49 protein-coding genes and 3 pseudogenes are annotated in these 56895 nt (G+C 72.4%); 38 read left to right on the top strand and 14 right to left on the bottom strand.

What is annotated here, in order from left to right; all coding sequences use genetic code 11:
- The first annotated feature begins 43 nt into the window (after positions 1-43).
- The 8 genes from tatC (at position 44) to ABZ948_RS24890 (ending at position 9890) form a co-directional block, all read left to right on the top strand.
- Positions 44-1006: a twin-arginine translocase subunit TatC gene (gene tatC / locus ABZ948_RS24925; RefSeq protein ID WP_359763007.1), complete on the top strand. Its 963-nt coding sequence runs from the start codon at positions 44-46 to the stop codon at positions 1004-1006.
- A 31-nt stretch (positions 1007-1037) separates the two neighbouring features.
- Positions 1038-1928 (top strand): diacylglycerol kinase, encoded by an 891-nt coding sequence (locus ABZ948_RS24920; protein WP_359763005.1) that lies wholly within the window; start codon positions 1038-1040, stop codon positions 1926-1928.
- 56 nt (positions 1929-1984) lie between these two features.
- Positions 1985-4834: a DEAD/DEAH box helicase gene (locus tag ABZ948_RS24915; protein ID WP_359763003.1), complete on the top strand. Its 2850-nt coding sequence runs from the start codon at positions 1985-1987 to the stop codon at positions 4832-4834.
- A 397-nt stretch (positions 4835-5231) separates the two neighbouring features.
- Entirely contained in the window at positions 5232-6875 is a 1644-nt protein-coding gene (locus ABZ948_RS24910; protein WP_359763001.1) for a sensor histidine kinase, read from the top strand.
- The gene (locus tag ABZ948_RS24905; RefSeq protein WP_031114641.1) at positions 6872-7279 is read left to right on the top strand and encodes a roadblock/LC7 domain-containing protein; all 408 of its coding nucleotides are present in this window, start codon (positions 6872-6874) and stop codon (positions 7277-7279) included. The genes ABZ948_RS24910 and ABZ948_RS24905 overlap by 4 nt, the downstream gene beginning before the upstream one ends.
- The gene (locus ABZ948_RS24900; protein ID WP_359762998.1) at positions 7276-7680 is read left to right on the top strand and encodes a DUF742 domain-containing protein; all 405 of its coding nucleotides are present in this window, start codon (positions 7276-7278) and stop codon (positions 7678-7680) included. Before ABZ948_RS24905 ends, ABZ948_RS24900 begins: the two co-directional genes overlap by 4 nt.
- Complete coding sequence (locus ABZ948_RS24895) at positions 7661-8281, top strand: GTP-binding protein (RefSeq protein ID WP_359762996.1); 621 nt, start codon at positions 7661-7663, stop codon at positions 8279-8281. Before ABZ948_RS24900 ends, ABZ948_RS24895 begins: the two co-directional genes overlap by 20 nt.
- 64 nt (positions 8282-8345) lie before the next feature.
- A complete protein-coding gene (locus ABZ948_RS24890) occupies positions 8346-9890 on the top strand; it encodes a cytochrome P450 (protein ID WP_359762994.1) in 1545 nt (514 codons plus the stop codon).
- Here ABZ948_RS24890 and ABZ948_RS24885 read toward each other — a convergent pair.
- Positions 9884-10882: an RluA family pseudouridine synthase gene (locus ABZ948_RS24885; RefSeq protein ID WP_359762992.1), complete on the bottom strand. Its 999-nt coding sequence runs from the start codon at positions 10880-10882 to the stop codon at positions 9884-9886. The genes ABZ948_RS24890 and ABZ948_RS24885 overlap by 7 nt on opposite strands.
- An 81-nt stretch (positions 10883-10963) precedes the next feature.
- Here ABZ948_RS24885 and ABZ948_RS24880 point away from each other — a divergent pair, with 81 nt between their 5' ends.
- Complete coding sequence (locus ABZ948_RS24880) at positions 10964-11545, top strand: GNAT family N-acetyltransferase (protein ID WP_359762990.1); 582 nt, start codon at positions 10964-10966, stop codon at positions 11543-11545.
- Between the two features lie 278 nt (positions 11546-11823).
- On the opposite strand, the gene ABZ948_RS24875 is transcribed toward ABZ948_RS24880, so the two are convergent.
- Entirely contained in the window at positions 11824-12666 is an 843-nt protein-coding gene (locus tag ABZ948_RS24875; RefSeq protein WP_359762988.1) for a siderophore-interacting protein, read from the bottom strand.
- Positions 12667-12770: 104 nt separating this feature from the next.
- Positions 12771-13700, bottom strand: coding sequence for a 5'-3' exonuclease (locus tag ABZ948_RS24870; protein ID WP_359763044.1), 930 nt, complete (start codon positions 13698-13700; stop codon positions 12771-12773).
- 197 nt (positions 13701-13897) lie between these two features.
- Here ABZ948_RS24870 and ABZ948_RS24865 point away from each other — a divergent pair, with 197 nt between their 5' ends.
- The 4 genes and pseudogenes from ABZ948_RS24865 to ABZ948_RS24850 all read left to right on the top strand — a co-directional run bounded on the left by ABZ948_RS24865 (position 13898) and on the right by ABZ948_RS24850 (position 19219).
- Positions 13898-14989 carry a quaternary amine ABC transporter ATP-binding protein gene (locus tag ABZ948_RS24865; RefSeq protein ID WP_359762986.1) on the top strand — a complete coding sequence of 364 codons (1092 nt, stop codon included), beginning with the start codon at positions 13898-13900 and terminating at the stop codon, positions 14987-14989.
- The gene (locus tag ABZ948_RS24860) at positions 14982-17597 is read left to right on the top strand and encodes an ABC transporter permease/substrate binding protein (RefSeq protein WP_359762984.1); all 2616 of its coding nucleotides are present in this window, start codon (positions 14982-14984) and stop codon (positions 17595-17597) included. The genes ABZ948_RS24865 and ABZ948_RS24860 overlap by 8 nt, the downstream gene beginning before the upstream one ends.
- Before the next feature lie 332 nt (positions 17598-17929).
- Positions 17930-18499: a helix-turn-helix domain-containing protein gene (locus ABZ948_RS24855; RefSeq protein WP_359762982.1), complete on the top strand. Its 570-nt coding sequence runs from the start codon at positions 17930-17932 to the stop codon at positions 18497-18499.
- A pseudogene (locus ABZ948_RS24850) lies at positions 18496-19219 on the top strand (helical backbone metal receptor). The gene ABZ948_RS24855 and the pseudogene ABZ948_RS24850 overlap by 4 nt, the downstream one beginning before the upstream one ends.
- On the opposite strand, the gene ABZ948_RS24845 reads toward ABZ948_RS24850, so the two are convergent.
- Positions 19131-20282: a TDT family transporter gene (locus tag ABZ948_RS24845; protein WP_359762981.1), complete on the bottom strand. Its 1152-nt coding sequence runs from the start codon at positions 20280-20282 to the stop codon at positions 19131-19133. The pseudogene ABZ948_RS24850 and the gene ABZ948_RS24845 sit on opposite strands and share 89 nt — an antisense overlap.
- A 71-nt stretch (positions 20283-20353) precedes the next feature.
- On the opposite strand from ABZ948_RS24845, the gene ABZ948_RS24840 reads away from it, so the two are divergent.
- Entirely contained in the window at positions 20354-21286 is a 933-nt protein-coding gene (locus ABZ948_RS24840; protein ID WP_359762980.1) for a LysR family transcriptional regulator, read from the top strand.
- A gap of 37 nt (positions 21287-21323) precedes the next feature.
- Here ABZ948_RS24840 and ABZ948_RS24835 read toward each other — a convergent pair whose 3' ends face one another.
- The 3 genes from ABZ948_RS24835 to ABZ948_RS24825 all read right to left on the bottom strand — a co-directional run bounded on the left by ABZ948_RS24835 (position 21324) and on the right by ABZ948_RS24825 (position 24420).
- The gene (locus ABZ948_RS24835; protein ID WP_359763042.1) at positions 21324-22001 is read right to left on the bottom strand and encodes a gamma-glutamyl-gamma-aminobutyrate hydrolase family protein; all 678 of its coding nucleotides are present in this window, start codon (positions 21999-22001) and stop codon (positions 21324-21326) included.
- 36 nt (positions 22002-22037) lie between these two features.
- On the bottom strand, positions 22038-23483 hold the full coding sequence (gene eat, locus ABZ948_RS24830; protein ID WP_359762978.1) for an ethanolamine permease: 1446 nt from the start codon (positions 23481-23483) through the stop codon (positions 22038-22040).
- A gap of 202 nt (positions 23484-23685) precedes the next feature.
- Positions 23686-24420: a FadR/GntR family transcriptional regulator gene (locus tag ABZ948_RS24825; protein WP_359762976.1), complete on the bottom strand. Its 735-nt coding sequence runs from the start codon at positions 24418-24420 to the stop codon at positions 23686-23688.
- A gap of 86 nt (positions 24421-24506) precedes the next feature.
- On the opposite strand from ABZ948_RS24825, the gene ABZ948_RS24820 reads away from it, so the two are divergent.
- The 4 genes from ABZ948_RS24820 to ABZ948_RS24805 are packed head-to-tail and all read left to right on the top strand — an operon-like array spanning position 24507 to position 28985.
- A complete protein-coding gene (locus tag ABZ948_RS24820) occupies positions 24507-25871 on the top strand; it encodes a glutamine synthetase family protein (RefSeq protein ID WP_359762975.1) in 1365 nt (454 codons plus the stop codon).
- Between the two features lie 8 nt (positions 25872-25879).
- A complete protein-coding gene (locus ABZ948_RS24815; protein ID WP_359762973.1) occupies positions 25880-27253 on the top strand; it encodes an aldehyde dehydrogenase family protein in 1374 nt (457 codons plus the stop codon).
- Complete coding sequence (locus ABZ948_RS24810) at positions 27250-28035, top strand: 3-oxoacyl-ACP reductase (protein ID WP_359762971.1); 786 nt, start codon at positions 27250-27252, stop codon at positions 28033-28035. The genes ABZ948_RS24815 and ABZ948_RS24810 overlap by 4 nt, the downstream gene beginning before the upstream one ends.
- A gap of 44 nt (positions 28036-28079) precedes the next feature.
- A complete protein-coding gene (locus tag ABZ948_RS24805; RefSeq protein WP_359763040.1) occupies positions 28080-28985 on the top strand; it encodes a DUF2510 domain-containing protein in 906 nt (301 codons plus the stop codon).
- A gap of 12 nt (positions 28986-28997) precedes the next feature.
- Here ABZ948_RS24805 and ABZ948_RS24800 read toward each other — a convergent pair whose 3' ends face one another.
- Positions 28998-30200, bottom strand: a complete 1203-nt coding sequence (locus ABZ948_RS24800) for an amino acid deaminase/aldolase (protein ID WP_359762970.1) — start codon at positions 30198-30200, stop codon at positions 28998-29000.
- Between the two features lie 1583 nt (positions 30201-31783).
- On the opposite strand from ABZ948_RS24800, the gene ABZ948_RS24795 reads away from it, so the two are divergent.
- Genes ABZ948_RS24795 through ABZ948_RS24785 form a run of 3 tightly spaced genes read left to right on the top strand, consistent with a single transcriptional unit; the run spans position 31784 to position 34544 of the window.
- On the top strand, positions 31784-32596 hold the full coding sequence (locus ABZ948_RS24795) for a hypothetical protein (protein ID WP_359763038.1): 813 nt from the start codon (positions 31784-31786) through the stop codon (positions 32594-32596).
- Positions 32593-33771: a type VII secretion-associated serine protease mycosin gene (mycP, locus tag ABZ948_RS24790; protein ID WP_359762968.1), complete on the top strand. Its 1179-nt coding sequence runs from the start codon at positions 32593-32595 to the stop codon at positions 33769-33771. The genes ABZ948_RS24795 and mycP overlap by 4 nt, the downstream gene beginning before the upstream one ends.
- A gap of 44 nt (positions 33772-33815) precedes the next feature.
- Entirely contained in the window at positions 33816-34544 is a 729-nt protein-coding gene (locus tag ABZ948_RS24785; protein ID WP_359762966.1) for an SseB family protein, read from the top strand.
- 4 nt (positions 34545-34548) lie between these two features.
- On the opposite strand, the gene ABZ948_RS24780 is transcribed toward ABZ948_RS24785, so the two are convergent.
- Positions 34549-34905 (bottom strand): DUF1844 domain-containing protein, encoded by a 357-nt coding sequence (locus tag ABZ948_RS24780; protein WP_031114676.1) that lies wholly within the window; start codon positions 34903-34905, stop codon positions 34549-34551.
- A 397-nt stretch (positions 34906-35302) separates the two neighbouring features.
- On the opposite strand from ABZ948_RS24780, the gene infC reads away from it, so the two are divergent.
- The 10 genes from infC (at position 35303) to ABZ948_RS24730 (ending at position 46157) form a co-directional block, all read left to right on the top strand.
- Positions 35303-35941 carry a translation initiation factor IF-3 gene (gene infC, locus ABZ948_RS24775; RefSeq protein WP_232840736.1) on the top strand — a complete coding sequence of 213 codons (639 nt, stop codon included), beginning with the start codon at positions 35303-35305 and terminating at the stop codon, positions 35939-35941.
- Between the two features lie 107 nt (positions 35942-36048).
- The gene (gene rpmI, locus ABZ948_RS24770; RefSeq protein ID WP_003977225.1) at positions 36049-36243 is read left to right on the top strand and encodes a 50S ribosomal protein L35; all 195 of its coding nucleotides are present in this window, start codon (positions 36049-36051) and stop codon (positions 36241-36243) included.
- 98 nt (positions 36244-36341) lie between these two features.
- On the top strand, positions 36342-36725 hold the full coding sequence (gene rplT / locus ABZ948_RS24765) for a 50S ribosomal protein L20 (protein ID WP_010045263.1): 384 nt from the start codon (positions 36342-36344) through the stop codon (positions 36723-36725).
- An 88-nt stretch (positions 36726-36813) separates the two neighbouring features.
- Positions 36814-37674, top strand: coding sequence for a TrmH family RNA methyltransferase (locus tag ABZ948_RS24760; RefSeq protein ID WP_359762963.1), 861 nt, complete (start codon positions 36814-36816; stop codon positions 37672-37674).
- Between the two features lie 54 nt (positions 37675-37728).
- Positions 37729-38871: a sensor histidine kinase gene (locus tag ABZ948_RS24755; protein WP_359762961.1), complete on the top strand. Its 1143-nt coding sequence runs from the start codon at positions 37729-37731 to the stop codon at positions 38869-38871.
- A gap of 153 nt (positions 38872-39024) precedes the next feature.
- On the top strand, positions 39025-40152 hold the full coding sequence (pheS, locus tag ABZ948_RS24750; RefSeq protein WP_359762959.1) for a phenylalanine--tRNA ligase subunit alpha: 1128 nt from the start codon (positions 39025-39027) through the stop codon (positions 40150-40152).
- Complete coding sequence (gene pheT, locus ABZ948_RS24745) at positions 40152-42665, top strand: phenylalanine--tRNA ligase subunit beta (protein WP_359762957.1); 2514 nt, start codon at positions 40152-40154, stop codon at positions 42663-42665. Before pheS ends, pheT begins: the two co-directional genes overlap by 1 nt.
- Before the next feature lie 208 nt (positions 42666-42873).
- Positions 42874-43905, top strand: coding sequence for a PP2C family protein-serine/threonine phosphatase (locus ABZ948_RS24740; RefSeq protein WP_359762955.1), 1032 nt, complete (start codon positions 42874-42876; stop codon positions 43903-43905).
- A gap of 259 nt (positions 43906-44164) precedes the next feature.
- The gene (locus tag ABZ948_RS24735) at positions 44165-45505 is read left to right on the top strand and encodes an NsdA family TPR-like regulatory protein (RefSeq protein ID WP_359762953.1); all 1341 of its coding nucleotides are present in this window, start codon (positions 44165-44167) and stop codon (positions 45503-45505) included.
- A gap of 106 nt (positions 45506-45611) precedes the next feature.
- Positions 45612-46157, top strand: a complete 546-nt coding sequence (locus ABZ948_RS24730) for an NUDIX hydrolase (protein ID WP_031114688.1) — start codon at positions 45612-45614, stop codon at positions 46155-46157.
- A 1-nt stretch (position 46158) separates the two neighbouring features.
- Here ABZ948_RS24730 and ABZ948_RS24725 read toward each other — a convergent pair whose 3' ends face one another.
- Both ABZ948_RS24725 and ABZ948_RS24720 read right to left on the bottom strand, forming a co-directional pair.
- Positions 46159-46416 (bottom strand): hypothetical protein, encoded by a 258-nt coding sequence (locus tag ABZ948_RS24725; RefSeq protein ID WP_037760511.1) that lies wholly within the window; start codon positions 46414-46416, stop codon positions 46159-46161.
- Positions 46417-46625: 209 nt separating this feature from the next.
- Positions 46626-47501: a 3-hydroxybutyryl-CoA dehydrogenase gene (locus ABZ948_RS24720; protein ID WP_359762950.1), complete on the bottom strand. Its 876-nt coding sequence runs from the start codon at positions 47499-47501 to the stop codon at positions 46626-46628.
- Between the two features lie 181 nt (positions 47502-47682).
- On the opposite strand from ABZ948_RS24720, the gene ABZ948_RS24715 reads away from it, so the two are divergent.
- Complete coding sequence (locus ABZ948_RS24715) at positions 47683-48912, top strand: glycoside hydrolase family 10-like protein (protein ID WP_359762948.1); 1230 nt, start codon at positions 47683-47685, stop codon at positions 48910-48912.
- A 1-nt stretch (position 48913) separates the two neighbouring features.
- Here the strand turns inward: ABZ948_RS24715 and ABZ948_RS24710 are convergent, their stop codons facing one another.
- Entirely contained in the window at positions 48914-49114 is a 201-nt protein-coding gene (locus ABZ948_RS24710; protein WP_010045242.1) for a DUF1918 domain-containing protein, read from the bottom strand.
- A 92-nt stretch (positions 49115-49206) separates the two neighbouring features.
- On the bottom strand, positions 49207-50127 hold the full coding sequence (locus tag ABZ948_RS24705) for a DMT family transporter (protein ID WP_359762945.1): 921 nt from the start codon (positions 50125-50127) through the stop codon (positions 49207-49209).
- Between ABZ948_RS24705 and ABZ948_RS24700 the strand changes: the two genes are divergently transcribed.
- The 3 genes from ABZ948_RS24700 to ABZ948_RS24690 all read left to right on the top strand — a co-directional run bounded on the left by ABZ948_RS24700 (position 50126) and on the right by ABZ948_RS24690 (position 52710).
- Positions 50126-51562, top strand: a complete 1437-nt coding sequence (locus tag ABZ948_RS24700) for an aminotransferase-like domain-containing protein (protein ID WP_359762943.1) — start codon at positions 50126-50128, stop codon at positions 51560-51562. The two genes, ABZ948_RS24705 and ABZ948_RS24700, sit on opposite strands and share 2 nt — an antisense overlap.
- 40 nt (positions 51563-51602) lie before the next feature.
- Positions 51603-52043: a GNAT family N-acetyltransferase gene (locus tag ABZ948_RS24695; RefSeq protein WP_359762941.1), complete on the top strand. Its 441-nt coding sequence runs from the start codon at positions 51603-51605 to the stop codon at positions 52041-52043.
- A 73-nt stretch (positions 52044-52116) separates the two neighbouring features.
- Positions 52117-52710, top strand: coding sequence for a histidine phosphatase family protein (locus ABZ948_RS24690; protein WP_359762939.1), 594 nt, complete (start codon positions 52117-52119; stop codon positions 52708-52710).
- A gap of 413 nt (positions 52711-53123) precedes the next feature.
- Here the strand turns inward: ABZ948_RS24690 and ABZ948_RS24685 are convergent, their stop codons facing one another.
- The gene (locus ABZ948_RS24685) at positions 53124-53564 is read right to left on the bottom strand and encodes a DUF6314 family protein (RefSeq protein ID WP_359762937.1); all 441 of its coding nucleotides are present in this window, start codon (positions 53562-53564) and stop codon (positions 53124-53126) included.
- Between the two features lie 137 nt (positions 53565-53701).
- Between ABZ948_RS24685 and ABZ948_RS24680 the strand changes: the two genes are divergently transcribed.
- From ABZ948_RS24680 to ABZ948_RS24670, 3 genes and pseudogenes are all read left to right on the top strand, one after another.
- Positions 53702-56185 carry an alpha-L-arabinofuranosidase family protein gene (locus ABZ948_RS24680; RefSeq protein ID WP_359762935.1) on the top strand — a complete coding sequence of 828 codons (2484 nt, stop codon included), beginning with the start codon at positions 53702-53704 and terminating at the stop codon, positions 56183-56185.
- Positions 56186-56253: 68 nt separating this feature from the next.
- A pseudogene (locus tag ABZ948_RS24675) lies at positions 56254-56622 on the top strand (YfhO family protein); the annotation flags it as partial.
- A pseudogene (locus ABZ948_RS24670) lies at positions 56622-56729 on the top strand (GtrA family protein); the annotation flags it as partial. The pseudogenes ABZ948_RS24675 and ABZ948_RS24670, both read left to right, overlap by 1 nt.
- Positions 56730-56895: the final 166 nt, after the last annotated feature.

The following is a 56895-nucleotide window of genomic DNA, read 5'->3' as shown; positions in this document are numbered from 1 at the left end:
GGGCCGGTGACCTCCGGCCCGCCGCACGAGATGGGAACGTGGGTTGCTGAAGTCTGCCCGCAAGAAGGAGAAGGACCCCGAGGGGCGGATGCCCCTCGCGGAGCACCTTCGCGAGCTCCGCAACCGGCTCGCCAAGGCGATCCTGGCGATCGTCGTCGTCACGGTCTTCGCCGCGTTCTTCTACAACGACATCATCAACTTGATCACCAAGCCGATCCTCGACTCGGTCGGCTGTGACAAGACCTTCGCGGAACTGGCCAGGTCGGAGGTCGGCACCAAGCCCTGTGCCCAGATCACGATCAACGGCCTGCTCACGCCCTTCACGCTCGCGCTGAAGGTGTCCCTGATGGCCGGCGTCGTCCTCGCCTCGCCGGTCTGGCTCTACCAGCTGTGGGCCTTCGTCGCGCCCGGACTGCACCGGCACGAGAAGAAGTACGCCTACGCCTTCGTGGCCACGGGCGCCCCGCTGTTCCTCATCGGCGCCTACTTCGCGTACACGGTCCTTCCCACCACCGCGAAGGTCCTGCTCGAATTCACGCCGGGCGGCACGTCCAACCTCCTCCCGCTGGACGACCTGCTCGACCTGGTCATGCGGATGGTGCTCGTCTTCGGCCTCTCGTTCGAGCTGCCGCTGCTGCTGGTCATGCTCAACCTCACGGGGGTGCTCACCGGCAAGCGCATGCTCGGCTGGTGGCGCGGCATGATCATGGGCATCACGGTCTTCGCGGCCATCGCCACGCCCAGCACCGACCCGCTGACCATGCTGGCGCTGGCGGCGCCGATCTGGATCCTGTACTTCGCGGCCGTCGCCTTCTCCCTGCTGAACGACCGCCGCCGCAGCCGTCGCGAGGCCCTCGGCCCCGCCGACGACGAGGCGTCCGAACTGGATCTCACCCCCGAGGACATCGGCGAGATCGAGCCCGTGACCACCAGTCGCGCCGCCCTGCCCGAGCAGGCGAGCGCGGACCGGACGGAACGGGTCAACGGTTATGACGACGTGACCTGAAGATCCGCAGGCAGCTCATAGGGTCGGTCGCGTGACCAGCGAGATCACCCTCTTCGTCAACCCCACCGCGGGCCGCGGCCGGGGCGCCCGCGCGGCGCAGCCGGCCGCATCCGCATTGCGGGCGGCCGGCTTCTCGGTGCGCACGGTGCTCGGGGAGGACGCCGCGGACGCCCTCGTACGCGCGCGTGCCGCCGTCGAGGCGGGCACCGGGGCGCTGATAGCCGTCGGCGGCGACGGCATGGCCAACCTCGCGCTGCGGGCCGTCGCGGGCACGCGCACCCCGCTCGGCCTGGTCGCCGTCGGCACGGGCAACGACTTCGCCCGGGCGCTCGGTCTGCCCGTGTGCCGGCCGGCCGCCGCCGGCCGCATGATCGCCGACGCCCTCAAGTGCGACCGGATCCGGGACGTCGACCTCGGCCGGGTCGGCGACCGCTGGTTCGGCACGGTCCTCGCCTCCGGCTTCGACTCCCGCGTCAACGACCGGGGCAACCGCATGCGGTGGCCCACCGGCCGCCTCAAGTACGACCTGGCGATGATCGCCGAACTCGCCGCGTTCCGGCCCGTGCCGTACCGGATCCGGCTCGACGACGGCGAGGTGCGCGAGGCCGAGGCGACCCTGGTGGCCGTCGGCAACGGCGCGTCCTACGGCGGCGGCATGCGGATCTGCCCGGCCGCCGACCTGACCGACGGGCTGTTCGACGTCACGGTGGTCGGGAACTGCAGCCGTACCACGCTGCTGCGGGTGTTCCCCGGCGTGTACCGGGGCACGCACGTCGACCATCCCAAGGTGACGGTGCTGCGGGCGGCCCGGGTCGAGATCGCGGCCGAGGGGATCACCGGGTACGCGGACGGGGAGCCGCTCGGTCCGCTCCCGCTGACCGCGCGCTGCGTGCGCGGGGGCGTGCGGGTCGTCGGCCCCTGAGGCCCCTCGCCCCTGAGCTGCGCCGATCCCTGGTTTCACAGGGACGGATCCGGATAATGATCGTCCTGTTGTCAGTGCGGCCCGGTACGCTCGAAAGCACGATGACAGAGGACCTCTCACCGGCCGAGCGGTACGCGGCAGCCCGCCTGCGGGCAGCCGAGCAGGCCACCGCGCTCGCGGGCTTCCGCGAGATGTACGACTTCGGTCTCGACCCCTTCCAGATCGAGGCCTGCCAGGCGCTCGAGGAGGGGAAGGGCGTGCTGGTCGCCGCGCCCACCGGCTCCGGCAAGACGATCGTCGGCGAGTTCGCCGTCCACCTCGCCCTCCAGCAGGGCAAGAAGTGCTTCTACACGACACCCATCAAGGCGCTGTCGAACCAGAAGTACGCCGACCTGTGCCGCCGCTACGGCACGGACAAGGTGGGCCTGCTCACCGGCGACAACAGCGTCAACTCCGACGCCCCGGTGGTCGTGATGACCACCGAGGTGCTGCGGAACATGCTGTACGCCGGTTCCCAGACTCTCCTGGGCCTCGGCTACGTGGTCATGGACGAGGTGCACTACCTCTCCGACCGGTTCCGGGGCGCCGTCTGGGAAGAGGTGATCATCCACCTGCCCGAGTCGGTCACCCTGATCTCGCTCTCGGCGACCGTGTCGAACGCCGAGGAGTTCGGCGACTGGCTGGACACGGTCCGTGGCGACACCGAGGTGATCGTCTCCGAGCACCGGCCCGTGCCGCTGTTCCAGCACGTGCTGGCCGGGCGGCGGATGTACGACCTCTTCGAGGAGGGCGAGGGTCGGAAGAAGGCCGTCAACCCCGACTTGACGCGCATGGCGCGGATGGAGGCGAGCCGGCCGTCGTACCAGGACCGCCGGCGCGGCCGGTCCCTGCGCGAGGCCGACCGCGAGCGCGAGCGCAGGCAGCGCTCCCGCGTGTGGACGCCGAGCCGGCCCGAGGTCATCGAGCGGCTCGACGCCGAGGGGCTGCTGCCCGCCATCACCTTCATCTTCAGCCGCGCCGCCTGCGAGGCCGCCGTCCAGCAGTGCCTGTACGCGGGCCTCAGGCTCAACGACGACGAGGCGCGGCACCGGGTCCGCTCCCTGGTCGAGGAGCGCACGGCGTCCATCCCGCGCGAGGACCTGCACGTCCTCGGCTACTACGAGTGGCTGGAGGGCCTGGAGCGGGGCATCGCCGCCCACCACGCGGGCATGCTGCCGACCTTCAAGGAGGTCGTCGAGGAACTGTTCGTACGCGGCCTGGTCAAGGCCGTGTTCGCGACCGAGACCCTCGCCCTCGGCATCAACATGCCGGCCCGCTCGGTGGTGCTGGAGAAGCTCGTCAAGTGGAACGGCGAGCAGCACGCCGACATCACCCCGGGCGAGTTCACCCAGCTGACGGGCCGGGCCGGACGGCGCGGCATCGACGTCGAGGGCCACGCCGTGGTGCTGTGGCAGCGCGGGATGAACCCCGAGCACCTGGCGGGCCTGGCGGGCACGCGCACGTATCCGCTGCGCTCCAGCTTCAAGCCGTCGTACAACATGGCGGTCAACCTGGTCGAGCAGTTCGGCCGGCACCGCTCGCGCGAGCTGCTGGAGACGTCGTTCGCGCAGTTCCAGGCGGACAAGTCGGTCGTCGGCATCTCGCGGCAGGTGCAGCGCAACGAGGAGGGCCTGGAGGGCTACAAGGCCTCCATGACCTGCCACCTCGGCGACTTCGAGGAGTACGCGCGGCTCCGCCGCGAACTGAAGGACCGGGAGAACGAGCTGGCCCGGCAGGGCGCGGCCCAGCGGCGCGCGGAGGCCGCCGTCGCGCTGGAGAAGCTGAAGCCCGGTGACGTCATCCACGTGCCCACCGGCAAGTACGCGGGCCTGGCGCTCGTCCTGGACCCGGGCCTGCCCGCGGGCCGTTCGAACGGCCACCGGGGCTTCGACCACCACGACGGGCCGCGCCCCTTGGTGCTGACCGCCGAGCGGCAGGTGAAGCGGCTGGCGTCCATGGACTTCCCGGTGCCGGTCGAGCCGTTGGAGCGGATGCGGATCCCGAAGTCCTTCAACCCCCGTTCCCCGCAGTCCCGTCGGGACCTCGCGTCGGCGCTGCGCACCAAGGCCGGGCACATCCCGGCCGAGCGGCACCGCAAGCGGCGCTCCCAGGCGGCCGACGACCGCGAGATCGCCCGGCTGCGGACCGCGCTGCGCGCGCACCCCTGCCACGGGTGCAGCGACCGTGAGGACCACGCCCGTTGGGCCGAGCGGTACCACCGGCTGCTGCGTGACACCTCGCAGCTGGAGCGGCGGATCGAGGGCCGTACGAACACGATCGCCCGCACGTTCGACCGCATCGTCGCCCTGCTGACCGAGCTGGACTACCTGCGCGCCGACGAGGTCACCGAGCACGGCAAGCGGCTCGCGCGGCTCTACGGCGAGCTGGACCTGCTCGCCAGCGAGTGCCTGCGCGAGGGCGTCTGGGAGGGGCTCGGACCGGCCGAACTGGCCGGGTGTGTCTCGGCGCTGGTGTACGAGGCGCGTGTCGGGGACGACGCGCTGGCGCCCAAGCTGCCGTCGGGCAGGGCCAAGGCCGCGCTGGGCGAGATGGTGCGGATCTGGGGGCGTCTGGACGCCCTGGAGGAGGAGTTCCGGATCACCCAGACCGAAGGGGTCGGGCAGCGCGAGCCCGATCTCGGCTTCGCCTGGGCCGCGTACATGTGGGCCTCCGGGAAGGGGCTCGACGAGGTGCTGCGCGAGGCGGAGATGCCGGCGGGGGACTTCGTGCGGTGGTGCAAGCAGGTCATTGATGTGCTCGGGCAGATTGCTGCGGCTGCGCCGCAGGGCTCCAGTGTCGTGAAGAACGCGCGCAAGGCCGTTGATCTGTTGCTGCGGGGAGTTGTCGCCTACTCGTCGGTGGGGTGATCGTTGCTGCGCGGGTGCCGGTTCGTTGTGGTTGCTCGCGCCCACGCGGCGGAGCCGCAAATCGACAGAGCCCCGCCCCCCTGAAGGGGCGTTGTTCTGAAGGCCCTTCACCCGTTGAGGTGAGGGGCTTTCGCATGTCTGTACGCCGTAACGCGCCGTATTCGAACGGTGTCGCAGCGTGTAAATGAATGAGCCTACTATCCCTTCGCGACCGGTTTCCGGCAGTTGCGGAATATGACACGGCGATGATCCGGTCGGACTAAGCTCGCCCGCAGCGCACCGGCTTGAGATGAATTCGTGCGCTTGTTCCCCAATGTGCGGAAGATGCAGACAGTTTCATGACATACCCACTTGCGAGTCCCCCCGAACCTCAGTCGTCTCCTGTCAGAAGGCCCACATGGTGAGTGTTCAATCCCCTCCAGGTCGCCGTGAACTGCCCTACACGCGCGTGCTGTTGCTGCCGGCCATAGTGATGGCGGCGGCGACCGGAGCCGCCGTCGCCCTGGTGGCGGAGCCGGCCCGGCTCGCCGTCGGCTGGTGCGGCGGTATCGCCACCGCGCTGGTGGTCGCGACGGCAGCCGAGGCGGTGCGCCGCGGCCGTGCCCTGCGGAACCAGCGTGCGGAGCACGCCCGCCAGACCGCGCATCTGGAACAGCGGATCGCCGTCCACGAGAACGAACTGGTCCGCTTCTCGCGGGAGATGGTCCCCGCCGCACTCGATCTGCTGGCCACCGGAGAATCCCCCAGAGAGGTGATTCGCAAGCTGGGTCTCACCGACCCCGCGTTCCGCGACCTCCCCGCGCCGCAGGCCGAGACGCTGCTGACGGTGCTGAGGATCGTCGATCGCGAAGTGACCATGCGGGACGCCGCCGCGCGCTCCTTCGTCAGTGTCGCCCGCCGCGTCCAGGCGATCATCCACCAGCAGGCCGAGGAACTCCGGGAGATGGAGGAGGACCACGGCCGCAACCCCGAGGTCTTCGACGACCTGCTGCGCATCGACCACGGCAACGCCCTGATCGGCCGCCTCGCCGACTCCGTCTCCGTCCTCGGCGGCGGACGCCCCGGACGGCAGTGGCCCCAGCCGGTGTCCCTGTACAGCACCCTGCGCGGCGCCATGTCCCGCATCCTGGAGTACCGGCGCATCCAGCTGTCGTCCATCGCCAAGGTCAGCGTCAAGGGCATCTACGTCGAGCCGGTCATCCACGCCGCCGCCGAGCTCCTCGACAACGCCACGCGCTACTCGCCGCCGCAGACCAAGGTGCACGTCACCGCCACCGAGGTGCAGACCGGCGTCTGCATCGAGATCGAGGACGGCGGCGTCAACCTCAACGAGGAGGCGCGCGCCCGGATCGAGGGCATGCTGGAGGCCGCCAAGGCCGGCGTCGACCTCCAGGACATCGGCGAGCACCCGCGCCTGGGCCTCGCCGTGGTGGGCCGCCTCTGCACGGCGTACAACATGCAGGTCTCGCTGCGCGCCTCCGCGTACGGCGGTGTCCGCGCCATCCTCATCGTGCCCAGCGAGATGATCACCCACGAGCCGGGTGTCGGACTCGCCCACGGCATCGGCGCCACCGGCATCCCCATGAAGGTCGGCATTCCCGAGGGACCGAAGCGCACGCCCAAGAAGCGGCGCCCCACCAGCCCGAAGCTCCCCGCGACGGTCTCCCTGGAGGACGACGACGTCCCCGAGGTCACCGAGTGGACGGCGAACGGCCTGCCGCAGCGCCGCAGCCGGGTGAAGACGCCGCTCTCCGAGCGACTCGCCCAGCAGGCGGCCAACGAGAAGGCCGACCGGGAGGCCGAGGCGCGGGGCGAGCACAACCCCTGGGCCGCGATCAAGGAGCCCGAGGTGCCGCCCCTGCGCGACATGAGCGCCCCCGACGCCCCCGGCAAGGGCCTGGAGGCCTTCTGGGAGGGACTCAAGCAGGGCATCGAGCCCGGCACCCACCCGACCGACTTCATCCGGAACCCCACCAAGTACCTGCACCTGCTCAACGACCCGGCCCCCACCGAGGCCGATGACGAGGGGGATCTCAAGTGATCCAGCAGCGAGGCAACTTCGACTGGATGCTCAAGCAACTCGCCGACGGCGTGCCGGGCATCGAGATGATCGTGGTGCTCTCGGCCGACGGTCTGCGCATCGCACGCTACGGCGGCGAGCCCGACGCGGCCGACCGGGTCGCCGCGGCCTGCGCCGGCCTGCAGTCCCTCGCGGGCAGCATCTGCCAGGAACTCAGCGTCGGCGACGGCGAGATGAAGCTGGTCATGATCGAGATCGACCAGGGCTACTTCTACCTGATGGGCGCCGGGGCCAACGCCTTCCTCGCGGTGCTCTCCGACGTGCGGTGCGAACCTGGCCGGATGAGCGCGATGATGCGCGACCTGGTGGTCCGGATCGGCGGCCACCTGACCAGCCCGCCCCGGCGGAACGGGCAGATCGTATGACGCCTCCGCAACGCCAGAGGCGCAACCCGGCACCGGAACCGGCCCCGCAGCCCTCCCAGGGGGGCGAGGACAAACCCGGGAACCCGGAGCGGATGTACGTGGTGGCCGGCCCGGACGGCGAACGGGCCGAGCTGGACCTGGTGACGTTAATCGTGGCGCGTGCCGCAGACCCGCCGCCCTCCGCCACCCCCGAGCAGGCGGCGCTGCTCCGGCTCTGCGCCGCCCCCCTCTCCGTGGCGGAGCTGTCGGCCTACCTCAGCCTGCCGTTCAGCGCGATGGGCACGCTGCTCACCGAACTGCTGACGGCGGAACTGGTCCGCGCGCGCTCCCCGATCGTCCGACAGGCGGTCCCCGACCGTTCCCTCCTCGAAGCGGTGATGAATGGACTTCAAAGGCTCTGACACCATCCCGGGCCCCCGGGCCGAGGACCAGTTGCCACACACGACACAGGCCGCGGCCAAGATCGTGATCGTGGGGGGTTTCGGCGTCGGCAAGACGACCATGGTCGGCTCGGTCAGCGAGATCAAACCGCTGACCACCGAGGAGACCATGACGCAGGCCGGCATCGGTGTCGACGACAACTTCGGCTCCGATTCCAAGACGGCCACCACCGTCGCCATGGACTTCGGCCGGATCAGCATCACCGACCAGCTCGTGCTGTACCTCTTCGGCACGCCCGGCCAGCAGCGCTTCTGGTTCCTGTGGAACGGCCTGTTCGAGGGCGCGCTCGGCGCGGTGGTGCTGGTCGACACCCGTCGGCTGGAGGTCAGCTTCGACGTCATGGGGCGCCTGGAGGAACGCGGTGTGCCGTTCGTGGTCGCCATCAACTCCTTCCCCGACGCGCCCCGTTACCCCGTCGAGGAGCTGCGCACGGCCCTCGACCTCGCCCCGGACATCCCGATCATGGAATGCGACGCGCGCCGCCGGGCCTCCAGCCGCGACGTCCTGATGACCCTCATGCGCTTCCTGCACTCCCTCGCCATGACGGGCTCGCGCACCTGATCGGTGTCCGGCCCATCCCCCCATCTCCCCCCCCAGACATCTGGAAAGTTTCGGAGCGACCACTGTGACGCCTGAATCCCACGCCCCGACCGGTACGGACGACACCCGGCCCGGGCCGCCCCCCGGCTGCCCCGCGCACGGCCTCGGGCCCGGGGGGCTGCACCGGCTGCACGAGGCGGAGGACCTGGGAGCGCTGTACGAGCAACTGCGGGAGCAGCACGGTGCCGTGGCGCCCGTGCTGCTCCACGACGACGTGCCGATCTGGATCGTCCTCGGCCACGCCGAGAATCTGCACATGGTGCGCTCGCCCTCGCAGTTCTGCCGGGACAGCCGTATCTGGACCCCCCTCAAGGACGGCCTGGTCAAGCCCGACCACCCGCTGATGCCGCACATCGCCTGGCAGCCCATCGCCTCGCACGCCGAGGGCGACGAGCACAAGCGGCTGCGCGGCGCGGTCATGGGTGCCATCTCGACCATCGACTTCCGCAGCCTGCGCCGCTACATCAACCGCAGCACGCAGCAGATCGTCAACCGCTTCTGCGAGAAGGGCGAGGCCGACCTCGTCAGCCAGTTCACCGAGCACCTGCCGATGGCGGTGATGTGCGAGATCCTCGGCATGCCCGGCGAGTACAACGACCGCATCGTGGAGGCCGCCCGCGACGCGCTCAAGGGCACCGAGACCGCGATCGCCAGCCACTCCTACGTCATGGACGCCCTGAGCCGGCTCACCGCCCGCCGCCGCGCCCAGCCGGAGGAGGACCTCGCCAGCTACCTGATCACCCACCCGGCCCGGCTCAACGACGACGAGGTCAGGGAGCACCTGCGCCTGGTGCTCTTCGCCGCCTACGAGGCCACCACCAACCTCCTGTCGAACGTGCTGCTCACGGTGCTGATCGACCCGCGCTTCCGGGCCCAGCTCAACGGCGGCCAGATGACGGTGCCGGAGGCGGTGGAACAGTCGCTGTGGAACGAGCCGCCGTTCAGCACGGTCTTCGCCTACTTCGCCAAGCAGGAGACCGAGCTGGGCGGGCAGCGCATCCGGCGGGGCGACGGGCTGCTGTTCGCCCCGCTCCCGGCCAACGTCGACCCGCGCGTGCGGCCGGACCTGAAGGCCAGCATGCAGGGCAACCGCTCCCATCTGGCCTTCGGCGGCGGCCCGCACGAGTGCCCCGGCCAGGACATCGGCCGTTCCATCGCCGATGTCGGCGTCGACGCCCTGCTGATGCGGCTGCCGGACGTCGAACTCGACTGCGACGAGGAGGACCTGCGCTGGACGGCGTCCATCGCCTCCCGGCACCTGGTGAGCATGCCGGTGCAGTTCTCACCCAAGCCGCCGCAGGACGTGTCGGAGCAGCCGAACCACAAGCCGGTCCCGGCGCAGCGCTCCGACTGGCAGATCGGCACCGTGCAGCCTCAGCCGCAACCCCAGCCTCAGCCGGCGGCGGCCGCCGCGCCGCTCCAGCCCGCACCGGCCGCCGCGCAGCCGCAGCCCCAGCCGGCTCCGGTGCAGCCGCAGGCGGTCCCGGTCCAGCCGCAGCCGGCGTCGGAGGAGCCACCCCGGCGCAAGGGTGTCTGGCAGCGCTTCCTGAGCTGGTGGCGCGGCTACTGACCGCCTGACGGGCCGTCGTACGGGACGTCGTACGTGCCGGTGGCCCACCGGTCGTACGACGCCCAGGCCGCGAGCACCCGGCCGCTGCGGAACCGGTGCTCCACTCCCGTGACCGGGTCGGTGAACTCCAGGCCCCGTGCCAGCAGTTGGAGCGGACGCCGGAAGTCACCGGCCGGCACGGGCCCGGTCACCTCCGGGTAGAGCGGGTCGCCGAGGATCGGCACGCCCAGCGCGGTCATGTGCACGCGCAGCTGGTGCGTCTGCCCGGTGCCGGGCAGCAGCCGGTACCGCGCGAGGGGGCCGGCCCCGTCCGTGCGGTGCTCGACGAGTTCGACGCGGCTCACGGCGTTGGGCTCGCCCGGCACCTCCCGCGCGGTCAGCACCCCGCGCTCCTTCACGATCCGGCTGCGGACGGTCCGGGGCAGCGCGAGGGCGGAGTCGTAGGGGGCGACGGCCTCGTACTCCTTGTAGACCCGCCGGTCGCGGAACAGCGTCTGGTAGGCGCCGCGTTCCTCGGGGCGCACGGTGAACAGCACGAGCCCGGCGGTGAGCCGGTCGAGGCGGTGGGCGGCGGTGAGTGCCGGCAGGTCCAGCTCGCGGCGGAGCCGGGCCAGCGCCGTCTCGGCGACGTGGGCGCCGCGCGGGGTGGTGGCGAGGAAGTGGGGCTTGTCGGCGACGACGATGTGCTCGTCCCGGTGCACGACCTCCAGCGGGAAGGGCACCGGCGCCTCCGCGGGCAGCTCCCGGTGGAACCACACGAACATCCCCGGCACGAAGGGCGCGTCCGGCGGCACGGACCGTCCGTCCGCTCCCACGACCAGCCCCGCGGCGAACATCCCGTCGACGACCCCGGTCCCCGCCCCGGAGAGCCGCTCCACCAGATGCTCGCGCACCGTGGCCCAGGCGCCCGCGGCGGGCAGCCGCACCCGCACCGGGTCCACCCCGTGGCGCTGCGGCAGGGGAGAGGGCGGGGTGCGGGTCTTGCGTCTCATCGCGGCCCAGCGTACGAGGCCGGCGCGCACGGGCGGAAAATCACTGGGGCCACCTGCCGCCGGTCCGACAGGATGCCGGGCATGCCCTTCCTCATCGGCCCGGTCCTGACCGCCGGGACGCTCACCCGCCGCCCCCAGCCCACCCTCCCCGCCGACGGCGGCCTCCGCCTGCGCCCCTGGCGGGCCGGGGACGCGCCCGCGGTGTACGAGGTCTTCCAGGACCCGGTGATGCACCAGTGGCACGCCCGGGCCGCCGACTCCGAGGAGGAGGTCGCCGGCTGGATCCGGGACTGGCACCGGGCGTGGGAGGAGGAGCGGGAGGCCCACTGGGCCGTCGTCGACGCGGGTTCGGGCGCGCTGCTGGGGCGGGTCGCGCTGCGCGAGATGCGGCTGGACGACGGGACGGCGGAGGTGGCGTACTGGACCGTCCCGGAGGCGCGGGGCCGGGGCGTCGCCACCCGGGCCACGACCGCGCTCACCCGCTGGGCCCTCGACGAGGTCGGCTTCCACCGGCTGGAGCTGCTGCACGCCGTGCGCAACGAGGCGTCCTGCCGGGTCGCCGTCGGCACGGGATTCGCCCTGGAGGGCACCAAGCGCGACGCCGCCCTTCAGCCGGACGGCCGGCACGACATGCATCTGCACGCGCGCGTACGAGGAGACTGAGGGGCCTCTCGGCAGGCCTATGCCGCGTGGCGGGCCGATGCCCCCGGGCGGGCCGCTGCCTCCCGGCGGGCCCATGGCTCGTGGCGGGCCGAAGCCGCCCCCCGGGCTGACCGATGCCACGGCGGGTCGCTGCCTTCGGCGGGCCGATGCCCCCGGGTGGGCCGACGCCTCCCGGCGAGCCCATGCCCCTCGGTCGGCCGATGCTGTCGGTCTCTGCCTCAGGCGGCCGGTCTGTGCCTAGGGCGGCCGGTCTGTGCCTAGGGCGGCCGGTCTCTGCCTCAGGCCGCCGGCGTGCTCTCCTGCTCCGCCTCGATGCGTGCGTTCCACTCCCGCTTGGAGGCCTGCCAGCCGTCCTCGTTGTGGCCGCGCCGCCAGTAGCCGGAGATCGACAGGTCCTCGCGGGGGACGTGGCGCTCGACCCGGAGCAGATGGCGCAGCTGCTTCACGAAGTGTGCCTCGCCGTGCACGAAGGCGTGCACCCGGCCCTCGGGGAACTCCAGGTTCCGCACGGCCTCGACCAGCGCCTCACCCAGGGGCCGGTCACCGCGGTGCAGCCAGACGACCTCCACGTCGGAGTCGATCTTCTGCTCCTCCTCGGGGCCGGAGACCTCCACGAAGGCGTACGCCCGGGCCCCGCGCGGCAGGGCCTCCAGGGCGCAGGCGATCGCGGGCAGGGCGCTCTCGTCACCGGCGAGCAGATGCCAGTCCGCTTCCGGGTCGGGCGCGTACGCCCCGCCGGGGCCCATGAACCACACCGTCTCGCCCGGCTGGACACGCACGGCCCAGGGGCCGGCCAGGCCCTCGTCGCCGTGGATCACGAAGTCCAGGGTGAGCTCGCGGTGTTCGGCGTCCCACTGGCGCACCGTGTACGTCCGGGTCACCGGCCACTGGGCGCGGGGCAGCTCCTCGCGGATGCGCTGCAGGTCGAAGGGCTCCGGGTACGTGACGTCCCCGGGCGGGAACAGCAGCTTCACGTAGTGGTCGGTGCAGGTGTCCGCGGCGAAGTCGGCGAGGCCCTCGCCACCGAGCACCACGCGCTGCATGTGCGGGGTCAGCCGCTCGGTGCGGACCACCTGAGCGGCGTGCGGCGTGCGCGGCTGGCGTCCCGGTCGCTCTGCCATGAGGGACCTCCCTGATTCGCATAGTTAGGGTTACCTAAGTTAGCACCTCGCTCCCGGTTCACACCTCTCAGACGCGAAGGTCTCATAGCTCTCTTACCAAGGAGTCAGGCCCCGAGCGTCGTCAGCAGGCGCTCCAGTGACCCGCCCAGACCCCAGCGGGCCGCCAGCGCCTCCAGGGCCGCCGGGTCGCGCGGCGCCCGCGGCAGCGCCGTGGAGACGTCCGGCAGCGGTACGTCGTCCGCGACGCGGACCACCTTCGGCGCGACCGCGAGGTACGGACGCGCCTCGTCCAGCCGCCTGCGCTGCGTCGGCGTCAGCTTCGACCGCCGGTCCTCGACCGCCGCCATGATCCCGGCCAGGTCCCCGAACTCGGCCAGCAGCTTGGCGGCCGTCTTCTCACCGATGCCCGGCACGCCCGGCAGGCCGTCGCTGGGGTCGCCGCGCAGCAGGGCCAGATCCGCGTACCCGCTCCCGTCGACCCCATACTTCTCCCGCAGCACCGCCTCATCGGTGTGCTGCAGCGTGCCCACGCCCTTCAGCGGGTACAGCACGCGCACCCCGCGCGCGTCGTCCACCAGCTGGTAGAGGTCGCGGTCGCCCGTGACGATGTCGACCGGGCCCTTCGCCCGCGCCGTGAACGTGCCGATCACGTCGTCCGCCTCGTACCCCGCGACGCCGACGCGCGCGATGCCCACCGCGTCCAGCACCGCCTCGATGACCGGCACCTGCGGCGACAGCGTGTCGGGCACCTCCTCCTCGTCCGGGCCGGACGCGTGCTCCTCGGCGACGCGGTGCGCCTTGTAGGAGGGGATCAGCTCCACGCGCCAGTGCGGACGCCAGTCGGCGTCCATGCACGCCACGAGGTGGTCGGGCCGGTGGTCCTTCACCAGACGGTCGATGAAGTCGAGCAGCCCGCGCACGGCGTTCACCGGTGTGCCGTCCGGTGCCCTGACCGAGTCGGGGACGCCGAAGTAGGCGCGGAAGTACAGGGAAGCGGTGTCGAGGAGCATCAGTCGTCCGGTCACGCCACGCATCATGCCGTACGGCACCGACAGCCGGTCGCGGCGCGCAACATGTTGCGGTGTGTGCGTTCTGTGTGAAGCTCCCCACGTCCGGGTTTGGTTTTCGGCCACGGGGTAGGCGCCGCCCCGGAGCGAGGTCGGTTGCGCATTTCAACTGTTTTGCGCCCCGGCCTCGCTGCGTTTTCGTAGTCGTGGAAACAGAGGTGCACGTGTCAGCGACCCTTGAGGCAGAGAGCCTGTACAAAGTGTTCGGCAGGAGACCGGACCAGGCGGTCGAGCGGCTCAGGAACGGAGCCGACCGGGAGGAGCTGCGCGCCGAGGGCACGACCGCCGCCGTGATCGACGCTTCCTTCACCGTGGAGCCCGGCCAGATCTTCGTCGTCATGGGCCTGTCCGGCTCAGGCAAGTCCACACTGCTGCGCATGCTCAACGGTCTGCTGGAGCCGACCGCCGGCCACGTGCGCTTCGACGGCCAGGACCTGACCGCGCTGAGCGGCCGTGAGCTGCGCGAGGTCCGCTCCCGCAAGATCAGCATGGTGTTCCAGCACTTCGCGCTCTTCCCGCACCGCAGCGTGCGCGAGAACGCCGCCTACGGCCTGGAAGTGCAGGGCGTGCCCCGCGCCGAGCGCACACGCCGCGCCGACGAGGCGCTCGCCCTGTGCGGCCTGGCCGGCTGGGAGAAGTCCTGGCCCGACGAGCTGTCCGGCGGCATGCAGCAGCGCGTCGGTCTCGCCCGCGCGCTCGCCACCGACGCCGACCTGCTGCTGATGGACGAGTCCTTCAGCGCCCTGGACCCGCTGATCCGCCGCGACATGCAGGACCAGCTGCTGGAGCTCCAGCAGAAGCTCAAGAAGACGATCGTCTTCATCACCCACGACCTGAACGAGGCCATGCGCCTGGGCGACCGCATCGCCGTCATGCGCGACGGCCGCATCGTCCAGAACGGCACCGCCCAGGACATCCTGCTGCGCCCGGAGAACGACTACGTCGCCTCCTTCACCCAGGACGTCGACCGCTCCCGCGTCCTGACCGCCGGCGAGCTGATGGACACCTCGGTCACCGCCGACGACCCCGGCTGCCACTGCGCGACCGCCACGCCCGACACCCCCTTCACCGAGCTCTGCGCGATCAGCGCCCGGCTCTCCCACCCGGTCTCGGTCGTGGACGAGGACAACCGGCAGGTCGGCGTCGTCCCCCGGCAGCGCCTGATCGGCTTCCTCGGCGACGAGCAGGACGCGGCTCCGCAGCCCTGCGACTCCCCGCGGGACAAGGGCGGAGAGAAGGTGACCGCCCATGCCTAGGATCCAGCTCGGCACCTGGGTCAACGACGCGGTCGACTGGCTCACCACCCACATGGCGTGGCTGTTCGACTTCTGCAAGACCGTCTTCCTCGGCCTCTACGACGGCATCAACGCCGTCCTCCAGGCCCCCGAGCCGCTGCTCCTCGCGGGCATCTTCGCCGTGATCGCCTTCTGGCTGCGCGGCACCCTCGCCGGTGTCCTCGCCTTCGCCGGATTCGCGTTCATCGACTCCCTCGAACTGTGGGAGAACGCGATGATCACCCTGGCGCTCGTCCTCGTGGCGACCGTCATCGCCCTGGCGATCGCCCTGCCGGTGGGCATCTGGGCGGCCCGCTCGGACCGCGTCAGCGGACTGGTGCGGCCCGTCCTGGACTTCATGCAGACGCTGCCCGCGATGATCTACCTCATCCCGGCGATCCTCTTCTTCGGCACCGGCGCCCCCGCGGGCATCGTCGCCACCCTGATCTTCGCCCTCGCCCCGGGCGTGCGCATGACCGAGCTGGGCATCCGGCAGGTCGACAAGGAACTCGTGGAAGCCGCCGACGCGTTCGGCACGACGCCCCGCAACACCCTGCTGCGCGTCCAGCTCCCACTGGCGCTGCCCACGGTCATGGCCGGCGTCAACCAGGTCATCATGCTGGGCCTGTCCATGGCCGCGATCGCCGGCATGGTCGGCACCGGCGGCCTCGGCGGCGACGTCAACGAGGCCATCGGCCAGCTCAACGTGGGCCTCGGCTCCGAGGCCGGCGTGGCCATCGTGATCCTCGCGATCTACCTCGACCGCATGACCAGCGCGCTGGGCACCCAGGTCTCCCCGCTCGGCCGCCGCGCCGCCGCCAAGCTGCGCGCCGCCCAGGGGCTGAAGATCTGGTCCTACCGGCCGCGCCCGGTCGTCGCCGTGATCGGAGTCGTCGTCCTCGCGCTCACCGCGGGGGGCATGGGCGTCCTCGGCGGCAGCTCCGGCACCGAGGCCGCGGCGAGCGGCAAGGACGTCGGCCAGGGCAAGAAGATCAGCATCGGCTACATCCCCTGGGACGAGGGCGTCGCCTCCACCTTCCTCTGGAAGGAGGTCCTGGAGCAGCGCGGCTACCAGGTCGAGGCCAAGCAGTTCGACGCCGGCCCGCTGTACACCTCCCTCGCCCAGGGCGACGTCGACTTCCAGACGGACGCCTGGCTGCCCACCACCCACGCCCAGTACTGGAAGAAGTACGGCAAGCAGCTCGACGACCTCGGCGCCTGGTACGACAAGACGTCCCTGGAGCTCTCCGTGCCCTCCTACATGAAGGGCATCGACTCCCTGGCCGACCTCAAGGGCAAGGCGTCGCAGTTCGGCGGCAAGATCACCGGCATCGAGTCCAGCGCCGGCGAGATGGCCCTGCTCAAGAGCAAGGTCCTCAAGGAGTACGGCCTGGACAAGGAGTACGAGGTCGTCGACAGCTCCACGCCCGCGATGCTGGCCGAGCTGAAGCGCGCCTACGCCCAGAAGAAGCCGATCGTCGTCACCCTCTGGTCGCCGCACTGGGCCTACAACGACTACGACCTCAAGAAGCTCAAGGACCCGAAGGGCGCCTGGGGCGAGGGCGACGGCGTGCACACCCTGTCCCGCAAGGGCTTCGCCAAGGACGACCCGACGGTCGCCGGGTGGCTGAAGAAGTTCAGGATGAGCGAGAAGGAGCTCACCAGCCTCGAAGCGGAGATCAACAAGGCGGGCAAGGGCAACCAGCAGGAGGCCGTGCGCGCCTGGCTGAAGCAGAACCCCGGCTTCGTCGACCGGATGGCCCCGGTGAAGGACGCCGGGGGCGGCACGCCCGCCGAGGCGAAGCGGCCCCTGGACGTGGCGTGGTTCCCCTGGGACGAGGACATCGCCGTCACCTACCTGTGGAAGAACGTCCTGGAGCGGCGCGGCTACCGGCTGAACCTCAAGCAGATGGACGTCGGCCCCGTCTACACGGGCCTGGCCTCGGGCGATCTCGACCTCAACTTCGACGCCTGGCTGCCCTACGCCCAGAAGAACTACTGGGACAAGAACAAGGACCGGCTCAAGGACCTCGGCACCTGGTACGAACCGACCTCACTGGAGATCGCCGTGCCGTCCTACGTGAAGGGCGTCGACTCCCTGGCCGACCTCAAGGGCAAGGCCGGCACCTTCAAGGGGAAGATCATCGGCATCGAGCCGGGCACCGGCGAGATGGACCTGGCGAAGAACAAGGTCCTGCCCGCCTACGGCCTGGACAAGGAATACGAGGTCGTCGACGGCTCCACCCCGGCCATGCTGGCCGAGCTGAAGCGCGCCTACGCCAAGAAGGAGCCGATCGCGGTCACGCTCTGGTCGCCGCACTGGGCGTACAGCGACTACAAGCTGACCAAGCTGAAGGACCCGAAGAAGGCCTTCGGCGAGGGCAACACGATCCGCACCATCTCCAACGAGAAGTTCCCCGAGCAGTACCCGCAGCTCACGAAGTGGATCAAGAACTTCAGGATGAGCGAGGACGAGCTCGGCTCCCTGGAGAGCGAGATCAAGGACCGCGGCCAGGGCCATGAGGAGGAGGCCGTCGCCGCGTGGCTCGAGGAGCATCCGGACATGGTGAACCGGATGACTCCGCAGTAGGGTTCCGGGGTGGGACGCGCGACACGCCGCGTCCCACCCCGCCCCCCGTTCCCACGAGCGGGATCCGGACAACCACAGAGCGCTACGCCACCCCCCGAACCCCCGCTGCCTCCCTGTTCCTTCCAGGCGAGGAATCCCCGCCCCATCCTCGGGACGGCGGTTCCCCTGGCGCGAACTGTGAGGTCCCGCGTCACCTCGTATGACGTCGATGTGACGGGCGCATGAAACGGTTTGCCGAACATGCGTAGGGTGCAGACAACTCAACAGAAGGAGTGCGCCGGGACACCGGCGGACGGGGAGCGGATCGACGGGCGAAGGAGGGAGCCGGAGCGATGGGCGACCACAAAGAGCAGCCCCTGCGGGTGGGCGCGGCCGTGCGCCGACGGCGCCGCGCGCTGGAGCTCACGCTCGCCGTCGTGGCCGAGCGCAGCGGCCTGTCGGTCCCGTTCCTGAGCCAGGTCGAGAACGACCGGGCGCGGCCCAGCCGAAGCTCGCTGGAGAAGGTCGCCGACGCCCTGCGCACCACCGCCGTGGAACTCCTCGCGGCCGCGGACCCGGCGTGCAGCGTGGACGTCGTCCGCGCCGAGGACACCGAGCCGCCGGCCCAGCCCCGGGCCCGCTCCCTGGTGCGCGGCCACCACCAGATGCACGCCTCCGAGTTCACCGGTGACCACGACGCGGGCCGTGAATTCCAGTACCGCAACGACCAGTTGATGTACGTCGCCGACGGCGCGGTGGAGATCGAGGCGGAGGGCCGCGCCTACCGCCTCGGCCGCGGCGACACGCTGTACCTCACCGGCGGTGTGCGGCACCGCTGGCGGGCGGCGGAGTCGGACACCCGGGTGATCGTCGTCGCCGTCGCGGAGCACATCGAGGCGGTCCGGGACCGGCCGCGCCGGTGAGGGTGGTCTCCCTCGTCCCCTCGCTGACGGAGGCCGTGGCCCTCTCGGCGCCCGGGGCGCTGGTCGGCGTCACCGACTGGTGTACCCACCCGCCGGACTTGGACGCCGTACGCGTCGGTGGGACGAAGAACCCGCGGACCGACCGGATCCTCTCCCTCGCCCCCGATCTGGTGATCGCGAACGAGGAGGAGAACCGCGAGGGCGACTTGGCGGCCCTGCGCGCGGCGGGCGTCGAGGTCCTGGTCACGGAGGTCCGCGCGGTGCCCCAGGCCTTCCGGGAACTGGCCCGGGTCCTGGACGCCTGCGGGGTGACGGCCCGCCCGCGCTGGCTGGACGAGGCCGAGGACACCTGGTCGTCCCTGCCCCGGCCGGCCGGCCGCCCGCCTGACGGCGGTCGTACCGATCTGGCGCCGCCCGTGGATGGTCCTGGGCCGCGACACCTTCGCGGGTGACGTCCTGGCCCGCCTCGGCGTCGACCACCTGTTCGCGGAGCACCCCGACCGCTATCCCCGTGTCCCGCTGGACGAACTCCGCGCCCTCGCCCCCGATGTGGTGGTCCTCCCGGACGAGCCGTACCGCTTCACCGCCGACGACGGCCCGGAGGCGTTCCGCGGCCTGCCCTGCGCGCTCGTCAGCGGACGGCACCTGACGTGGTACGGGCCGTCGCTGGCCGAGGCGCCACGGGTACTGGGCCGGGCCCTGCGAGCAGCTCGCCCCTGACCAGCCCGCGCAGGGTCCCCGCGGCGGCCACGCCCCACGCCAGGACCAGCACGCCGTACAGGATTACCGCAGGGCCCGTGTAGGCCACGAGCCCGGTGTGCCGGCCGAGCGCCTCGGCGCCCGTGACGCAGGTGCCGACCGGGAAGGTGAACGACCACCAGGTCATGGCGAACCGCATCCCGTGCCGCCGCGCACGCCACACATGGGCGGTGGCCAGACAGCACCACAGCAGTGCGAACCCCATCACGGGCACGCCGTAGAGCACGGCGAGGGCTCCGAAGCCCTGGCTGTACGGCGCCGGTACGACCCCCGGGGCGACGTCCGCGAAGGCGCCGACGGCGGTGGTGGACTGCCCGAGCGGCCCCAGCACCAGGAACAGGGTCGGGGTGAGGGCGAGCGGCAGCGGCCCACCGGTGAGCAGCCGGGCGAAGACCAGCGGCAGCATGAGCAGGGTCGCGAGCAGGCTCAGCCCGAACAGGGCGAAGCAGACGAGCAGCAGCGTCTCGCGGGGCTGCCCGGGAGGCAGATGGGGCACCAGCGGCGGCCCGACCGCCGCCGACACCATGGGCGCGACCAGCGGCAGCAGCCACACGGGCGTCGCCTGCCCCGGCTCGACCCGGTGACGTACGGCCATCAGGTACGGCACGGCGACGGCGGCGGCCAGCCCCAGAGCCGTACCGGCGGTGAACAGCACGGCGTCCAGCACCACCGCGGCCCGCAGGCCGATCACGTCCCGGCCGACGGTGAGGGCGCCGCCGCCCACGGCCAGCAGGGCCATGGCGAGACAGCCGTAGAAGGGCGCCGTCGCCGGATCGAGGAGGTGGGCGCGGGCCTGGTCACGGTGGCGGATCCAGTGCGCGCAGCGGGCGCCGAGCACGATCAGGAGCAGAGCGAAGGAGGCGGTCCAGACCCCGGCGAGCACGCCGCGCGGCCCCGGGGCGAGCGGCGGGAGAGCGGCTCCGGCGGTGGCGACGGCGGCGGTGCCCATGACGGTGGCGTACCAGTTGGGTCCGAGATGGCGGACGGAGAGGGGGTGCGCGAGGGGCCGGGCTGCGGTGACCATGACTCCTACGGTGGGGCGGCGGAAGGCGCACCACCAGGGAGTTTGCCTCTATGGCGGCATAAGCTGGGTTTATGAGCAACACGGATGAGCAGGGCGGCGGCCCGGCGGTCGCCGGGTCCCTGGCGCACCGGGTGCCGGACCTCGGCGCCCTGGAGTTGCTGCTGGCGGTGGCGCGCCTCGGCAGTCTCGGCGGCGCGGCGCGGGAACTGGGCGTCACCCAGCCCGCGGCCAGCAGCCGGATCCGGTCGATGGAGCGGCAGCTCGGCGTGGCACTGGTCGACCGTTCGCCGCGGGGTTCCCGGCTCACGGACGCCGGTGCGCTGGTGACGGACTGGGCGCGGCGGATCGTCGAGGCGGCGGAGGCGTTCGATGTGGGGGCGCAGGCGCTGCGCGACCGGCGGGACTCCCGGCTGCGGGTCGCGGCGAGCATGACGATCGCCGAGTACCTGCTGCCTGGCTGGCTGCTCGCGCTGCGGGCGCAGCGGCCCGACACGGCGGTGTCCCTGCACGCGGGCAACTCGACGGTGGTCGCGGAACGGCTGCTGTCGGACGAGGCGGACCTGGGCTTCGTGGAGGGGCTGACGGTGCCGACCGGGCTCGACTCGGTGGTCATCGCCCACGACCGGCTGATAGTGGTGACGGCGCCGGGACACGCGTGGGGGCGCCGGCGGCGGCCGGTGGCGGCGGAGGAACTGGCCTCGACACCGCTGATCCTGCGGGAGAAGGGGTCCGGGACGCGTCAGGTGCTGGACGCGGCGCTGGGCGGTCTGGCCCGGCCGCTCATCGAGCTGTCCTCGACGACGGCGGTGAAGGCGGCGGCGGTGAGCGGGGCCGGGCCGGCGGTGCTGAGCGAACTGGCGGTGGGGGAGGAGCTGGCGATGCGGCGGCTGGTGCGGGTGCCGGTGGACGGGGTCGCCCTGGCCCGTGATCTGAGGGCGGTGTGGCCGACGGGGCACCGGCCGACGGGTCCGGCGCGGGATCTGCTGGCGCTGACGCGGGGGTGAGCTTCTCGCCGCGTCCCGAGGTGCAGCCCGTCGGAGTTCAGCGCGCTGCCGCCGCCTCCACCAGCGCCCGCATCACCCGTACGTCCTCGCCCATCTCCGGGTGCCACTGCACGCCCAGCACCCAGCCCTCGCCGGACGGCAGTTCCAGGGCCTCCACCGTGCCGTCCGCCGCGTACGCCGACGGGACCAGGCCCTCGCCGATGCGGTCCACGGCCTGGTGGTGGTACGTCGGCACCGACGTCTCCTCCGGCACGATCCCGGCGTACCGCGTGCCCGGCACCGGCTTGACGGGGTGCCCGCCGAAGACGCCCACGACCTCAGCGTGGCCGTCGAGGTGCTGCACGAGCGTGCCGCCCAGCGCGACGTTCAGCAGCTGCATGCCCCGGCAGATGCCGAGCAACGGCACGCGTGCGGCGAGGGCCGCGTCGATCAGGGCCAGCTCCCACGCGTCCCGCTCCGGCGCCGGCGGTCCCGTCCGGGGCTCGCGCTCCGCCCCGTACCGGACCGGCTCCACATCCGGCCCGCCCGCGATGACCAGCCCGTCCAGCCGGGCCACGGTCTCCACGGCCCGGTCGGGGTCGTCCGGCGGCAGCATCGCGGCCAGGCCGCCCGCCCGCTGCACCAGCCGGGGATAGCCGACCGGCAGCAGGGCCGCCTCCAGCTCCCACACGCCCCAGCGGGCGCCGGCCTCCAGATACGTGCTGACCCCGATCAACGGCCTGGCCACTGCGACTTTCCTCCCGGTCGACGTTCAGTCCCGTGCCAACTCTGCCTCGGCCGCGGCCAGCGCCGCGAACTCCTCCTCCGGCGCCTTCGCCACCAGCCGCTTCCTGCTGTACAGGCCGAAGTACCCGACGGCCACCACGTACACCGCGAGCGCGATGAACGCCGCCGTCACGTCCACCAGGAACGTCGCCACCAGCGCCGCGCAGGCCAGCACCAGGGCGACCGAGGAGGTCAGCACCCCGCCCGGCGTCCGGTACGGCCGCGGCAGCTCCGGCTCGCGGCGGCGCAGCACGATGTGGGACAGCGACATCAGCGCGTAGGAGATGGTCGCGCCGAACACGGCGATGTTGAGCATGCGCGCGCCGTTGCCCGACACCGCCGCCAGCAGGAAGCCGATCGTGCCGGGCACGAGCAGGCCCAGGTACGGCGCCTTGCGGCGGCTGGTGAGGGACAGGAAGCGGGGCAGGTAGCCCGCGCGGGACAGGGCGAACAACTGGCGCGAGCCCGCGTAGATCAGCGAGAAGAAGGACGCCACCAGACCGGCCAGACCCGCGTAGTTCACGATCCTGCTCAGGGTCGTGGCCTCGCCGTCCGGCTGGAGCGCCTCGACCAGCGGGTTCCCCGCCTCCTGGATCGCGGCCGAGCCGCGCGCCCCCGCCGCCGCGACGAACGTCACCACCGCCAGCACCACCAGGATGCCCATCGACCAGCGGATCGCCTTCGGCAGCGTGCGGGCCGGCTCCCTGGTCTCCTCGGCGGCCAGCGGCACGCCCTCGACACCCAGGAAGAACCACATGCCGAAGGGGAACGCCGCCCAGATGCCGAGCAGGCCGAACGGCAGCCAGGAGTTCGACCCGGCGGCCGAGGAGTCCACCGGGATGTCGTCCAGCGCGGCGAAGGAGAAGTCGGGCAGCGCCGCCAGCGCGAAGACGACGAGGGCGGCGACCGCGATGCCCGTGACGACGAAGCTGAAGCGCAGCGCCTCGCCCACGCCCCACAGATGGATGCCCAGGAAGATCGCGAAGCAGACCAGGTACATCGGCCAGCCGGACTCCAGCCCGAACAGGCCCAGCGACTCGACGTAGTCGCCGATGAAGATGACGATGGCGGCGGGGGCGAGGACGTACTCGATGAGGATCGCCGTGCCGGTCAGGAAGCCGCCCCAGGGGCCGAGCGCCCGCCGGGCGAAGCCGTAGCCGCCGCCCGCCGTCGGCAGGATCGAGGACAGCTCGGCGAGCGCGAAGACCATGCACGCGTACATCGCGCCCATGAGGACCATGGCGATCGCCAGGCCTCCGAAGCCGCCCTCGGCCAGGCCGAAGTTCCAGCCCGAGTAGTCACCGGAGACGACGTAGGCGACGCCGAGACCGGTCAGCAGCACCCAGCCGGCGCTGCCGCGGCGGAGCGCTCTGCGCTCCAGGTAGTCGTCGCCCTCCGGGGCGACGGGGGTGATGGTGGGTTCCTCGGACATGGGCAGACTCCCGACGGGGCGGCGGTCACGGGGTCGAGCGCGCTACGACTCAATGGAATGAGGCCATACCTTTGCGGTGCCGGACGGGGGAAGGCAAGACCCGTGCGTTAATCGCCCGTAAATCCTCACCAAGCCCGGCCACCGGGAGCCCTCACCGAGCCCGGCCACCGGGAGCCCTCACCAAGCCCGGCCACCGGCCGGCTCAGCCCAGGAAGCCCCGCAGTAGCGCCGCCGTGCCCCCGCAGTGCTCGCGCATGATCTCCCGCGCCTGGTCGGCGTCGCCCTCGATCACGGCCTCCACCAGGGCCGTGTGCTGCTGCTGGGAGTGCTCCAGGTTGCGCACCAGGAGCGGGATGCAGTCGAGCAGGTCGTTGACGGTCGCGCGGACGGCCGCGTACTGGGCCGTGAGGGTGGGGGAGCCGGACAGCTCGGCGAGCGTCAGGTGCAGCAGGGTGTCCAGGCGGCGGTACTCGGCGAGCGGGGCGTCGTGCGTGCGCGCCAGCGCCTCGCGGAGCCGCTCCGCCCGCTCCTCGTCCAGCCCGTGCGTCGCGCACAGCCCGGCCGCGCCCACCTCCAGCACCTCCCGGAAGCGCAGCACGTCCTCTATGTCGACCTCGGCGATCCGCCGCCGCAGCTCGTCCTCGCCGCCGGCGTCCGTGCGCGGCAGCACGAACGTCCCTCCGTAGCGGCCGCGGCGCGACTCGACCAGCCCCTGGTCCTGGAGCACCTTCAGCACCTCGCGCAGCGTCACCCGGCTGATCCCCAGGCGCTCCGCCAGCTCCCGCTCCGCCGGCAGCCGCTCACCCCCCGCCACCAGGCCCAGCCGCAGGACCTGGAGGATCTGCTCCAGGGCCTCCTCGAAGCCGTTGCCCGCGCGCACCGGCCGCAGCACCGGCGTCAGCCGGTCCCGCACTCCGCCGACCGCTTCCTCCGGCATGTGGCCGTACCCCCTTCCCAAGCAATGGTTCTCCGCAATACCTTATGGCTCCCGGCTCGCCGAAAGAAGCCGAAGGAGGCTCTCCCGTGGCAGACCGCACACCCCCGCTGAGCGTCGAGGAGCTGCACGCCCTCGTCGCCGGCGGTGAGATCGACACTGTCGTCCTGGCCTTCCCCGACATGCAAGGGCGGCTCCAGGGCAAGCGGTTCGCCGCACGCTTCTTCCTCGACGAAGTCCTCCAGCACGGCACCGAGGGCTGCAACTACCTGCTCGCCGTCGACACCGAGATGAACACCGTCGACGGCTACGCGATGTCCTCCTGGGACCGCGGCTACGGCGACTTCGCCATGCACCCGGACCTGACCACCCTGCGCCGCGTCCCCTGGAACGAGGGCACGGCCATGGTCCACGCCGACCTCGCCTGGAACGACGGCTCACCGGTCGTCGCCGCCCCCCGCCAGATCCTGCGCCGCCAGCTGGAGCGCCTGGCCGAACTCGGCTACACCGCCCAGGTCGGCACGGAACTGGAGTTCATCGTCTTCAAGGACACCTACGAACAGGCCTGGGACGCGGGGTACAGCGGGCTCACCCCGGCCAACCAGTACAACATCGACTACTCGGTCCTCGGCACCGGCCGCATCGAGCCCCTGCTGCGCCGCATCCGCAACGAGATGGCGGGCGCCGGCCTCACCGTCGAGTCCGCCAAGGGCGAGTGCAACCCCGGCCAGCACGAGATCGCCTTCCGCTACGACGAGGCCCTGGTCACCTGCGACCAGCACGCCGTCTACAAGACCGGCGCCAAGGAGATCGCCGCCCAGGAGGGCATGTCGATCACCTTCATGGCCAAGTACAACGAGCGCGAGGGCAACTCCTGCCACATCCACCTCTCGCTGGCGGACGCCGACGGGAACAACGCCATGGCCGGAGACCTGGAAGGCGGCATGTCCGAGGTCATGCGCCACTTCCTCGCCGGGCAGCTCGCCGCCCTGCGCGACTTCTCCCTCCTCTACGCCCCCAACATCAACTCCTACAAACGCTTCCAGCCCGGCTCGTTCGCCCCCACCGCCGTCGCCTGGGGCCAGGACAACCGCACCTGCGCGCTGCGCGTGGTCGGCCACGGCCGCTCGATGCGCTTCGAGAACCGGCTCCCCGGCGGCGACGTCAACCCCTACCTCGCCGTGGCCGGACTGGTCGCGGCCGGGCTGCACGGCATCGAGCAGAAGCTGGAACTGCCCGAGGCCTGCCCGGGCAACGCCTACACCGCCGACTTCGCCCACGTCCCCACCACCCTGCGCGAGGCCGCCGACCTCTGGGAGAACAGCCCCATCGCCAGGGCCGCCTTCGGGGACGAGGTGGTCGCGCACTACCGCAACATGGCGCGCGTTGAACTGGACGCCTTCGACGCCGCGGTGACCGACTGGGAGCTGCGCCGCTCCTTCGAACGCATGTGAGGCCCTTGTTGTCTTCCGAGCACCTTCTGGAAGTACTGAACCCCGCGACCGAGGAAGTCGTCGCCGCCATCGCCGGGGCGAGTCCGGCCGACGTCGACGCGGCCGTCACGCACGCCGCCAGGGCACAGCGGATCTGGGCCGCCCTGCCCCCCGCGGACCGCGCCCGGCTGCTGCGCCGCTTCGCCGCCACCGTCGACGAGCACCTGGAGGAACTGGCCCGGCTGGAGGTCCGTGAGGCCGGGCACCTCATCGGCAACGCCCGCTGGGAGGCCGGCAACGTCCGCGACCTGCTGGACTACGCGGCCGGGGGAGTGGAGCGGCTCACCGGCCGGCAGATCCCGGTGCCCGGCGGCCTGGACGTCACGATCCTCGAACCGCTCGGCGTGGTCGGCGTGATCGCGCCCTGGAACTTCCCCATGCCGATCGCCGCCTGGGGCACCGCCCCCGCCCTCGCCGCCGGCAACGCGGTCCTCCTCAAGCCCGCCGAGACCACCCCCCTCACCGCCCTGCGCCTGGCCGAACTCGCCCTGGAGGCCGGGCTCCCCGAGCACCTCTTCCAGGTCCTGCCGGGCCGCGGCGACATCACGGGCGACGCCCTGGTCCGGCACCCCGGAGTCGCCAAGATCGTCTTCACCGGCTCGACCCGGACCGGGACCCGCGTCGCCGCCCTCGGCGCCGAGCAGGTCAAGCCCGTCACCCTCGAACTCGGCGGCAAGAGCCCCAACATCGTCTTCGCCGACGCCGACCTCAAGACCGCCGTCGACCCCTTCTCCTTCCTCGACAACTCCGGCCAGGACTGCTGCGCCCGCACCCGCGTCCTGGTGCAGGAGCAGGTCTACGAGGAGGTCCGCGAGCTGCTCGCCGAGGCCCTCGCCGCCGTGGTGGTGGGCGACCCGGCCGACGAGCAGACCCAGATGGGCCCGCTGATCTCCCGGCAGCAGCTCGACCGGGTCCGCAGCTTCGTGCCCGAGGACGCCCCGGCCCTGCGCGGCAGCGCCCCCGACGGGCCCGGCTTCTGGTTCCCGCCGACCGTCCTCACCGGGGAACGGCCGGACTCGCCCGCGGCCTGCGAGGAGATCTTCGGCCCCGTCGCCGTGCTCCTGCCCTTCACCGACGAGCAGGACGCGGTCCGCCTCGCCAACGACACCCCCTACGGCCTCTCCGGCTCCATCTGGACCCGGGACGTCGGCCGGGCGCTGCGCGTCTCCCGGGCCGTCCGCGCCGGCAACCTGTCCGTCAACTCCCACGCCAGCGTCCGCTACTGGACCCCGTTCGGCGGCTACAAGCAGTCCGGCGTCGGCCGCGAACTCGGCCCCGACGCCCTGGCCGCCTTCACCGAAACCAAGAACGTCTTCATCAGCACGGAGGGCCCCGCACAGTGACTGCCCAGGAAAGCATCTGCCGCCGTCTGGTCGGCCGCACGGCCGTCGTCACCGGAGCCGGCAGCGGCATCGGACTCGCCGCCGCCCGCCGTCTCGCCTCCGAGGGCGCGCACGTCGTCTGCGGCGACGTCGACGAGACCCGCGGCAAGGCCGCCGCCGAGGAGACCGGCGGCACCTTCGTGAAGGTCGACGTCACCGACCCCGAGGAGGTCGAGGCCCTCTTCAGGATCGCCTACGACACCTACGGCAGCGTCGACATCGCCTTCAACAACGCCGGCATCTCCCCGCCCGACGACGACTCCATCCTGGAGACCGGCCTGGAGGCCTGGAAGCGCGTCCAGGAGGTCAACCTCACCTCCGTCTACCTGTGCTGCAAGGCCGCCATCCCCTACATGCGGCGCCAGGGCAAGGGCTCGATCATCAACACGGCCTCGTTCGTGGCCAGGATGGGCGCGGCCACCTCGCAGATCTCGTACACGGCCTCCAAGGGCGGCGTCCTCGCCATGTCCCGGGAACTGGGCGTGCAGTTCGCCCGCGAGGGCATTCGCGTGAACGCCCTCTGCCCGGGCCCGGTCAACACCCCCCTCCTCCAGGAGCTGTTCGCCAAGGACCCGGAGCGGGCCGCGCGCCGCCTGGTGCACATCCCGCTGGGCCGGTTCGCCGAGGCCGATGAGATCGCCGCCGCCGTGGCCTTCCTCGCCAGCGACGACTCCTCCTTCGTCAACGCCACCGACTTCCTGGTGGACGGCGGTATCGCCGGGGCGTACGTCACACCCCTGTAAGGGGTCGTGCGGCCGGTGACTCGCCCTACAGTGCCGGGATGAGCATGACGCCTCCGCCCGGCTGGTACCCCGACCCGCACGCCCCGCACCAGGAGCGCTGGTGGGACGGTACGGCCTGGACCGAGCACCGCCGCGCGCCCGAGGCCCCCGCCGGCCCGGTGCCCCCGCCCCCGGGCGGCGGGACCGGGCGGGCGAAGGCCGTCGCGGTCACCGCCGCGGGCGCCGTCCTCGTCGCGGCGATCGTCACCGCGGCGGTCGCCTTCGACGGCGACGGCGGCACGGACACGAGGTCGGCCCCGACGGCGCCCGCCCCCACGTCCCCGGCCGGCCCGCCCGAGCCGACCCCCGAGGCGTCGGCCTCCGAGACGTCCGCCGGCGACCCGGCCGTCGTCGAGGACCAGCTCAACGGCGTCACCTTCCCGCTGCTCGACGGCTGGGTCCGCCCGCAGCACGTCGCCCAGGACGACGTCGTGATGACGACGGACGGCACCTACGACTGCCCCGGCGGCGTCGGCCTCTGCCGCCACGGCATGGTCTTCTCCCGCACGGTGACCGAGACCGACGAGACGTCCCCCGAGGCCCTCGCCAAGGCCGACATCGAGGACGCGGCCGACGAGGCCTACGACCGCGACCGACTCGGCCGCGAACTCCACGGCGGCATCGACTCGCACCAGGTCGTCAAGTCCGGGCCGGTCGCGGTGGCCGGCCGCGCCGGGTACCTCGTCCGCTGGCGCGTGCACACCGCCAAGGGCCCGGGCGGCTACGTCCAGTCGCTCGTCTTCCCCTCCAGCGTCGGCACCGAGTCACCCGTCCTCGTCCGGTACGTCTTCGACGCGGGCGACGACGGGCCGCCGCTCGCCGACATGGACCGCATCACCAAGGGCATCCGGCCGTTCGGCGACGCGGACACGGGCGGCGGCGTGGGCAGCAGCATCGGCCCCTCGGACTGAGGCACCGCGCCGCTACAGGAACGTGTGGCCCTCGCCCCGGTAGGTCGGCACGGTCGCCGTCACCGTGTCCCCCTCGACCAGGTGCAGCGCGTCGAACCGCTCGCACAGCTCACCGGCCTTGGCGTGCCGGAACCACACCTTGTCACCGATCAGCAGGTCGTCGGCGGGCGAGCCGAGCAGCGGCGTCTGCACCTCACCGGCCCCCTCCTGCGGGTCGTAGCGCAGCCCCTCGGGCAGATACGGCACGGGCGACCGGTCCGCCCCGGCCGCCCCGGAGGCGGGATACCCGCCGCCGAGCACGGTCACCACCCCGACCCCCGGCCGCCGCACGACGGGCTGCGCGAAGAGCGCGGCCGGCCTGCCGCGGAACGACGTGTAGTTGTCGAACAGCCGCGGCACGTACAACCCCGACCCGGCGGCGATCTCGGTCACCGCGTCCTCGGCCGCGGTGTGCTGCACCGACCCGGTGCCGCCGCCGTTGACGAACTCCAGCCCCGGCACGACGGCCCGCACCGCGCGCACCACCTCGGCGCGCCGCTCGGCGAGTTCGCGCTTGGCGGCCGCCTGCATCAGCCGCACGGCACGGGACCGCAGCGGCCGCCCGGCCACCGCGTCCCCGACACCCGCGATGTGCCCCTCGTAGGCCATGATCCCCACGACCTCGAAGCCCGGCCGCCGGGCCACCGCCCGGGCCACGTCGGCGACTTCGGCGGGGGAGTGCAGCGGCGACCGCCGGGCCCCGACCCGCACCCGCCCGCCGAGCAGCCTCAAGGACGTGTCCAACTCCAGGCACACGCGCACGACTTCACGCCCGCCGCCCCGGGACGCGTCGATGAGATCGAGCTGGGCGACGTCGTCGACCATCACGGTGACGGCGGCGGCGAGCTTGGGATCACCGGCGAGTTCGGCGTACGCGGCACGGTCGGCCGACGGGTAGGCGAGCAGCACGTCCTCGAACCCCGACCGGGCCAGCCACAGCGACTCGGCGAGGGTGAACGACATGATCCCCGCGAAGCCGTCCCGGGCCAGGACGCGTTCGAGCAGCGCCCGGCACCGCACGGACTTGCTGGCGACCCGGATCGGCTTGCCCCCGGCGCGGCGGACCAGATCGGCGGCGTTGGCGTCGAAGGCGTCCAGGTCCACGATCGCGAGAGGGGCGTCGAGATGGGCGGTGGCCCGGTCGTAACGGGCCCGGTCGGCGGCGCGCGCAGTCATGAACGCAGCCTGCCAGACTGGATTACCGCAGGGTAGGGGGACGTTCCGGGCAGATGCCCCGGGCTCGTGGACTGGTTCCCGTTCGCCCAGGGACAAGCCGTAGAGTGACGCGCACGTGCGGCGGAACGACGCCGGCCGGGAAGCCGTGCCGGATGACGCTCCGTCCGTGCGGGTATGTGTGCCCGGGACGAGTCGGTGCCGGGCCTCGGGCAGGACATCACCGGCCCGCGCGAGAACGAGCGGCCCGGGTACGAGGAAGCGGGGGGTGCATGAGCACGGAAGCGCGACGCGCCTCCTTCCCCCCGCGCCCCTCCACACCTCCCCGCCCTTCCACCCCACCCCGCCCGCCCCACCCGCCCGCGCCGGCGGCGGACGGACGGGATCCTCTCGACACCGACGGCTCGACGCGGGCCGCACAGCGGCAGCCCTCCCCGGACGACACGAACCGGTCCGGAGCCGGTGGTGGGGCGAGTGCGGACTCCGGTGCTCAGTCCGGTCCGGGTGCTCGTGCGGGGTTCGGTTCCGGTACGGGCGGCCGTGCGGACGCCGGGTCCGGTCCGGGCGTGGACGCTCGTACGGGCTCCGGCGCGGGTGGCCGTGCTGGTTCCGGCTCGGGCGCGGGTGGCCGTGCGGGTTCGGCGGCCGGTGTGCCGCGGCCGTCCTCGGACCGTGACGCGGCTCCGACCGGTTCCGCGGGCTCGGCCGGTTCCACGGCCGCTGGCCGGGACTCCTCCGCCGGGCGCTTCGGCCTCAGCGGCGCGTCGACCGGGGCAGGCACGGACCAGGGCCATGCGACCCGGGGCGGCGCGACGGCCCCCGCGCGGGCCGATGCCCCCGCCGGCCGCCCCCGCTTCCCGAGCTTCGGTACCACCGCCGCGCAGCGCGGCGAGTCCACGCCGCCCCCGCCCCCCGCCTCCGCCCGCTTCCCGGACACGCCGCCCGGCGTCACCCGCGACCGCTCGACGGAGACGGCTGGTCGCCCGTACCGGCTCTCGACCAGCGGCCCTTCCGATTCCCAGACGGGGAGGTCGTCGGACTCCTCCGGCCGGATGGGCGGTTCCGGTCTTTCGGACGAGGGCTCGGCCGGGGCGAACCGGCCCTTCCGCCTCCCCACGCCCCGCCGTACCGGCGCCCCGGACGAGAAGTCGACCGAGACGACCGCACGCCTGCGTCCCATCCCCGCTGAACCGTCACCCACCGAGGCCGCCGAATCCTTCGGCCGCCCGGGTACGCCGGGCACGGCGCCCATGTCGTCGGCGGGCCGTCCCGGTGCCGTACGGCCGGGAACGCCGCCGCGCCCCAACCGCGAGCCGCAGCCCGGCGCCGCCGCCGGGACCGGTGCCGATGCCGCCTCGACCCCGGGGCGCGGGATACGCCTGCCCGCGGCCCCCGGCCGACAGCCGCACACCTCCCCGCCCGCCCCGCACGCCCCGCCGGCCCCCCGGACCCCTACCGCTCAGCCGACCCCGCGGCCACCTTCCGCCCCGCCGGCCTCCGAGCCCAGCCCCGTCGCGCCCGACCCGGCCCTCTCCTGGAGCGCCCCCCTCGCCCCCGGGGGTACGCCCGGCGCCACGCGGCCCCTCGTGTCCTTCGGGGAGCCCGAGGGGTACGACGGCGCCGCCCGGCCCCGTCCGCTCGGGCGGCGTGGCAGGTCGCAGGCCGCCGCGGCCGCCGTCTGCCTCGTGCTCGGGCTGGGGCTCATCTCCGGCGCCGTCACCGGCAGCTGGCTGGTCGGGGACTCCGGCGGCGAGGGCTCGCGCAGCACCTTCACCGCCGCCGGCGGCCTCTGGCACACCGTCCCGGTCGACCAGCTGTTCCCGCCCACCGTGCAGGGCCAGGGCGCCGGCCCCGGCGGAGCCGACCGCACCTGGACCCGGATCGCCGTCGCCCCGGACAGCGGCTGCAAGGGCGCCTTCGACCCCCTGCTCCGCAAGGCCCTCGCCCCCGTCGGCTGCGAACGCCTCCTGCGCGCCACCTACACCGACGCCACCGAGAGCTACGTGACCACCGTCGGCCTGCTCTTCACCACGGCCGACGCCCCCGGCATGACCTCCCTCGCGAACCGTTTCCGCAAGGAGCGCCTGGACCGCCGCAGCGACCTCATGCCTCTGCCCTACGCCGCGAAGGACACCCCCGCCGCGGAGTTCGGAGCCCGGCAGCGCGCCGCCTGGACGGTCTCCGTGCTCACCGAGGCCCCGGTCGTCGTCTACGCCGTCTCCGGCTGGGCCGACGGCCGCACCGTCGACGACCCGCAGCCCGCCGAGGACGCCACGGAGTCCGGCGCCACCACCGCCCCGGCACAGGCCGGCCTCGGCTACGAGGCGAAGGGCCTCGCCGACCGCGTCGAACGCGGCCTCCGCAAGAACGTCCGCTCGGCCACGGAGCAGTCGTCGTGAAAGCCGTCACGTCCCGCACGGGCGGGTTCCTGAGTGTCCTCCTCGCCGCCGGCCTCGTCCTGGTCCCCTCCGCCACCGCCCACGCCGACGGCATCCGCGCCCAGCAGTGGGCCCTGGAGGCCATGCACACGCAGGAGGCCTGGCAGACCACCAAGGGCGCGGGCGTCACCGTCGCAGTCCTGGACACCGGCGTCGAGGCCGACCACCCCGACCTGGCCGGCAACGTCCTCCCCGGCAAGGACCTGGTCCGCTTCGGCGCCGAGCCCGGCGACCGCGCCTGGGCCCGCCACGGCACCGCCATGGCCGGGATCATCGCCGGCCACGGACACGGCCCCGGCAACGCCGACGGCGTCCTCGGCATCGCCCCGGAGGCGAAGATCCTCCCCGTCCGCGTGATCCTGGAGGACGGCGACCCCTCCCGGGCCAAGGCCCGCAGCACCCGCGGCAACGCCCTCGCCGAGGGCATCCGCTGGGCCGCCGACCACGGCGCCGACGTCATCAACCTCTCCCTCGGCGACGACTCCGCCTCCGCGCACCCCGAACCCACCGAGGACCAGGCCATCCAGTACGCCCTGAAGAAGGGCGTGGTCGTCGTCGCCTCCGCCGGCAACGGCGGCGAGAAGGGCGACCGCATCTCCTACCCGGCGGCCTACCCGGGCGTCATCGCCGCCACCGCCGTCGACCGCTCCGGAACCCGCGCCTCCTTCTCCACCCGCCGCTGGTACGCCACCGTCAGCGCCCCCGGCGTCGACGTCGTCATCGCCGACCCGGACCACAAGTACTACGAGGGCTGGGGCACCAGCGCGGCCGCCGCCTTCGTCTCCGGCGCCGCCGCCCTGGTCAAGGCGGCCCACCCCGGCCTGACCCCGGCCCAGATCAAGAAACTCCTGGAGGACACCGCCCGCGACGCCCCCGTCGACGGCCGCGACGACTCCCGCGGCTTCGGCTTCGTCGACCCCGCCGCCGCCATCAGGGCCGCCGCACGCCTGAAGCCCGAGGGCCTGCAGTCGGCCTCCTACGGCGCGAAGTACTTCGGCAGCGGCCCGGACGCCGTCTCCTCCGGCGACGGCACCGCCGACTGGGCCGCCCCCCTCGCGGGCGGCGCCGGCGGCGTCCTGCTGGTCGCGGCCGTCGTCCTGTGGCGTGGGCGCCGCACGAGCCACCAGGACTTCTGAGCCGCCGCTCGGGGCACGCAGCCCGGCCGATAGGGTCGACGACCGTGGCGAACAAGAACATCCCCGACCCCGGCTTCTCCGACGACGACGGCTCCGCCGACCCCCGGCTGAGCGCGGCCCTCGCCGCCTGGGCCGAGGACCGCACCGCCGTGGGCCCCGTCCTGGAGGCGCTCAAGGGCGCCCGGCTGCTGGTCCCCGTCGTCGCCGTGCTGGGTGAGGTCGAGGAGGACGAGCGGGGACTGCGCCGCGAGAAGACCAGCGACATGGCCGTACCGACCCTCAAGGCCGGGAAACGCACCGCCCTGCCCGCCTTCACCTCCACGGACTCCCTCGCCCGCTGGGACCCGCAGGCCCGACCCGTCGCCGTACCCCTGCACCAGGCCCTCCAGGCCGCCGCGCACGAGAAGGCGGACACGGTCGTGCTGGACCTGGCCGGACCGGTGGCGTTCGAGCTGACCGGCCCCGCCCTGCTCGCCCTCGCCGAGGGCCGTGCCACCACCGACCCGCTCGCCGACCCGGCCGTCGTCGGCGCCGTGCGCGAGGCCGTGGCCGCCGAGCCCGCCGTCCTGCGCGCCCACCTCGGCCCCGGCCGGGCCGACGGCACCCTCGCCCTGGTCCTGGACCCGTCCGCGGCTCCCGCCGAAGCCGCCCGGTCCGTCGCCGAGCGCCTGGCCGCCGACGAAACACTGAGGGCCCGCCTGGTGCGCGGCCTCGACCTGGCACTGCTGCCGGCCGAGGCGACGCCCCCGGGCGAGCCCCTGTTCGTACGCTGAGCGGCTAGCCGTAGACCGGGCCCGTGTACTTCTCGCCCGGGCCCTGGCCGGGCTCGTCCGGGACCAGCGAGGCCTCACGGAACGCCAACTGCAGCGACTTCAGGCCGTCGCGCAGGGGCGCCGCGTGGAAGGAGCTGATCTCGGTCGCGGACGCGTCCAGAAGACCGGCCAGCGCGTGCACCAGCTTGCGGGCCTCGTCCAGGTCCTTGTGCTTCTCGCCCTCCTCGGTCAGACCGAGCTTCACGGCGGCCGCGCTCATCAGGTTGACGGCGACCGTCACGATCACCTCGACCGCCGGGACCTCGGCGATGTCGCGGGCCATGGCGTCGAAGTCGGGGGACTCAGGAGGGGTCTCACTCATGCCCCACACGATAGGCGCAGGCCGGGCGTGAGCCGCACCAGCCCCCGGCCTGCCACAATTAGCCGTTCCTGGCCAATGCTGGTAATCTCGTGTAACGACCGGTCGGACCCGTATGCCTCACAGCCCGCGAGCCCGACCCACAAGTGGAGGCTTTCGAACTCCCACCTGACCGCCCCCAGGGCGGCGGGTCACCGGTCAGACGGTCCCGTCCCAGCGGCGGCGACCCGTCCGAAAGCGCGCCCCGCGGCTTCCCCGCGGCGGTGCTCCGGTAGTTCGAGGAGCCCCGCCTGGGAATCGTCCGGGGCATTTTTCTTGCTTCGGCGCGGTTAGGTCTATCGAAAAGAGACGTTACGCGGCCGTCCGCCAGACCGTCGCGTGGTGCTACCGAGGAGGATCCATCAGCGCCGAGCCCCGCATCAACGACCGGATTCGCGTTCCCGAGGTGCGACTTGTCGGTCCCAGTGGCGAGCAGGTGGGCATCGTCCCCCTGGCCAAGGCACTGGAGCTTGCGCAGGAGTACGACCTGGACCTGGTCGAGGTCGCGGCGAACGCCCGTCCGCCCGTGTGCAAGCTCATGGACTACGGGAAGTTCAAGTACGAGTCGGCCATGAAGGCCCGTGAGGCGCGCAAGAACCAGGCGCACACGGTCATCAAGGAGATGAAGCTCCGGCCGAAGATCGACCCGCACGACTATGACACCAAGAAGGGTCACGTCGTCCGGTTCCTCAAGCAGGGCGACAAGGTCAAGATCACGATCATGTTCCGTGGTCGCGAGCAGTCCCGGCCCGAGCTGGGCTACCGACTGCTGCAGCGTCTCGCGGAGGACGTCCAGGACCTCGGTTTCGTCGAGTCGAACCCGAAGCAGGACGGCCGGAACATGATCATGGTTCTCGGTCCGCACAAGAAGAAGACCGAGGCGATGGCCGAGGCTCGCCAGGCGCAGGAAGCCCGCAAGGCGGAAGCGAAGGCCAACCCCGGCAAGTCGCAGAACGCCGCGGACGCCGAGGCGCCGGCCGAGGAGCCCGCCGAGGCGTGACCCCCGGGACGCCAGTCCCAGGAAGCAACCGAAACAAGACGACGCTCCACCGTGCCCGGTTTCACGACCGGGCACCGGAGCGCCACCGACGAGGAGAGAACGGCGCTATGCCGAAGAACAAGTCGCACAGCGGTGCCAGCAAGCGCTTCAAGATCACCGGCTCCGGCAAGGTGCTCCGCGAGCGCGCCGGCAAGCGCCACCTGCTCGAGCACAAGTCGTCCCGTGTGACGCGTCGCCTCACCGGCAACGCCGAGATGGCCCCGGGCGACGCCGCGAAGATCAAGAAGCTTCTCGGCAAGTGACGCCCCGGCGCGTGAGCGCCGTACGTACGTCAGACCGGGACCCAATCGATTTCGGGCCGTGTGAGGACCACCACGGCCCCGCTACAAGGAGTTAAGAAGTGGCACGCGTCAAGCGGGCAGTCAACGCCCACAAGAAGCGCCGGGCGATCCTCGAGCAGGCCTCCGGCTACCGCGGTCAGCGTTCGCGCCTGTACCGCAAGGCCAAGGAGCAGGTCACCCACTCGCTGGTCTACAACTACAACGACCGCAAGAAGCGCAAGGGCGACTTCCGTCAGCTGTGGATCCAGCGCATCAACGCCGCTGCCCGCGCCAACGGCATGACCTACAACCGCTTCATCCAGGGTCTGAAGGCCGCCAACATCGAGGTCGACCGCAAGATCCTGGCCGAGCTGGCCGTCAACGACGCCGGTGCGTTCGCCGCGCTCGTCGAGGTCGCCCAGAAGGCGCTGCCGAGCGACGTCAACGCCCCCAAGGCGGCCTGACGCCGGCTCCGAGCCGATGTGACTGACAGGACCCGCAGGCCGTTCGGCCTGCGGGTCCTGCTGTGCAGCTACCGAGAAAGCGAACAGGATGTCCCCTGCCACCCCCGAGCTCATCTCCCCCCGCTCCACCCGCGTCCTGGCGGCGCGACGGCTGGCCAAGCGGAACTTCCGGGGGAAGGAGCGGCTGTTCCTCGCGGAGGGGCCGCAGGCCGTGCGGGAGGCCGCGGGACATCGGGCCGGGGGCTCGGCCACGCTCGTGGAACTGTTCGCGACGCTGGAGGCCGCCGAGCGGTACGCCGACATCGTCGGGGCGGCCCGGGACGCCGGAGCCCGGGTGCACCTCGCCTCCGAGCAGGTCATCGCCGACATCTCCACCACCGTCACCCCGCAGGGCCTCGTCGGCGTCTGCCGCTTCCTGGACACGCCCTTCGACGACGTCCTGAAGGCCCGGCCCCGGCTGGTCGCCCTCCTCGCGAACGTGCGCGACCCCGGAAACGCCGGCACCGTGCTGCGCTGCGCCGACGCCGCCGGCGCCGAGGCCGTCGTGCTGACCGACGCCTCCGTCGACGTGTACAACCCCAAGGCCGTCCGCGCCTCCGTCGGCTCCCTGTTCCACCTGCCCGTCGCCGTCGGCGTCCCCGTGGAGCACGCCGTCCAAGCGCTGCGCGCCGCCGGTGTCCGCGTCCTCGCCGCCGACGGGGCCGGCGACCGCGACCTCGACGACGAGCTCGACAAGGGCACCATGGGCGGCCCGACCGCCTGGGTCTTCGGCAACGAGGCCTGGGGCCTGCCGGAGGAGACCCGCGCCCTCACCGACGCCGTCGTGCGCGTCCCGATCCACGGGAAGGCCGAGAGCCTGAACCTCGCCACCGCCGCCGCCGTATGTCTCTATGCGTCGGCGCGTGCACAGCGCGCCTTCGGAGGGTGCCGCTCCGTCACCGGGAACTAGTAGGGTGACCAGCTCAGGGACCCCTCTGCGGAGCCTTGGAGGTGGGGTACGGGGATGACTGTCGCCACGAGCAGCGCACCGGGAGCCCAGGACGCCGGGAACCCGCCTGCCGCGGCCCGGCCGCCCGGGGATCTCGCCTGCCTCGGCATCGACCCCGACCAGCTGCCCGACGGGCTCGTCGTCGCCGACGAGCAGGGCCGCGTCATCTGCTTCAACGCCGCCGCCGAGCGCATCACCGCCGTCCGCGCCCGCGAGGCCCTCGGGCAGCCGCTGGAGAAGGCCCTGCCATTAGAGGACCTCGAAGGGCGCCGCTGGTGGCAGCTGACCGACCCGTACGGCGGTCTCGCCATCCGCGTCGGACAGCCCGAGCGCAACCTGCTCCTCCCCGGCGGACGCGAGGTGCTGGTCTCCGCGCGCTACGTCCGCACCCGGCCCACCGGACCCGTCCGCCGCCTGGTCGTCACCCTGCGCGACACCGAGGCCCGCCGCCGCACCGAGCGCAGCCACGCCGAGCTGATCGCCACCGTCGCCCACGAACTGCGCTCCCCGCTCACCTCCGTCAAGGGCTTCACCGCCACCCTGCTCGCCAAGTGGGAACGCTTCACCGACGACCAGAAGCGGCTGATGCTGGAGACCGTCGACGCCGACGCCGACCGCGTCACCCGGCTCATCGCCGAGCTGCTCGACATCTCCCGGATCGACTCCGGCCGCCTGGAGGTGCGCCGCCAGCCCGTCGACATCGGCGCCGCCGTGGGACGGCACATCCAGGCCTACGTGGCCGCCGGGCAGCCCGCCGACCGGTTCCTGCTGCGGGTCCAGCAGCCGCTGCCCGACCTGTGGGCCGACCCCGACAAGATCGACCAGGTGCTCAGCAATCTGCTGGAAAATGCCGTGCGGCACGGCGAGGGAACTGTCACGATCGACGTCACGGCCACGGCGTCCCCCCGCGAGGGCGAGGACACCGGTACGTCGGTCACGGTGAGCGACGAGGGGCCCGGCATCCCGGAGGAGTCCATGAACCGCGTCTTCACCCGCTTCTGGCGGGGCAGCAAGCGCGGTGGCACGGGCCTCGGGCTCTACATCGTCAAGGGCATCGTCGAGGCCCACGGCGGCACCATCACCGTCGGCCGCGCCCCCGGCGCCGGCGCCGAGTTCCGATTTACGTTGCCCGTGGCGGCTCCGGCGTATCTCGCCTGAGGACCACGGGCGCATTCGTATACCTCCACCCCGTTAGACTCGGCCATTGGCACCTTTGTGTCCCTGCAGACGGCCGTGAGTCGGTCGCGGGGGCCTTCAGCCTGGGGGCACCTCCCAGCGGTAGCTGGGGGACAATCGGAAGCACGGGAAGAGATGTCGGCACCGAATAAGTCGTACGACCCGGTCGAGGTCGAGACGTTGAAACCGGAAGAGATCGAGCGCATGCGGGACGAGGCGCTCGCCGCCTTCGCCGCCGCGGATTCCCTCGACGCGCTCCACGAGGCCAAGGTCGCCCACACCGGCCCCGCCTCCCCGCTGGCCCTCGCCAACCGCGAGATCGGCGCCCTGCCCCCGCACGCCAAGGCCGAGGCCGGCAAGCGGGTCGGTCAGGCCCGCGGTGCCGTGAACAAGGGCCTCGCCGCGCGTCAGAGCGAGCTGGAGGCCGAGCGGGACGCCCGGGTGCTGGTCGAGGAGGCGGTGGACGTCACGCTGCCCTACGACCGCGTACCGTCCGGCGCCCGGCACCCGCTCACCACCATGATGGAGCGGGTCGCGGACGTCTTCGTGGCCATGGGCTACGAGGTCGCCGAGGGGCCCGAGGCCGAGGCCGAGTGGTTCAACTTCGACGCCCTGAACTTCCTGCCCGACCACCCGGCCCGGCAGATGCAGGACACCTTCTTCGTGCAGGGCCCCAAGGGCACCGAGGAGTCCGGCTCCGGCGTCGTCCTGCGCACCCACACCTCCCCGGTGCAGGCCCGTGCGCTGCTCGACCGTGAGCTGCCCGTCTACATCGTGTGCCCCGGCCGCGTGTTCCGCACCGACGAGCTGGACGCCACGCACACGCCCGTCTTCCACCAGATCGAGCTGCTCGCGGTGGACGAGGGCCTGACCATGGCCGACCTCAAGGGCACGCTCGACCACATGGTCCAGGCCCTGTTCGGCGAGGACATGAAGACCCGGCTGCGGCCGAACTACTTCCCCTTCACCGAGCCGAGCGCCGAGATGGACATGCTCTGCTACGTCTGCAAGGGCGAGTCCATCGGCAACCCCGACCGCCCCTGCCGCACCTGCTCGTCCGAGGGCTGGATCGAGCTCGGCGGCTGCGGCATGGTCAACCCGCGGGTGCTCACGGCCTGCGGCGTCGACCCCGAGAAGTACAGCGGCTTCGCCTTCGGGTTCGGCATCGAGCGGATGCTGATGTTCCGCCACAACGTCGAGGACATGCGAGACATGGTCGAGGGTGACGTCCGGTTCACCCGGCCGTTCGGGATGGAGATCTGATGCGGGTCCCGCTTTCTTGGCTGCGGGAGTACGTCGACCTGCCGGTGACGGAGACCGGCCGGGACGTCCAGGCCAAGCTCATTTCGGCCGGTCTGGAGGTCGAGACCGTCGAGCAGCTCGGCGCCGACCTCAAGGGCCCCCTGGTCGTGGGCCGGGTGGCGACGATCGAGGAGCTGACGGAGTTCAAGAAGCCGATCCGCTTCTGCACCGTCGACGTCGGCCAGGCCAACGGCACCGGCGAGCCCCAGGAGATCGTCTGCGGCGCCCGCAACTTCGCCGTCGGCGACAAGGTCGTCGTCGCCCTGCCCGGCGCCGTCCTGCCCGGTGACTTCCAGATCGCCGAGCGCAAGACCTACGGCAAGATGTCCCGCGGCATGATCTGCTCCAGCGACGAGCTGAACATGGGCGACGACGGCACCAAGGGCATCATCGTGCTGCCCCCGGAGACCGAGGTCGGCAAGGACGCCGTCGAGCTGCTGGAGCTGGTCGACGAGGTCCTCGACATCGCCGTCACGCCCGACCGCGGCTACTGCCTGTCCATCCGCGGCGTCGCCCGCGAGACGGCCATCGCCTACGGCCTGCCGCTGCGCGACCCGGCCCTGATCGACGTGCCCGGCCCGAACGCGTACGGCTACCCGGTGCGGATCTCCGACCCCACCGGCTGCGACCGCTTCACCGCCCGCACGGTGACCGGCCTGAGCGCCGAGGCCCGCTCCCCGATCTGGCTGCAGCGCCGGCTGCAGAAGGTCGGCATGCGCCCGATCTCGCTCGCCGTCGACGTCACCAACTACGTGATGATGGAGCTCGGCCAGCCGCTGCACGCCTACGACCGCGGCCTGGTCCAGGGCACGATCGGCGTGCGCCGCGCCGAGCCGGGCGAGAAGCTCACCACCCTCGACGGCGTCGAGCGCACGCTGGACGCCGAGGACCTGGTCATCACCGACGACCGCGGCCCCATCGGCCTCGCCGGTGTCATGGGCGGCGCCAACACGGAGATCGCCGACCACGACAACGTGGAGAACGCCACCGCGGACGTCGTCATCGAGGCCGCCCACTTCGACGCGACCTCGATCGCCCGCACGGCCCGCCGGCACAAGCTGTCCTCCGAGGCGTCCCGGCGCTTCGAGCGCGGCGTCGACCCGCAGGCCGCCGCCGCTGCCGCGCAGCGCACGGTCGACCTGCTGGTCCTCCTCGCCGGCGGTACGGCGGAGGCCGGCGTCACCGAGGTCCTCGCCCCGACCGCGCCGCGCACCATCACCATCCCGGCCGACCACCCGGACAAGGTCGCGGGCGTCGCCTACGGCCGCGAGACCGTCGTCCGGCGGCTCCAGGAGATCGGCTGCGACGTGTACGGGCAGGACGAGTTGATCGTCACCGTCCCGTCCTGGCGGCCCGACCTCACCGACCCGAACGACCTGGCCGAAGAGGTCATCCGCCTGGAGGGCTACGAGAACCTGCCCTCCACGCTGCCCAAGCCGCCGGCGGGCCTCGGCCTCACGGACCGGCAGCGGCTGCACCGCCGCGTCGGCCGTGCCCTGGCCGGTGCCGGGTACGTCGAGGCGCTGAACTACCCCTTCATCGGCGAGCAGGTCTTCGACCAGCTCGGCCTGGACAAGGACGACCCGGCCCGCCGCGTCGTGAAGCTCAGCAACCCGCTGAGCGACGAGGAGCCCGCGCTGCGCACGACGCTGCTGCCGGGCCTGCTCGCCGCCCTGCGCCGCAACGACGGCCGGGGCTCGCACGACCTCGCGCTGTTCGAGTCCGGCCTGGTCTTCCGGCCGCGCGAGGAGCAGCGGATCGCGGCCGTGCTGCCCGTCGACCGCCGTCCGACCGACGAGGAGCTCGCCGAGCTGAACGCCGCGCTGCCCGAGCAGCCGCGACACGTCGCCGTCGTGCTCGCCGGCGCGCGCGAGCAGGCCGGCTGGTGGGGCAAGGGCCGTCCGGCCGACTGGGCCGACGCGGTCGAGGCTGCGCGGGCCGTCGCCCGTGAGGCCGGTGCCGAGCTGGTCATCCGCAAGGGGCAGTACGGGCCGTGGCACCCGGGGCGGTGCGCCGAACTGGCCGTCACCGTCGACGGTGCCGAGCGGGTCGTGGGGCACGCCGGTGAGCTGCACCCGCGAGTCGTGAAGGCGCTGGGGCTGCCCGCGCGCACCTGCGCGATGGAGCTCGACCTGGACGCGGTGGAGTCCGCCGGTGACGCCACGGTGGCGGCGCCGCGCATCTCCACGTTCCCCGTCGCCACACAGGATGTCGCCCTGGTCGTCGACGCGGTGGTTCCGGCGGCGGAGGTCGAGGAGGCGCTGCGCGACGGGGCCGGTGAACTGCTGGAGTCCATCCGGCTGTTCGACGTGTACGAGAACGCCGAGCAGCTGGGTGAGGGGCGGAAGTCGCTCGCCTACGCGCTGCGGTTCCGGGCGGCCGACCGGACGCTGACCGTGGACGAGGCCTCCGCGGCCCGGGACGCGGCGGTCGCTCTCGCCGGTGAGCGGGTGGGTGCCGAGTTGCGGAGTTAGCGCCGTGAGGCTGCGCGGTGGTGCCGCCGCGGGTTCGTCGTGGCTGGTCGCGCAGTTCCCCGCGCCCCTTGCGGGGCGGGTCACCTCACTCTTTTGAGTGGTAAACGGGGGTGATCCCGCCCTTTCGGGTGGACTGTCCAACAGAATCGGACCGGCCTTCTGGGCCGGTCCGATTCTGTGTGTCAGGGCCTATTGGGGGGCCATCGGCATGATCCGCATCAAGGGTCGGGTGCGCAGCCTCGGACTGCCGACGGTGTGGGGCGCGGCGGCCGTCACGTACAAGCTGGCCTGTCCGCTCGCCCAGGAGACCCACCTGGAGGCGCGGCTCGTCACCAGCGCCGTGTTCTTCGCGGTCGGGACGGGGCTGATCCTCCATGTGCGGCAGTCGCTGACGCGTGAGCTGCGGCAGTTGCGCCGGGTCGCGGGCGCCGCGCAGGACGCGCTGCTGCGGCCGCCGCCCTCGAACGTCGGCGGGCTGGACGTCGCCGCCGCCCAGCTGTCGGCGGAGCGGGGCGCCGCCATCGGCGGTGACCTGTACGAGGTCGTCGCCACCGAGTACGGCGTACGGGCCGTCATGGGTGACGTACGCGGGCACGGGATCGGCGCGCTGGGAACCGTGGCCGCCGTGCTCGGCTGCTTCCGCGAGGCCGCCCACGACGAGAAGGAACTCGGCGCGGTGCTGCGCCGGCTGGAACGCGCGCTCGACCGGCATCTGCGCCAGGGACATCAGGCCAGTGCCGCCGAGGAGTTCGTGACCCTGTTGCTCGTGGAGATCCGGTCCGACGGCGAGATGCTCGCCCTGAACTGCGGGCACCCGTGGCCGTTTCGGATGGGCCCGTCGGGCGTCCGCCAACTCGCCCCGGCCGATCCGTACCCACCCCTTGGCCTGTTCCCCCTGCCGGCCGAGCTGACCACCGTAGGTCTGGGGTTCCTGGGGCCCGGTGACGCGCTGTTCCTCTTCACGGACGGCGCGCAGGACGCGCGGGATGCCCGTGGCCGGTTCTTCCCCCTGTCGAGCGTGGTGACGAGCCTCGGGCAGGCAGAGCCCCGCTCAGCCCAAGCCGTTCTGCGCGGAGTTCTCGCCGCTCTCCGGAACCACACACGGGACGCGCCGTCGGACGACATCGCCCTGATGGTCGTCACCAACAGCCGCGACACGTCCCGCAGGGGCGCGGGGAACGGCGCGGCCGGTCAGGAGACACCCGCAGCCGGCAACGCACCACTGACACAGCGGCGATGACCCGCCCGGTCCGGCCGGCGGAGCCGTCCGCCCCGCCACGGAGTGTCGGGCAGGCAGCCGGGCGGACGGCGGTAGCGGGCCGCCGCACTGTACGAGGGGGAGCCGGCGGCCCGGCCGGCCTCTTGCGAGGCATTTCAGTCAACCGGTCGGCGACGCAGAGCGACAGCGCGCACACCGTGCGGATTCGAGCACTCCGTTCACACCCCGTGTGAAGGCGGAACCACTACGCTGACCGCACCGAGCCACCCGGGGGGCCCACATGCAGCCCAACACTCTGCTCGACGCGATCCTGGACGAGGCGGGGATCTCGCACGCGGGGCTGGCCGCACACGTCAACCAGGCGGGACGGGCGCGAGGCCTGTCCCTGCGGTACGAACACACCGCCGTAGCCCGGTGGTTGAAGGGGCAGCGCCCCCGGGGCCAGGTGCCCGACCTCATCTGCGAGGTGCTCGCGGCCCGGCTGCGGCGGCAGGTCACCCTCGACGACATCGGCCTCGGCGTGCCCGGCGAGCCGGCCGCCCCGCACACCGGCTCGCTCTCCGGATTCGTCGAGCGGGCCACCGCCCTGTGGCGCTCCGACCAGCAGCAGCGCCCGCACATCCTGGGCGCGCCCGCCCTCACCGGAACACCCGCCGTCATGCCCGTGTGGGAGTGGGAGAACCCGCCCGAGGACGTCGACGTCTCCCGCGGCGGCAGACACCGCGTCACCCCCGGCGACCTGGAGATGCTGCGGGCCGCCCGGACGCACTACGAGCAGATGTACCGCAAGGCCGGGGGCATCGCGACGCGCGCCCGGATCGTCGGCTTCCTCAACGCCGAGGCCGCCCCGCTGCTGCGCGGCAGCTACACCGACGAGACCGGCCGCCAACTGCACCGGGCCACCGGCGGGTTGGTGGCCGTGGCCGGCATCTGCGCGTACGACTCCGACGCGCACGGCCTCGCCCAGCGCTACTTCCACCAGGCGCTGCGGCTCGCCAAGGCCAGCGGTGACCGGGGGCTCGGGGCGTACATCATCGCCCTGCTGGTCAACCAGTCGCTGTTCATGCGGGAGTACCGGCAGGCCGTGGCCTTCGCGGAGGCCGCGCTGCGGGCCGCCGGCCGGCACATCACCCCGGCGCTCGCCTCCGACCTCTACGCGATGCAGGCCAAGGCGTACGCGCACCTCGGCGACGGCAGCAGTGCCCTGTCCTGCATCCGCCGGGCCGAGCAGGCCGCCGAGCGGATCCGGCGCGGCTACGAGCCCGACGAGACCGGCTATGTCCAGCCGGGCCTGGTCAACGTCCAGGTGGCGGAGGCGCTGCTCAGCCTCGGCGAGATCGCGGCCGCCGGGGAACACGCCGCGGCCGCGGTCGACAACCCGGCGCACGACCGGGGCAGAGTGCACCGGCTGGCCATGCTCAGCACCATCGAGCTGCGGCAGGGCAACGCCGACAAGGCCGTGGCCATCGCCGTGCAGATGGCCGAACAGGCCCGTGGCATGGAGTCCCAGCGACTGCGCGACCGGCTGCGCGCGGTGCGCGAGCATCTGGTGCGCAGCGGGTGCGCGGGCACGGCCGAGGCCGCCGAACTCATCGACGGAGCACTGCGCGTACCGTTGTAGACCAGGGCGGCGGCGTCCGCCTGATCCCGAGCCGCCTCCTGTGCGCCTGCTGTCACCACGTCCCTGCTGCGATATTGCCCCTTACTCGACGGAAGGTGGCAGAACCGTGCAGTGGACGAAACACAACGAACAAAGTGTGTACTCAAACCGCTGGTTCAGCGTCAATCTCGCGGATGTCGAACTGCCGGACGGCCGGCACCTCGACCACTTCCTCATCCGGCTGCGGCCCGTCGCCGTGGCCACGGTGGTGAACGAGGCCAACGAGGTGCTGCTGCTCTGGCGGCACCGCTTCATCACGGACAGCTGGGGGTGGGAACTCGCGGCGGGAGTGGTCGAGGACGGCGAGGACATCGCCCGCGCGGCCGCCAGGGAACTGGAGGAGGAGACCGGCTGGCGGCCGGGACCCCTGCACCACCTCATGAGCGTGGAGCCGTCCAACGGGCTCACCGACGCCCGGCACCACGTGTACTGGGCCGACGAGGGCGAGTACGTCGGACACCCCGTGGACGACTTCGAGTCGGACCGCCGGGAATGGGTTCCGCTCAAGCTCGTCCCCGACATGGTCGCCCGCGGCGAGGTCCCGGCCGCCAACATGGCGGCCGCGTTACTTCTGCTGCACCATCTCAGGCTCGGTCAGGACACCTTGCCCTGAACTAGCGTCCCAGCGCCTGCCAGATCGCGACGACGAGGGCACCCACGGCGGTGAGGGCGGCGACCGCGGGCAGCGGCCAGCGCGCGTGTTCCAGCGTGTGGATCCGGGTGTTGAGCTCCTCGATCTCCTTGGCGGTCTCCTCGGTGCGGTGGCTGAGCAGTGCCAGGCCGCCCTCGACGCGGGCGTACGCCACATCGAGGCGGCGTCGTAACTCTGCGAGTTCTCCATGAACGACGGGATGCTCGGGATCGGCGGTCACGATTCCGCTCCTTTCCGTAGTCGTTTCACATCCCTTGCATGCGCATGAGGAGTCAACTCGCCTGGTGGGCGCCTGGGGAGAGTGTGCGGAGGGCATATGCGAGCCCGCCGCGCACACGGTGTGTGAATGCCGCGGGCCCGGCACCCGATCCGGTGCCGGGCCCGCCGGTTGGCCGAAATCTGACCGACTGTAACCGGCCTGTGGGGCGGTCAGCCGTACGTGTAGAAGCCCGAGCCCGTCTTGCGGCCCAGACGGCCCGCGTCGACCATGCGCTGGAGCAGCGGGGGAGCGGCGTACAGGGGCTCCTTGTACTCCTCGTACATCGACTGCGCGACCGAGGCGACCGTGTCCAGGCCGATCAGGTCGGACAGCTTCAGCGGGCCCATCGGGTGGGCGCAGCCCATCTCCATGCCGTTGTCGATGTCCTCGCGGCTGGCGATGCCCGTCTCGAACATGCGGATCGCGGACAGCAGGTACGGGATCAGCAGCGCGTTGACCACGAAGCCGGAGCGGTCCTGGGCGCGGATCGCGTGCTTGCCCAGCAGCTTCTCCGTGAACACCTGGGCGCGGCTGATCGTGCCCTCGGACGTGGTGAGCGCCGGGATCAGCTCGACGAGCTTCTGCACCGGGGCCGGGTTGAAGAAGTGGATGCCGATGACCTGGTCCGGCCGCGCGGTCGCCACCGCCAGCTTCACCAGCGGGATCGAGGAGGTGTTGGAGGCCAGGATCGCGTCCGGTCGGGTCACGACCTGGTCCAGCACCTGGAAGATCTCGGTCTTGACCTGCTCGTTCTCGACGACGGCCTCGATCACCAGGTCACGGTCGGCGAACTCGCCGAGGTCCGTGGTGAAGCTCAGGCGGGCCTGCGTGGCCTCGAGCTCCTCCTCGGTGATCTTGCCGCGCTCGGCGGCCTTGGCCAGGGAGTTGTACAGCCGGGTGCGGCCGATCTCCAGGGCCTCGCCGGTGGTCTCGGCGACCATGACGTCCAGGCCGGCCCGGGCGCACACCTCGGCGATCCCCGCGCCCATCTGACCGCAGCCCACGACTCCGACGCGTGCAATGTCTCCCGCTGGGATGTCCGTCACATCGTCCCTTTCGCTGCTGATCCACGACCGGGCAGGTCCGCCGGATCCCGGTGCCTGCTCCGTTCGTGCACGTTACTCCCAAGTATCGATGATCGATCGCGGGGGTCGGGTCCGCGTCGGGCATGCTGGGCCCGGAGCGATCCGCGACCGGGCGGATCCGCGGCTTTTTTGGGGCATGCGGATGGGACGAGTGTCACGCAGGGCGTTCGCGGTGGCGGCGCTGTCGGCTTTCACGATGATGCCTCCGGCGTCGGCCGCGACCGGGCGCGGGGGCGGAGCACCGGTCTCGGAGATGCGGGGCGTCTGGCTCGCGACCGTGGCCAACCGGGACTGGCCCTCGAAGCCGGGGCTGACCGCCGCGCAGCAGCGCTCCGAACTCCTCACCCACCTCGACACGGCCGTGCGCAACCGGCTCAACACCGTGTTCTTCCAGGTCCGGCCCGCGGCGGACGCGCTGTGGCCCTCGCCGTACGAGCCGTGGTCGCAGTACCTCACCGGCACCCAGGGCAAGGACCCGGGCTGGGACCCGCTGGGCACGGCCGTCGAGGAGGCCCATGCCCGCGGCCTGCACCTGCACGCCTGGTTCAACCCGTACCGGGTCGCCGCCCACACCGACCCGACCCGGCTCGCCGCCTCGCACCCCGCCCGGAAGAACCCGGAGTGGGTGGTGGCGTACGGCGGGAAGCTCTACTACAACCCGGGGCTGCCCGAGGTCCGGGCCTTCGTGCAGGACGCGATGCTCGACGCGGTCGCGAAGTACCCCGTCGACGGCGTCCACTTCGACGACTACTTCTACCCCTACCCCGTGGCGGGCCAGAGCTTCGACGACGACGCCGCCCACGACGAGTACGGCTCCGGCTTCCCGGACCGGGCCGCCTGGCGGCGGGACAACATCGACCGGCTGGTGCGGGAGACGGCGGCCCGCGTCAAGGAGGTCCGGCCGGGCGCCCGCTTCGGCATCAGCCCCTTCGGCGTGTGGCGCAACGCCGCGACCGACCCGCTCGGCTCGGACACCCGGGCGGGCGTGCAGACCTACGACGACCTGCACGCGGACACCCGCAGGTGGGTGCGCGAGAGCTGGATCGACTACATCGTCCCGCAGCTGTACTGGAACATCGGGTTCGCCGCCGCCGACTACGCGAAACTCGTGCCCTGGTGGGCGGAGGTCGCGCGCGGCACCTCGACGCAGCTCTACGTGGGGGAGGCGCTGTACAAGGCCGGAGACCCCGCGCAGCCCGCGGCCTGGCAGGACCCGGCCGAGCTGTCCCGGCACCTGACGCTCGCCAAGGAGCACGCGCAGGTGCGCGGGCACGTCTTCTTCGCCGCCAGGGACCTGGCGACCGATCGGATCGGGGCGATGGCGAGGGCGGTCGCCGACCACTACGGGCAACCGGCGAACCCCCCGCGCTGAGTCACGGCCCGGTGGTGGTCTCCCGGTGGCGGATCTCGGTGTCGGGGCCCGGCGAGCACACGCCCTCGTGCCCGTCCTCGAACCGGACGCGGTACGGGGGGTTGCCCTCCTGGCCGAGCACCTCGACGATCTCGCCGACCTTGTCGTGCTGACCGACCACCCTGCCGTGCTGGACGAGCTGGTCGCCCACGGTTGCGCGCATCTGGGGCCTCCTCACAAGGAGCGGAGCAGCGGTCCGTGGCCTTGAGTCTACGGCCGGGGACGCGGGTCGGCAGGGGCCGTACACCGCCCTGCTCAGCCGCGCGCCCGTTGTGTGACGGCGATGCAGACGAGCACCGCCGCCGCCGTCAGCGGGGCGGCCACCGTCAGGTGCTCGCCCAGCAGCAGCACCGACCACACCAGTGTGAGCAGGGGCTGAGCGAGCTGCAACTGGCTGGCCTTCGGGATGCCGATGGCCGCCATGCCCCGGTACCAGACGACCAGTCCGAGGAACTGCGAGCCCGCGGCGACCCAGAGCAGCCCGCTGACGCTGTGCGCGGTGAGCTGCACGGGTTCCTGCGCCAGGGCGAACGCGGCGACGGGCACGGTCAGCGGCAGGCACAGCGTCAGCGCCCAGCCGATGACGTGCCAGCCCGGCATGACCCGGGCCAGCCGGCCGCCCTCGGTGTAGCCGGCCGCGCACACCAGCAGTGCCGCGAAGAGGTACAGGTCGGCCGTGGTCAGCGCACCGCCGCTCTGCTGCACGGTGAAGGCCAGCACCGCCGCCGCGCCCGCGAGGGCCGCGATCCAGAAGGTCCGCGAGGGCCGGGTGCCGACCCGCAGGGCGGAGAAGAGCGCGGTGGTCAACGGGAGCAGGCCGACCACGACGGCGGCGTGCGCGGTGGTCGAGGTCTCCAGCGCGAGCGTGGTCAGCAGCGGGAAGCCGAGGACGACACCGGCGGCGACGACCGCGAGGCCCGGCCAATGGCGGCGGGCGGGCACCGGCACGCGCAGCACGAGCAGGGCACCGCCCGCGATCACCGCGGCCAGGACGCTGCGCACGGCGACCAGCGACCAGGGCCCGAAGCCCTCCAGCCCCCAGGCGGTGGCCGGGAACGTGAGGGAGAAGGCGACGACGCCGAGCGCGGCCTGGAGGGTGCCGAAGCCGGAACCGTCCCGGCCCGGGGTGGCGACTGCTATCGGGGGTGCGGTAGTAGCGCTACTCTGTGCTCTCATGCAAGAGCGTAGCAGCGTGAGTGACCTGGCGGAACGTCTGCGGCGGGAGCTGGACCGCTACTCGCCGGGTGGAAAGCTGCCGTCGAGCCGGGCCCTCGTCGAGCGGTACCGGGTGAGCCCGGTGACGGTGTCACGGGCCCTCGCGCAGCTCGCCGCCGAGGGGCTGGTCGTCACCCGGCCCGGCGCGGGCGCCTTCCGCGCCCGGCCCCGGACGGCACCGGCCCCCGCCGGGGACACCTCCTGGCAGGAGGTCGCGCTCAGCGCGGACGGCGCCGCGGACCTAGTACCGCGCTCGGTGGACGCCTCCGGGGTGCTGGTGTCCCTGGCCGCCCCGCCGCCCGGAGTCATCGAGTTCAACGGCGGCTATCTGCACCCCTCGTTGCAGCCGGAGCGGGCCATGGCCGCGGCCCTCTCGCGCGCCGGCCGCCGTCCCGGAGCCTGGGGGCGCCCGCCCATGGAGGGGCTGCCCGAGCTGCGCGAATGGTTCGCGCGGAGCATCGGCGGCTCCGTCACGGCCGCCGAGGTGCTGGTCACCGCGGGCGGACAGTCCGCGCTCACCACCGCCCTGCGCGCCCTCGCCCCGCCCGGCGCCCCCGTCCTGGTCGAGTCGCCGACCTACCCCGGCATGCTCGCCATCGCCCGGGCGGCGGGCCTGCGCCCGGTGCCCGTCCCGGTGGACGCCGACGGCGTGCGGCCGGAGCTGCTCGCCGACGCGTTCCGGGCCACCGGCGCCCCGGCCTTCGTCTGCCAGCCGCTCTTCCAGAACCCCACCGGTGCCGTGCTCGCGCCCGAGCGGCGCGCCGAGGTGCTGCGCATCGCCCGCCGGGCGGGGGCGTTCGTCATCGAGGACGACTTCGTACGGCGGCTCGTGCACGAGGACGCGGGGCCGCTGCCGCGCCCGCTGGCCGCCGACGACCCCGACGGCGTCGTCGTCCACGTCTCCTCGCTGACCAAGGCGACCTCGCCGAGCTTCCGGGTCAGCGCGCTGGCCGCGCGCGGCCCGGTGCTGGAGCGGCTGCGCGCCATCCAGGTCGTCGACACCTTCTTCGTGCCGCGGCCGCTTCAGGAGGCCGCGCTCGAACTCGTCGGCTCCCCGGCCTGGCCGCGCCACCTGCGGGCCGTCTCCGCGGAGTTGAAGGCACGCCGCGACGCGATGACCGCCGCGCTCGCGCTGCACCTGCCCGACCTGGCGCTGCCGCACATCCCGTCCGGCGGCTACCACCTGTGGCCGCGCCTGCCCGAGGGCACGGACGAGACGGCCCTGGTGGCGGCCGCGCTGCGCGCCGGCGTCGCGATCACCCCCGGCCGCCCCTACTTCAGCGCCGAGCCGCCGGCCGCCCACATCCGGCTGAGCTTCGCGGCGGTCGCGGGCACCGGGGAGATCACGGAGGGGGTGCGGCGGCTGCGGACGGCCTGCGACGAGGTGCGGCGATAACCGCTCGACGCGTCTCCGGACGGCCTGCGAGCATCGGCCCATGAGCGCCGCGCCGAGCCTGCCCGAGGGCTACGAGATCTCCACCGACCCCGCCCGCGTCGACGCCGAGCGCGTCCACCACTGGCTGTCCACCGACGCGTACTGGGCGCTGGGCCGCCCCCGCGAGAAGCAGGACCGGGCGATCGCGGGCTCGCTCAACTTCGGCGTCTACGACGCGGTGTCGGGGGAGCAGGTGGCGTACGCCCGCGTCATCACGGACCGGGCGACCTTCGGGTGGCTGTGCGACGTGTACGTCGACCCGTCGGTGCGCGGCAAGGGCGTCGGCGGCGCGCTCGTGGCGGCCGTACGGGAGGAGCTGCGGGAGTACGGCGTGCGGCGCGTCCTGCTCGCCACGCACGATGCCCACGGGGTCTACGCGAAACACGGATTCGCGGCGCTGGAGCGGCCCGAGGACTGGATGGCGCTCGTCTTCGGCCCGTGAGGGCCGGTGCACCCTGGGTAACTCCCTGGTAACACCTCTTGACCTGCACACTTGCGGGACGCACGATCCCCGCATGCCACTGAGGGTCACGTTCGTCGCCGCCGCACGCAGCGCACCGCTGCTCGCCGAGCGTTTCGAGGACGACCGGCCGCTGGACCAGGCCGGCTGGGGCGAGGTGGAGCACGTCGCCCACGAGCTGCTGCCGCTCGCCGCCGCCGAGCTGCGCTACTGCTCGCCGGCCCCGCGCAGCCGGGCGACGGGGGAGGGGCTCGGGTACGCGCCGCTGGTGCAGCTCGGCCTGCGCGACTGTGACATGGGCCGGTGGCGCGGGCTGACCCTGGGCGAGGCGATGGCCCGGGAGCCCGCGGCCGTGGACGCCTGGCTCGCCGACCCGCGGGCCACACCGCACGGCGGTGAGTCGCTGGTCGACTTCATCACCCGCGTCGGCGGCTGGCTCGACACCCGGCCCGTGGAGGACGGCTGCCGGGTGGTGGCGGTGGCCGAGCCGTCCGTGATCCGCGCCGCGCTCGTGTACGCCCTGAAGGCACCGCCCTCGACGTACTGGAACATCGACGTCCGCCCGCTGTCGACGACCACGGTGACGGGCCGCGAGGGACGCTGGAACTTGCGCTTCGACGGCGGGTCGACGCAGCCTTCGCGGACCTAGCGCGTCCGCCGGCCTGCGCGCCGGCAGGGTGTGCGTTGGCCTGCGCGCCGGCTGTGCGTCCGCGGCTTGCCCGCCGGCTGGGTGCGCGTTGGCTTGCCCGCCGGCTGGGTGTGCGTTGGCCTGCGCGTCGGCTGTGTGTGGGTTGCCTGCGCGTCGGCGGTGCGTCCGTCCGCTTGCCGGCCGGCAGTGCGTGCGTGGGCCTGAGCGCTGGCAGTGCGTGCGTGGGCCTGAGCGCCGGCAGTGCGTGCGTGGGCCTGAGCGCCGGCAGTGCGTGCGTCGGTTTGCCCGTCGGCAGCGCGTCCGTCGGCCTGGCCGCCCGCTGTGCGTGCGTCGGCCCGCCCCGCCGGCCGTGCGGGCGTCGGCCTGCCCGCCCGCTGTGCGTCCGCTCGGCTCTCGTGCCGTAGTGCGTCAACTCAGCCCTCGCGGGCGTAGTCGGTGCGCAGGACGAGGTCCTTCGCGGGGCCGCGGACCCGCCAGACCGTCCGCCAGTGGTCCCCGTCGCGGACGGTGAACTCGCCGCGGTAGAGGTCCGCCGCGCAGGGGTGGTCGGCGACATGCCGGCCGGACGACAGGTCCAGGTCGTGGAACGGCCGTCCGTCCGCGAACCGCACCTTAGCCGTGCCGCCCGGGCCCGGCAGGAACCGCAGCGTCCGCTCGGCGGGCCGGGCGACGCCCTGCCACACGAAGGTGCCCGACTCGTGGTGCAGCAGCCCGCCGGTCTCCTGCGCCTCGAAGAGGGTGCTCCCGGTGAACTCGCCCTCCGCGCCGCTCGCGAGATCCCGCACCGACCGGGTCACGCGCCAGCGCCCGGCCAGATACGCCAGCACGTCCGGCACTGGCCTGAACTCGCCCATTCCGTACCGCTCTCCGTCTCAACCGGTGCTGCGCGACCCATTGACGCGCACCTGCCCCCTCCCTATCTTGCCGTTCGAAGTGCTGATCAATGTCTGATATTTCGAACACTCCTCTACCAGAGAGCCGCGGAGTATCCATGCCACGCACCGCCCGCACCCGATGGAGAATCGGTCTCACGGCCACCGCACTCCTGACGGCGGCAGCCCTCGTACCGGCCCCCGCGCACGCCGAGGACGTCACCGACTACGCGATCACCGTCGACCCGGCCGCCCAGGGCGCGAAGATCGACGACACGATGTACGGCGTCTTCTTCGAGGACATCAACCGGGCCGCCGACGGCGGTCTGTACGCCGAGCTCGTGCAGAACCGCTCCTTCGAGTACTCCACCGCCGACAACGGCTCCTACACGCCCCTGACCTCCTGGGCGGTCGGCGGCACGGCCCAGGTCGTGAACGACTCGGGCCGGCTCAACGAGCGCAACCGCAACTACCTCTCCCTGAGCGCCGGTTCGTCCGTCACCAACGCCGGCTACAACACCGGCATCCGGGTCGAGCAGGGCAAGAGGTACGACTTCTCCGTCTGGGCCCGCGCCGAGGGCGGCAGCACGCTCACCGTCTCGCTGAAGGACGCCGCGGGCAGCCTGGCGGCCGCCCGCCAGGTCGCCGTGAAGGGCGGCTGGGCCAAGTACAAGGCCACCTTCACCGCGACCCGCACCAGCAACCGCGGCCGGCTCGCCGTCGCCACGACGAACGCCGCCGCCCTCGACGAGGTGTCGCTGTTCCCGCGCGACACCTACAAGAACCAGCCGAACGGCCTGCGCAAGGACCTCGCCGAGAAGATCGCCGCCCTGAAGCCGGGCTTCGTGCGCTTCCCCGGCGGCTGCCTGGTCAACACCGGCTCCATGGAGGACTACAGCGAGGCCAGCGGCTGGCAGCGCAAGCGCAGCTACCAGTGGAAGGACACCATAGGCCCGGTCGAGGAGCGCGCCACCAACGCCAACTTCTGGGGCTACAACCAGAGCTACGGCCTCGGCTACTACGAGTACTTCCGCTTCTCCGAGGACATCGGCGCCATGCCGCTGCCCGTCGTCCCCGCCCTGGTGACCGGCTGCGGGCAGAACAAGGCCACCGACGACGAGGCGCTGCTCAAGCGGCACATCCAGGACACCCTCGACCTCATCGAGTTCGCCAACGGACCGGCGACCTCCACGTGGGGCAAGGTCCGCGCGAAGATGGGCCACCCCAAGCCGTTCCACCTGACCCACATCGGGGTCGGCAACGAGGAGAACCTGCCCCGCGAGTTCTTCGCCCGCTTCGAGAAGTTCCGGGCCGCCATCAAGGCGAAGTACCCGGACATCACCGTCATCTCCAACTCGGGCCCGGACGACGCCGGCGCGACCTTCGACACCGCCTGGCAGCTCAACCGCGAGGGCAAGGTCGACATGGTCGACGAGCACTACTACAACAGCCCGAACTGGTTCCTGCAGCACAATGACCGCTACGACTCCTACGACCGCAAGGGCCCCAAGGTCTTCCTCGGCGAGTACGCCTCCCAGGGCAACGCCTGGAAGAACGGCCTGGCCGAGGCCGCCTTCATGACCGGCCTGGAGCGCAACGCGGACGTCGTCAAGCTGACCTCCTACGCCCCGCTGCTCGCCAACGAGGACTACGTCCAGTGGCGGCCGGACATGATCTGGTTCAACAACCGGGCCTCCTGGAACTCGGCCAACTACGAGGTCCAGAAGCTGTTCATGACCAACGTCGGCGACCGCGTGGTCCCCTCGAAGGCCACCACCACGCCGAACGTCAGCGGCCCCATCACCGGCGCCGTCGGCCTGTCGACGTGGGCGACCAGCGCCGCGTACGACGACGTGAAGGTCACCTCGGCGGACGGCTCGACCCTGCTGAGCGACGACTTCTCGGGTGACGCCTCGAAGTGGACGGGCAGCGGCCGGGGCAGCTGGAGCATCCAGGACGGGCAGTACGTCCAGACCGACACCGCCGCCGAGAACACCATGGTCACGGCGGGCGACCCGGCCTGGAAGGACTACGACCTGCATGTGAAGGCCACCAAGAAGTCCGGCAAGGAGGGCTTCCTCGTCGCCTTCGGCGTCAAGGACACCGGCAACTACTACTGGTGGAACCTGGGCGGCTGGAACAACACCCAGTCCGCGATCGAGCAGGCCGTGGACGGCGGCAAGGGCACGCTGCTGACGAAGGCCGGGTCGATCGAGACGGGCCGTGCCTACGACATCGACATCAAGGTCCGCGGCCGCCAGGTGACCCTGTTCCTCGACGGCAAGGAGTGGGGCAGCTTCACCGACGACAAGCCGGCCGAGCCGTTCCGCCAGGTCGTCACCAAGGACGCGAAGACCGGCGACCTGATCGTCAAGGTCGTCAACGCCCAGGCGGCCGTGGCCCGCACGGCGATCGATCTCGGCACCGCCAGGGTCGCCGGCACGGCCCGGGTGACCACCCTCGCCGCCGACGCGGACGCCGTGAACACCGAGACGGACACACCGGTCACCCCGGTGACGTCCACCTTCCCGGGGGTCGCCGAGAAGTTCACGTACACCTTCCCGGCGAACTCGGTGACCTTCCTGCGGATCAAGCAGCGGTGAGCTGAGAGAAGGGTCCAGAACGGCGTCGGCCGGGTCCTCATGTGAGGATCCGGCCGACACCGTTCCAGGTGTGGGACCTGCTGCACGGACGGGCCGACGGCGGTCTCCTCGTCAACTGGTAGTCCGGGTTCGGTGCCGGCTTCCTGCCCGACCTCGGCACGTACCTCAGCAGCCCGTTCGCCCTGTTCGTGGCGGTGTTCCCGCGGGACGAGACCGACCTCGCGGTGTATGTGATCTCCCTGCTGAAGGCCGCCTGCGCGGGCGCCGCCATGGCGTGGCTGCTGCTCGCCCTGCGCCCCGGCCGCTGGTGGGCGGCGGGACTGCTGGGCGCGTCGTACGCCTTCTGCGGCTGGACCGTGGCGGACGCCTTGTACAACCCCATGTGGCTGGACGGCCTCGTCGCCCTGCCGCTGCTGTGCCTGGTCGGCGAATGGGCGTGATCGTCGACGTCCTGCACGCCGGGAACCGATTCGCTCCGCTGCTGGCCTCCGCGGCGGCGATCCCGGTGACCTTCGCCGTCTCGCGGGTGATCATGCTGCTGTGACGAAGGAGATGGAACCAGCGGGCGGGTGTGCGGCCTGTCAGTGGTGCGGGGCGGCGATGGCGGCGAGGTGGGTGCCGGGGCGGACGGAGAGGCCGTTCATGTTGTAGATGATCTTTCCGGTGGCGTTGGCGGTGATCTTGTGTTCGGTGCCGTCGACCGGGTCGAT

It is taken from the genome of Streptomyces olindensis, from assembly GCF_040645895.1.
Classification (GTDB): domain Bacteria; phylum Actinomycetota; class Actinomycetes; order Streptomycetales; family Streptomycetaceae; genus Streptomyces; species Streptomyces olindensis.
Note: the sequence above shows the minus strand (reverse complement) of the source record. Positions and strands in the feature narration are given on the sequence as shown.

Coding starts and splice junctions, on each gene's coding strand:
- ABZ948_RS24915 (WP_359763003.1), top strand. CDS start 1,985: ATGATCGTCCTGTTGTCAGTGCGGCCCGGTACGCTCGAAAGCACGATG.
- ABZ948_RS24910 (WP_359763001.1), top strand. CDS start 5,232: ATGGTGAGTGTTCAATCCCCTCCAGGTCGCCGTGAACTGCCCTACACG.
- ABZ948_RS24900 (WP_359762998.1), top strand. CDS start 7,276: ATGACGCCTCCGCAACGCCAGAGGCGCAACCCGGCACCGGAACCGGCC.
- ABZ948_RS24895 (WP_359762996.1), top strand. CDS start 7,661: ATGGACTTCAAAGGCTCTGACACCATCCCGGGCCCCCGGGCCGAGGAC.
- ABZ948_RS24885 (WP_359762992.1), bottom strand. CDS start 10,882: ATGAGACGCAAGACCCGCACCCCGCCCTCTCCCCTGCCGCAGCGCCAC.
- ABZ948_RS24880 (WP_359762990.1), top strand. CDS start 10,964: ATGCCCTTCCTCATCGGCCCGGTCCTGACCGCCGGGACGCTCACCCGC.
- ABZ948_RS24875 (WP_359762988.1), bottom strand. CDS start 12,666: ATGGCAGAGCGACCGGGACGCCAGCCGCGCACGCCGCACGCCGCTCAG.
- ABZ948_RS24870 (WP_359763044.1), bottom strand. CDS start 13,700: ATGCGTGGCGTGACCGGACGACTGATGCTCCTCGACACCGCTTCCCTG.
- ABZ948_RS24860 (WP_359762984.1), top strand. CDS start 14,982: ATGCCTAGGATCCAGCTCGGCACCTGGGTCAACGACGCGGTCGACTGG.
- ABZ948_RS24855 (WP_359762982.1), top strand. CDS start 17,930: ATGGGCGACCACAAAGAGCAGCCCCTGCGGGTGGGCGCGGCCGTGCGC.
- ABZ948_RS24845 (WP_359762981.1), bottom strand. CDS start 20,282: ATGGTCACCGCAGCCCGGCCCCTCGCGCACCCCCTCTCCGTCCGCCAT.
- ABZ948_RS24840 (WP_359762980.1), top strand. CDS start 20,354: ATGAGCAACACGGATGAGCAGGGCGGCGGCCCGGCGGTCGCCGGGTCC.
- eat (WP_359762978.1), bottom strand. CDS start 23,483: ATGTCCGAGGAACCCACCATCACCCCCGTCGCCCCGGAGGGCGACGAC.
- ABZ948_RS24825 (WP_359762976.1), bottom strand. CDS start 24,420: ATGCCGGAGGAAGCGGTCGGCGGAGTGCGGGACCGGCTGACGCCGGTG.
- ABZ948_RS24805 (WP_359763040.1), top strand. CDS start 28,080: ATGACGCCTCCGCCCGGCTGGTACCCCGACCCGCACGCCCCGCACCAG.
- ABZ948_RS24800 (WP_359762970.1), bottom strand. CDS start 30,200: ATGACTGCGCGCGCCGCCGACCGGGCCCGTTACGACCGGGCCACCGCC.
- ABZ948_RS24780 (WP_031114676.1), bottom strand. CDS start 34,905: ATGAGTGAGACCCCTCCTGAGTCCCCCGACTTCGACGCCATGGCCCGC.
- rpmI (WP_003977225.1), top strand. CDS start 36,049: ATGCCGAAGAACAAGTCGCACAGCGGTGCCAGCAAGCGCTTCAAGATC.
- ABZ948_RS24760 (WP_359762963.1), top strand. CDS start 36,814: ATGTCCCCTGCCACCCCCGAGCTCATCTCCCCCCGCTCCACCCGCGTC.
- ABZ948_RS24755 (WP_359762961.1), top strand. CDS start 37,729: ATGACTGTCGCCACGAGCAGCGCACCGGGAGCCCAGGACGCCGGGAAC.
- pheS (WP_359762959.1), top strand. CDS start 39,025: ATGTCGGCACCGAATAAGTCGTACGACCCGGTCGAGGTCGAGACGTTG.
- pheT (WP_359762957.1), top strand. CDS start 40,152: ATGCGGGTCCCGCTTTCTTGGCTGCGGGAGTACGTCGACCTGCCGGTG.
- ABZ948_RS24740 (WP_359762955.1), top strand. CDS start 42,874: ATGATCCGCATCAAGGGTCGGGTGCGCAGCCTCGGACTGCCGACGGTG.
- ABZ948_RS24735 (WP_359762953.1), top strand. CDS start 44,165: ATGCAGCCCAACACTCTGCTCGACGCGATCCTGGACGAGGCGGGGATC.
- ABZ948_RS24715 (WP_359762948.1), top strand. CDS start 47,683: ATGGGACGAGTGTCACGCAGGGCGTTCGCGGTGGCGGCGCTGTCGGCT.
- ABZ948_RS24710 (WP_010045242.1), bottom strand. CDS start 49,114: ATGCGCGCAACCGTGGGCGACCAGCTCGTCCAGCACGGCAGGGTGGTC.
- ABZ948_RS24700 (WP_359762943.1), top strand. CDS start 50,126: ATGCAAGAGCGTAGCAGCGTGAGTGACCTGGCGGAACGTCTGCGGCGG.
- ABZ948_RS24705 (WP_359762945.1), bottom strand. CDS start 50,127: ATGAGAGCACAGAGTAGCGCTACTACCGCACCCCCGATAGCAGTCGCC.
- ABZ948_RS24695 (WP_359762941.1), top strand. CDS start 51,603: ATGAGCGCCGCGCCGAGCCTGCCCGAGGGCTACGAGATCTCCACCGAC.
- ABZ948_RS24690 (WP_359762939.1), top strand. CDS start 52,117: ATGCCACTGAGGGTCACGTTCGTCGCCGCCGCACGCAGCGCACCGCTG.
- ABZ948_RS24685 (WP_359762937.1), bottom strand. CDS start 53,564: ATGGGCGAGTTCAGGCCAGTGCCGGACGTGCTGGCGTATCTGGCCGGG.
- ABZ948_RS24680 (WP_359762935.1), top strand. CDS start 53,702: ATGCCACGCACCGCCCGCACCCGATGGAGAATCGGTCTCACGGCCACC.